The sequence below is a fragment of the Micromonospora sp. SCSIO 07396 genome (assembly GCF_053667945.1).
This window is the reverse complement of the sequence record NZ_CM132210.1, coordinates 3,179,334-3,234,870: the sequence shown is the minus strand read 5'-3', so window position 1 is coordinate 3,234,870 and position 55,537 is coordinate 3,179,334. Positions and strand designations below refer to the sequence as shown.

The 55,537-nt window shown below is 73.5% G+C and carries 55 protein-coding genes and 1 pseudogene (2 of these 56 only partly in view); 31 read left to right on the top strand and 25 right to left on the bottom strand.

The window, feature by feature from the left end; translation table 11 throughout:
• From ACWCHM_RS13870 to ACWCHM_RS13855, 4 genes are all read right to left on the bottom strand, one after another.
• Nucleotides 1-2,273: the 5' portion of an FtsK/SpoIIIE domain-containing protein gene (locus tag ACWCHM_RS13870; protein ID WP_454222672.1), read on the bottom strand. The gene continues 412 nt to the left of window position 1, outside the view; 2,273 of the gene's 2,685 nt are visible here — the first part of the coding sequence; the start codon lies at nt 2,271-2,273; its stop codon lies off the left edge, out of view.
• Nucleotides 2,266-3,327 carry a hypothetical protein gene (locus tag ACWCHM_RS13865; protein WP_454222671.1) on the bottom strand — a complete coding sequence of 354 codons (1,062 nt, stop codon included), beginning with the start codon at nt 3,325-3,327 and terminating at the stop codon, nt 2,266-2,268. Before ACWCHM_RS13865 ends, ACWCHM_RS13870 begins: the two co-directional genes overlap by 8 nt.
• A 9-nt stretch (nt 3,328-3,336) precedes the next feature.
• The gene (locus ACWCHM_RS13860; RefSeq protein ID WP_088646224.1) at nt 3,337-3,597 is read right to left on the bottom strand and encodes a hypothetical protein; all 261 of its coding nucleotides are present in this window, start codon (nt 3,595-3,597) and stop codon (nt 3,337-3,339) included.
• A 212-nt stretch (nt 3,598-3,809) separates the two neighbouring features.
• On the bottom strand, nt 3,810-4,187 hold the full coding sequence (locus ACWCHM_RS13855) for a hypothetical protein (protein WP_204924512.1): 378 nt from the start codon (nt 4,185-4,187) through the stop codon (nt 3,810-3,812).
• Between the two features lie 121 nt (nt 4,188-4,308).
• Here ACWCHM_RS13855 and ACWCHM_RS13850 point away from each other — a divergent pair, with 121 nt between their 5' ends.
• The 3 genes from ACWCHM_RS13850 to ACWCHM_RS13840 are packed head-to-tail and all read left to right on the top strand — an operon-like array spanning nt 4,309 to nt 7,424.
• Nucleotides 4,309-6,861: an ATP-dependent Clp protease ATP-binding subunit gene (locus ACWCHM_RS13850; protein WP_204960269.1), complete on the top strand. Its 2,553-nt coding sequence runs from the start codon at nt 4,309-4,311 to the stop codon at nt 6,859-6,861.
• Nucleotides 6,862-6,909: 48 nt separating this feature from the next.
• Nucleotides 6,910-7,074 carry a hypothetical protein gene (locus ACWCHM_RS13845; RefSeq protein ID WP_204960268.1) on the top strand — a complete coding sequence of 55 codons (165 nt, stop codon included), beginning with the start codon at nt 6,910-6,912 and terminating at the stop codon, nt 7,072-7,074.
• Nucleotides 7,074-7,424 carry a DUF3140 domain-containing protein gene (locus tag ACWCHM_RS13840; protein WP_454222670.1) on the top strand — a complete coding sequence of 117 codons (351 nt, stop codon included), beginning with the start codon at nt 7,074-7,076 and terminating at the stop codon, nt 7,422-7,424. The genes ACWCHM_RS13845 and ACWCHM_RS13840 overlap by 1 nt, the downstream gene beginning before the upstream one ends.
• A gap of 73 nt (nt 7,425-7,497) precedes the next feature.
• On the opposite strand, the gene ACWCHM_RS13835 is transcribed toward ACWCHM_RS13840, so the two are convergent.
• From ACWCHM_RS13835 to ACWCHM_RS13825, 3 genes are all read right to left on the bottom strand, one after another.
• The gene (locus tag ACWCHM_RS13835; RefSeq protein WP_204960266.1) at nt 7,498-7,734 is read right to left on the bottom strand and encodes a hypothetical protein; all 237 of its coding nucleotides are present in this window, start codon (nt 7,732-7,734) and stop codon (nt 7,498-7,500) included.
• 19 nt (nt 7,735-7,753) lie between these two features.
• Nucleotides 7,754-8,752, bottom strand: a complete 999-nt coding sequence (locus ACWCHM_RS13830; RefSeq protein ID WP_204960265.1) for a LysR family transcriptional regulator — start codon at nt 8,750-8,752, stop codon at nt 7,754-7,756.
• 85 nt (nt 8,753-8,837) lie between these two features.
• Complete coding sequence (locus ACWCHM_RS13825) at nt 8,838-9,458, bottom strand: hemerythrin domain-containing protein (RefSeq protein ID WP_454222668.1); 621 nt, start codon at nt 9,456-9,458, stop codon at nt 8,838-8,840.
• A 212-nt stretch (nt 9,459-9,670) separates the two neighbouring features.
• On the opposite strand from ACWCHM_RS13825, the gene ACWCHM_RS13820 reads away from it, so the two are divergent.
• Nucleotides 9,671-10,999, top strand: a complete 1,329-nt coding sequence (locus ACWCHM_RS13820) for a M20/M25/M40 family metallo-hydrolase (RefSeq protein ID WP_204960263.1) — start codon at nt 9,671-9,673, stop codon at nt 10,997-10,999.
• Between the two features lie 46 nt (nt 11,000-11,045).
• Nucleotides 11,046-11,708 (top strand): hypothetical protein, encoded by a 663-nt coding sequence (locus ACWCHM_RS13815; protein ID WP_281898087.1) that lies wholly within the window; start codon nt 11,046-11,048, stop codon nt 11,706-11,708.
• 123 nt (nt 11,709-11,831) lie between these two features.
• Here ACWCHM_RS13815 and ACWCHM_RS13810 read toward each other — a convergent pair whose 3' ends face one another.
• The 6 genes from ACWCHM_RS13810 to ACWCHM_RS13785 form a co-directional block, all read right to left on the bottom strand.
• On the bottom strand, nt 11,832-12,023 hold the full coding sequence (locus ACWCHM_RS13810) for a DUF5703 family protein (protein ID WP_088646215.1): 192 nt from the start codon (nt 12,021-12,023) through the stop codon (nt 11,832-11,834).
• Between the two features lie 74 nt (nt 12,024-12,097).
• Nucleotides 12,098-12,667 (bottom strand): DUF3105 domain-containing protein, encoded by a 570-nt coding sequence (locus ACWCHM_RS13805; RefSeq protein ID WP_204960261.1) that lies wholly within the window; start codon nt 12,665-12,667, stop codon nt 12,098-12,100.
• Entirely contained in the window at nt 12,664-13,878 is a 1,215-nt protein-coding gene (locus ACWCHM_RS13800; protein WP_204960260.1) for a PqqD family protein, read from the bottom strand. Before ACWCHM_RS13800 ends, ACWCHM_RS13805 begins: the two co-directional genes overlap by 4 nt.
• The gene (locus ACWCHM_RS13795; RefSeq protein ID WP_454222666.1) at nt 13,875-14,978 is read right to left on the bottom strand and encodes a HesA/MoeB/ThiF family protein; all 1,104 of its coding nucleotides are present in this window, start codon (nt 14,976-14,978) and stop codon (nt 13,875-13,877) included. The genes ACWCHM_RS13800 and ACWCHM_RS13795 overlap by 4 nt, the downstream gene beginning before the upstream one ends.
• Nucleotides 14,979-15,048: 70 nt before the next feature.
• Nucleotides 15,049-15,171 carry a hypothetical protein gene (locus ACWCHM_RS13790; RefSeq protein ID WP_255470009.1) on the bottom strand — a complete coding sequence of 41 codons (123 nt, stop codon included), beginning with the start codon at nt 15,169-15,171 and terminating at the stop codon, nt 15,049-15,051.
• A gap of 334 nt (nt 15,172-15,505) precedes the next feature.
• Nucleotides 15,506-16,477 carry an aldo/keto reductase gene (locus ACWCHM_RS13785; protein WP_454222665.1) on the bottom strand — a complete coding sequence of 324 codons (972 nt, stop codon included), beginning with the start codon at nt 16,475-16,477 and terminating at the stop codon, nt 15,506-15,508.
• A gap of 251 nt (nt 16,478-16,728) precedes the next feature.
• On the opposite strand from ACWCHM_RS13785, the gene ACWCHM_RS13780 reads away from it, so the two are divergent.
• The 6 genes from ACWCHM_RS13780 (at nt 16,729) to mshC (ending at nt 22,204) form a co-directional block, all read left to right on the top strand.
• Nucleotides 16,729-17,781, top strand: coding sequence for an LLM class F420-dependent oxidoreductase (locus ACWCHM_RS13780; protein ID WP_204960257.1), 1,053 nt, complete (start codon nt 16,729-16,731; stop codon nt 17,779-17,781).
• The gene (locus ACWCHM_RS13775; protein ID WP_204960256.1) at nt 17,778-18,614 is read left to right on the top strand and encodes an undecaprenyl-diphosphate phosphatase; all 837 of its coding nucleotides are present in this window, start codon (nt 17,778-17,780) and stop codon (nt 18,612-18,614) included. The genes ACWCHM_RS13780 and ACWCHM_RS13775 overlap by 4 nt, the downstream gene beginning before the upstream one ends.
• Nucleotides 18,615-18,692: 78 nt before the next feature.
• The gene (locus ACWCHM_RS13770; RefSeq protein WP_204960255.1) at nt 18,693-19,397 is read left to right on the top strand and encodes a histidine phosphatase family protein; all 705 of its coding nucleotides are present in this window, start codon (nt 18,693-18,695) and stop codon (nt 19,395-19,397) included.
• Nucleotides 19,398-19,510: 113 nt separating this feature from the next.
• Nucleotides 19,511-20,086 carry a DUF3090 domain-containing protein gene (locus tag ACWCHM_RS13765; protein ID WP_204960254.1) on the top strand — a complete coding sequence of 192 codons (576 nt, stop codon included), beginning with the start codon at nt 19,511-19,513 and terminating at the stop codon, nt 20,084-20,086.
• Nucleotides 20,083-20,898 (top strand): SCO1664 family protein, encoded by an 816-nt coding sequence (locus ACWCHM_RS13760; protein WP_281898076.1) that lies wholly within the window; start codon nt 20,083-20,085, stop codon nt 20,896-20,898. The genes ACWCHM_RS13765 and ACWCHM_RS13760 overlap by 4 nt, the downstream gene beginning before the upstream one ends.
• A gap of 67 nt (nt 20,899-20,965) precedes the next feature.
• Nucleotides 20,966-22,204: a cysteine--1-D-myo-inosityl 2-amino-2-deoxy-alpha-D-glucopyranoside ligase gene (gene mshC / locus ACWCHM_RS13755; RefSeq protein WP_454222664.1), complete on the top strand. Its 1,239-nt coding sequence runs from the start codon at nt 20,966-20,968 to the stop codon at nt 22,202-22,204.
• A gap of 181 nt (nt 22,205-22,385) precedes the next feature.
• Here mshC and ACWCHM_RS13750 read toward each other — a convergent pair whose 3' ends face one another.
• Nucleotides 22,386-22,826: an Lrp/AsnC family transcriptional regulator gene (locus ACWCHM_RS13750; protein ID WP_454222663.1), complete on the bottom strand. Its 441-nt coding sequence runs from the start codon at nt 22,824-22,826 to the stop codon at nt 22,386-22,388.
• Between the two features lie 68 nt (nt 22,827-22,894).
• Between ACWCHM_RS13750 and ACWCHM_RS13745 the strand changes: the two genes are divergently transcribed.
• A complete protein-coding gene (locus ACWCHM_RS13745) occupies nt 22,895-23,713 on the top strand; it encodes a LysE family transporter (RefSeq protein ID WP_454222662.1) in 819 nt (272 codons plus the stop codon).
• Between the two features lie 200 nt (nt 23,714-23,913).
• Here the strand turns inward: ACWCHM_RS13745 and ACWCHM_RS13740 are convergent, their stop codons facing one another.
• The gene (locus ACWCHM_RS13740; protein WP_204960249.1) at nt 23,914-24,705 is read right to left on the bottom strand and encodes a GntR family transcriptional regulator; all 792 of its coding nucleotides are present in this window, start codon (nt 24,703-24,705) and stop codon (nt 23,914-23,916) included.
• Nucleotides 24,706-24,819: 114 nt separating this feature from the next.
• The gene (locus ACWCHM_RS13735) at nt 24,820-25,689 is read right to left on the bottom strand and encodes a PAC2 family protein (protein WP_204960248.1); all 870 of its coding nucleotides are present in this window, start codon (nt 25,687-25,689) and stop codon (nt 24,820-24,822) included.
• A 270-nt stretch (nt 25,690-25,959) separates the two neighbouring features.
• Here ACWCHM_RS13735 and metH point away from each other — a divergent pair, with 270 nt between their 5' ends.
• Nucleotides 25,960-29,463, top strand: a complete 3,504-nt coding sequence (metH, locus tag ACWCHM_RS13730; RefSeq protein ID WP_454223078.1) for a methionine synthase — start codon at nt 25,960-25,962, stop codon at nt 29,461-29,463.
• Between the two features lie 123 nt (nt 29,464-29,586).
• Here the strand turns inward: metH and ACWCHM_RS13725 are convergent, their stop codons facing one another.
• Nucleotides 29,587-30,438, bottom strand: a complete 852-nt coding sequence (locus ACWCHM_RS13725) for a hypothetical protein (RefSeq protein WP_454222661.1) — start codon at nt 30,436-30,438, stop codon at nt 29,587-29,589.
• A gap of 184 nt (nt 30,439-30,622) precedes the next feature.
• Nucleotides 30,623-30,859, bottom strand: a complete 237-nt coding sequence (locus tag ACWCHM_RS13720) for a winged helix-turn-helix domain-containing protein (RefSeq protein ID WP_454222660.1) — start codon at nt 30,857-30,859, stop codon at nt 30,623-30,625.
• A gap of 438 nt (nt 30,860-31,297) precedes the next feature.
• On the opposite strand from ACWCHM_RS13720, the gene ACWCHM_RS13715 reads away from it, so the two are divergent.
• Both ACWCHM_RS13715 and ACWCHM_RS13710 read left to right on the top strand, forming a co-directional pair.
• Nucleotides 31,298-31,516 (top strand): flavin reductase, encoded by a 219-nt coding sequence (locus tag ACWCHM_RS13715; RefSeq protein WP_454222659.1) that lies wholly within the window; start codon nt 31,298-31,300, stop codon nt 31,514-31,516.
• Entirely contained in the window at nt 31,513-31,686 is a 174-nt protein-coding gene (locus ACWCHM_RS13710; protein WP_454222658.1) for a hypothetical protein, read from the top strand. Before ACWCHM_RS13715 ends, ACWCHM_RS13710 begins: the two co-directional genes overlap by 4 nt.
• A gap of 37 nt (nt 31,687-31,723) precedes the next feature.
• Here the strand turns inward: ACWCHM_RS13710 and ACWCHM_RS13705 are convergent, their stop codons facing one another.
• On the bottom strand, nt 31,724-32,098 hold the full coding sequence (locus ACWCHM_RS13705; protein WP_454222657.1) for a winged helix-turn-helix transcriptional regulator: 375 nt from the start codon (nt 32,096-32,098) through the stop codon (nt 31,724-31,726).
• A 71-nt stretch (nt 32,099-32,169) separates the two neighbouring features.
• Between ACWCHM_RS13705 and ACWCHM_RS13700 the strand changes: the two genes are divergently transcribed.
• Nucleotides 32,170-32,580, top strand: a complete 411-nt coding sequence (locus ACWCHM_RS13700; protein WP_421488532.1) for a RidA family protein — start codon at nt 32,170-32,172, stop codon at nt 32,578-32,580.
• Between the two features lie 114 nt (nt 32,581-32,694).
• Here the strand turns inward: ACWCHM_RS13700 and ACWCHM_RS13695 are convergent, their stop codons facing one another.
• Nucleotides 32,695-33,876 carry an ROK family protein gene (locus ACWCHM_RS13695; RefSeq protein WP_204960243.1) on the bottom strand — a complete coding sequence of 394 codons (1,182 nt, stop codon included), beginning with the start codon at nt 33,874-33,876 and terminating at the stop codon, nt 32,695-32,697.
• An 80-nt stretch (nt 33,877-33,956) separates the two neighbouring features.
• On the opposite strand from ACWCHM_RS13695, the gene ACWCHM_RS13690 reads away from it, so the two are divergent.
• Nucleotides 33,957-35,294 carry a glycoside hydrolase family 43 protein gene (locus tag ACWCHM_RS13690; protein WP_454222656.1) on the top strand — a complete coding sequence of 446 codons (1,338 nt, stop codon included), beginning with the start codon at nt 33,957-33,959 and terminating at the stop codon, nt 35,292-35,294.
• 108 nt (nt 35,295-35,402) lie between these two features.
• Here ACWCHM_RS13690 and ACWCHM_RS13685 read toward each other — a convergent pair whose 3' ends face one another.
• Entirely contained in the window at nt 35,403-36,440 is a 1,038-nt protein-coding gene (locus tag ACWCHM_RS13685; protein WP_454222655.1) for a sigma-70 family RNA polymerase sigma factor, read from the bottom strand.
• A 74-nt stretch (nt 36,441-36,514) separates the two neighbouring features.
• On the opposite strand from ACWCHM_RS13685, the gene ACWCHM_RS13680 reads away from it, so the two are divergent.
• From ACWCHM_RS13680 to ACWCHM_RS13630, 11 genes are all read left to right on the top strand, one after another.
• The gene (locus tag ACWCHM_RS13680; protein ID WP_281898056.1) at nt 36,515-37,345 is read left to right on the top strand and encodes an alpha/beta fold hydrolase; all 831 of its coding nucleotides are present in this window, start codon (nt 36,515-36,517) and stop codon (nt 37,343-37,345) included.
• Between the two features lie 400 nt (nt 37,346-37,745).
• On the top strand, nt 37,746-38,285 hold the full coding sequence (locus ACWCHM_RS13675; RefSeq protein ID WP_204960240.1) for a flavin reductase family protein: 540 nt from the start codon (nt 37,746-37,748) through the stop codon (nt 38,283-38,285).
• A 371-nt stretch (nt 38,286-38,656) separates the two neighbouring features.
• Nucleotides 38,657-40,288, top strand: a complete 1,632-nt coding sequence (locus ACWCHM_RS13670; RefSeq protein ID WP_454222652.1) for an ABC transporter substrate-binding protein — start codon at nt 38,657-38,659, stop codon at nt 40,286-40,288.
• Entirely contained in the window at nt 40,285-41,214 is a 930-nt protein-coding gene (locus tag ACWCHM_RS13665) for an ABC transporter permease (protein WP_281898052.1), read from the top strand. Before ACWCHM_RS13670 ends, ACWCHM_RS13665 begins: the two co-directional genes overlap by 4 nt.
• 2 nt (nt 41,215-41,216) lie before the next feature.
• On the top strand, nt 41,217-42,110 hold the full coding sequence (locus ACWCHM_RS13660) for an ABC transporter permease (protein ID WP_454222651.1): 894 nt from the start codon (nt 41,217-41,219) through the stop codon (nt 42,108-42,110).
• Nucleotides 42,110-43,744 (top strand): dipeptide ABC transporter ATP-binding protein, encoded by a 1,635-nt coding sequence (locus tag ACWCHM_RS13655; protein WP_454222650.1) that lies wholly within the window; start codon nt 42,110-42,112, stop codon nt 43,742-43,744. The genes ACWCHM_RS13660 and ACWCHM_RS13655 overlap by 1 nt, the downstream gene beginning before the upstream one ends.
• Before the next feature lie 16 nt (nt 43,745-43,760).
• On the top strand, nt 43,761-44,966 hold the full coding sequence (locus ACWCHM_RS13650) for an LLM class flavin-dependent oxidoreductase (protein ID WP_204960236.1): 1,206 nt from the start codon (nt 43,761-43,763) through the stop codon (nt 44,964-44,966).
• 16 nt (nt 44,967-44,982) lie between these two features.
• Nucleotides 44,983-46,338 carry an NtaA/DmoA family FMN-dependent monooxygenase gene (locus tag ACWCHM_RS13645; RefSeq protein ID WP_454222649.1) on the top strand — a complete coding sequence of 452 codons (1,356 nt, stop codon included), beginning with the start codon at nt 44,983-44,985 and terminating at the stop codon, nt 46,336-46,338.
• A complete protein-coding gene (locus ACWCHM_RS13640) occupies nt 46,335-46,856 on the top strand; it encodes a GNAT family N-acetyltransferase (RefSeq protein WP_454222648.1) in 522 nt (173 codons plus the stop codon). The genes ACWCHM_RS13645 and ACWCHM_RS13640 overlap by 4 nt, the downstream gene beginning before the upstream one ends.
• Nucleotides 46,853-47,920 carry an LLM class flavin-dependent oxidoreductase gene (locus ACWCHM_RS13635; RefSeq protein ID WP_454222647.1) on the top strand — a complete coding sequence of 356 codons (1,068 nt, stop codon included), beginning with the start codon at nt 46,853-46,855 and terminating at the stop codon, nt 47,918-47,920. Before ACWCHM_RS13640 ends, ACWCHM_RS13635 begins: the two co-directional genes overlap by 4 nt.
• Before the next feature lie 18 nt (nt 47,921-47,938).
• Entirely contained in the window at nt 47,939-49,087 is a 1,149-nt protein-coding gene (locus tag ACWCHM_RS13630) for an LLM class flavin-dependent oxidoreductase (protein WP_454222646.1), read from the top strand.
• A gap of 67 nt (nt 49,088-49,154) precedes the next feature.
• Here ACWCHM_RS13630 and ACWCHM_RS13625 read toward each other — a convergent pair whose 3' ends face one another.
• Nucleotides 49,155-49,721, bottom strand: a complete 567-nt coding sequence (locus ACWCHM_RS13625; protein ID WP_281898043.1) for a hypothetical protein — start codon at nt 49,719-49,721, stop codon at nt 49,155-49,157.
• 170 nt (nt 49,722-49,891) lie between these two features.
• On the opposite strand from ACWCHM_RS13625, the pseudogene ACWCHM_RS13620 reads away from it, so the two are divergent.
• The 3 genes and pseudogenes from ACWCHM_RS13620 to ACWCHM_RS13610 form a co-directional block, all read left to right on the top strand.
• Nucleotides 49,892-50,944 (top strand): annotated as a pseudogene (locus tag ACWCHM_RS13620) (PQQ-dependent sugar dehydrogenase); the annotation flags it as partial.
• A gap of 180 nt (nt 50,945-51,124) precedes the next feature.
• Nucleotides 51,125-51,382 carry a cellulose binding domain-containing protein gene (locus ACWCHM_RS13615; RefSeq protein ID WP_372446005.1) on the top strand — a complete coding sequence of 86 codons (258 nt, stop codon included), beginning with the start codon at nt 51,125-51,127 and terminating at the stop codon, nt 51,380-51,382.
• A 123-nt stretch (nt 51,383-51,505) separates the two neighbouring features.
• Nucleotides 51,506-53,209 carry a hypothetical protein gene (locus ACWCHM_RS13610; RefSeq protein WP_454222645.1) on the top strand — a complete coding sequence of 568 codons (1,704 nt, stop codon included), beginning with the start codon at nt 51,506-51,508 and terminating at the stop codon, nt 53,207-53,209.
• Nucleotides 53,210-53,226: 17 nt separating this feature from the next.
• Here ACWCHM_RS13610 and ACWCHM_RS13605 read toward each other — a convergent pair whose 3' ends face one another.
• The 3 genes in view from ACWCHM_RS13605 to ACWCHM_RS13595 are tightly spaced (at most 60 nt apart) and all read right to left on the bottom strand, a layout consistent with a single transcriptional unit that may run on beyond the window.
• The gene (locus ACWCHM_RS13605) at nt 53,227-54,642 is read right to left on the bottom strand and encodes a DUF6297 family protein (protein ID WP_454222643.1); all 1,416 of its coding nucleotides are present in this window, start codon (nt 54,640-54,642) and stop codon (nt 53,227-53,229) included.
• Between the two features lies 1 nt (nt 54,643).
• The gene (locus ACWCHM_RS13600) at nt 54,644-55,261 is read right to left on the bottom strand and encodes an ABC transporter ATP-binding protein (RefSeq protein WP_421488520.1); all 618 of its coding nucleotides are present in this window, start codon (nt 55,259-55,261) and stop codon (nt 54,644-54,646) included.
• A gap of 60 nt (nt 55,262-55,321) precedes the next feature.
• A protein-coding gene (locus ACWCHM_RS13595) for a carbohydrate ABC transporter permease (RefSeq protein ID WP_421488519.1) crosses the window boundary here: on the bottom strand, nt 55,322-55,537 show its 3' end. The gene runs 708 nt beyond the window's last position; the window shows 216 of its 924 coding nt (coding positions 709-924); the start codon falls outside the window, past its right edge; it ends in the stop codon at nt 55,322-55,324.

The following is a 55,537-nucleotide window of genomic DNA, read 5'->3' as shown; positions in this document are numbered from 1 at the left end:
ATCAGCTCGGCGACGGTCTCCTCGTCGTACCAGGCGGCGTCGTCGGCGAGGTCCTCGTAGAGGGCGCGGGCGGCCGGGTCGGCGTCCGGGTCGAGGCAGGCGATGGAGAACCGGGCGGTGCCGGGGCGGTGTTGCCGGGCCAGCGACCGGGCGGCGGCGTCGAGCACCGCGCACGCCTCGTCGACCCGGGTGCCGAGGACCGCGAGGTTACGGCCGGGCGCCCGGGGCAGCCGCAGCGCCGCCGACCGGGACTGCACGTCGATGATCTCCCCGAGCACGGCGACCGGGCCGCGCGGCGCGGCGTCGCCCGGCGGCGGGGTGAGGGCCCGGAAGTCGGGGGCCTCGGTGAGGCGGGGGATGGCGTCACCGTCGAACAGCCGTGCCGGGGCGGCGTCGGCGGGCCGCATCCGCCACAGCCGGTGCTGCAACTCGCTCCACGTCTCCCAGTCGCTGGCCGACGGGATGCGGGCCACCTCGTTGCCCTCGGTCAGGCCCGACTCGGCGTTGACCACCGCGTGGTAGCGGGGCAGCGCCTGCGCGGCGTCGTTGCGTTCGGCCAGGATGCGCAGCGCCTTGGGCAGCGCGATGCGCAGGGTGAACTGGGCGACCAGCGCGGGCCGGCCCCACAGCGCCTCGATGCCCCGGACGTCCTGCGAGGCGAGCACCAGGTGGATGCCCTGCGAGCGGCCCCGCCGGGCGAGATCCTCCAGCAGGTCGGCGGCCTCCCGGGCCACCACGTCCCGGCCGGCGAGCAGCGCCTGGAACTCGTCGACCACCGCGACGATCCGGGGCCAGTGCCCGGCCGGGTCCACCGCCCGCAGCTCGGACAGCTTGGTGACCTCGTGCTTCTTGGCCGCGTCGGCCCGCCGGCGCAGCTCCTCGGCGAGGAACCGCAGCAGCGCCAGGCCGAACTCCCGGTCGGTGTTGACGTTGATGCCGACCAGCCGCATGTGCGGCAGCCAGCTCGGGTCGCGCCGGCCCTGGGCGAACCGGGCGAAGGACACCCCCTCCTTGAAGTCGAGCAGATAGAACTCCAGCTCGGCGGGGGAGTAGCGGGCGGCCAGCGCGCCGATCCAGGCGAAGATGAGGTTGGTCTTGCCGGTGCCCGACGGCCCGCCGATCAGCGCGTGCGGGGGATAGTCGCCGAGGGTCAGCAGCACCGGCCGGCCATGTGGGCCCTCGCCGATCGGCGCGGTCAGCCCGTGGGCCGAGTCCTCCTTCCACATCTGCTCCGGCGGGGGGAGCAGGTCGGTGAAGGGCGTCGGCGGCGGGCCGGCGTTGACCCGGGCGGCGATCTCGCGGCAGGTCTCGGTGACCAGGGTGGCCGGCGGGGGCGGGTCGAGGCGTACCGGGGGGCCGGGCGGGGTGCCGATCCGGGTGCCGTCCGGGTCGGTGCGGATCCGGGTCAGGCCGGGGTCGTCGGGCAGGTCGATGCCGTGTGCCACCAGGTGCACCCCGCAGGCCGCGCCGGTGCGGACCACCCGGTCGAGTTGGCCGCGTTCGTGCCGGGACAGCTCGTCCCCGCCGAGCAGCACCGCCACCCGCCACGGCTCGGGCCGCCGTCCGGTGGCCGCGGCCAGGGCCCGCAGTGAGCCGTACTCACCGGCCAGCACCGTCTCGTTGATCCGGCGGATCTGTTCGACCAGGTCGTCGAGGAGCCGGGCCAGCCCGCCCGGCCCGACGAAGGTCAGCAGTCCGGCGGTGCCGAGCGGGGCGAAGCCGGCGAGCCCGCCGCCCAGGTGTTCGGGGTCGTAGCCGTAGAGCCGGACCGTGCCCGGGTCGGTCCGGCCGACCCCGCGCAGCAGCAGCGCCGACACCACCGCCTCGGCGCCCTCCCGGTCGTCGCCGTGCAGCTGCACGTGTCCGGCGTCGAGCAGCGGCACCAGCGCCGGGACCGGTTCGGCGTCGGCGACCCGCAGGGTGCCGACCCGCAGCGGGCCGGGGCTCTCGTCGCGACCCGCCGGGGTGACCTGCCAGTGGGACCAGGGGGCGCTGGCCGCACCGGGGGCCTCCCGGCGGGCCGCCTCGGCGGCCCGGTGGGCGAGTTCGGCGAGCCGCGCGGCGTGCCGTCTGTCGATCTCGGCCAGCCGCCTGTCGCGTTCGACGCCCACCTTTTCCGGGACTCCGGCGGCGGCCCGCCGGACCCGGGCGAGCCGGTCCCGGGCGGCGGTCAGCTCCGACTCAGCCGTGGCGACCCGGGTACGGGTGACGCCGAGCGCCTCGGAGAGCATTCCGCGTACCCGCGTCGCCAGTTGGGCCCGCAGATCAGCCACGGGGGCCGCCGTCCGCCCACGGGCTCCTCGGCCGGTGGGTGGCCGGCCCGGCGGGCGGGGGAGTCGGCTCGGGCCGACGCGGCGGGGGCGGCTCGGGCCGACGCGGCTCGGTGCGCCGGTCGGCGGGTGGGCGGCGCGGCGACCGGTCGGGTTCCGGTGCCCGCTGCGGCACCTGCTCCCGCTGCGGGTCACGGTCCTCGCGGGGCAGGTCACGGCCGAGCCGGGCCAGCAGCACACCGGTCAGCACCCCGGCGGTGACCGCCGGGTCGGCGGCGTGCGGCTGCTCCTGCCCGTCCTCGCCCCGGCGGGGTGGGGGCATCCGGCAGACCCGGGTGAGCAGGGTGTGCAGCACCGGTGGCGGCAGGCCGGGCAGCAGGTCGCGGACCCGGCCGTCCAGTTCCCGGCGCAGCCGGGGCAGGTCGTCGGCGCGGGGCGGATGCCCGAGCAGCTCCCCGGCGAGGTCGCGCAGCAGCGGCGGGGCGATCGCGGCCAGCCCGAGGCCGACGTCGGCGTGCGCGGCACGCAGCTCCCGGTGCAGCCGGTCCCGGTCGCCGGAGCGGATGCCGGCGACGACCCGGTGCAGCAGTTCCCGGGAGTCGGCGACCCGCTCGTCCGGCTGCTGCTCGGGCGGACCCTCCCGGCCGCCGGTCAGCTCGGCGACCCGGACCGCCCACCAGCGCTTGACGGTGGGGTCCTCGTCGGAGTCCGGTGCCGGGGCGGCCGGCGGTGCGGTGGTGTCGCCCCGGGGCCCGTCGTGGCGGGGCGCGGGACCGTCGGCACGGGCCGGGGGCGGGCCGTCGGGGGCCAGCCCGATGGCGGCCAGGTAGCCGGAGAGCTGTTCCTGGGCGACCCGCAGGGCGTGTCCGGCCGACTCGGCGTGTTCGGTGGCGGCGGCGAGTTCCGGCACCCCCATCGGGTTGGTCGACTCCTGGCGTACCCAACGCAGCCGCTCGGTGGCCTGGCCGAACTTCTCCAGGGCCAGGGCGAGCTGGGCCAGGGGGAAATCCTCGGCGGCGGCCCGTACCTGGGCTCCGACGTCCTCGACGATCGACACGACGCCCCGCTACAGCGACGACACGTAGAGCTGCGCCTGTTCCACCGCGACGAGCGTCGCGGCGAGACATTCCTCCAGCTCCTGGCCGGCCTGGGTGAGGGAGGCCTGGGCGGCCTCGACGGTCTCGTGCCCGCTGCCCTCCAGCGCCCCGGCGAGGGTCTGCTGCGCCTCGGCGAGTTTCTCCCCGGCGGCCTGGACGGCGCTCTGCCCGTCACCGATCTGTTGGAGGGCGATGTCGATCGCGGCCTTCAGCTCGGCGACGCTCGCCACGGGTGACCTCCAGGGGGCGGGGAGATCTCCATTACAACGTATCCCCGACGGGGAGAGAACATCCGCCCTGGCGGTGTTGCCGCCCTGTTGTCCGTTTACCGCCCTGACGTGCGCGAAGCCGTCGACCCGGTCCCGGTAGCGGGACACCGAATCCCGTCGACGGGACCGCCCCGGCGGGGTGCCGCGCCGCCCACCCACGCGGCAGACGGGGGTCAGGAGGGCAGCCAGCGCGGGCCGTACACCTCGGCACCCAACTCGCCCACCCGGCCGCGCAGCTCCCGGTCGGCGGTGACCACCAGCCGTCGCCGGTCCGCCGACTCGCGGACCAGGTCGACGATGGTGTCGTCGCCGGAACCGGGGGCCGCGACGGTGCGTACCCCGGCCACGCCCGGCACGTCGCGGGCCGCGCCCTCCACCACCAGCACCACCTCGACGGGCGCCGGCAGCTCCGGGGGTACGCCGGTGTCGGCCACCGGGACCAGCCGGTCGCGCAGCCGGGCCGCCGCACCGGCCCGGTCGTGCCACCAGCCGTCCGGCCGGGAACCGACCACGTTCGCACCGTCGACGATCAGCAGCGGATGGGTGTCCATGCCCCCACCCTGCCACCTGTCGGCGTTTGTCGGGGCGACCGTCGGGTAGCCACCGGCGATCGTGTCGCGCCTGCGTGCCGCCCTCGGCGGCCCGGCCGCGCCCGAGGAGCGGAGGACAGACATGATGGGACCCGGTGACTTCGGCTCCGACCCGTGGGACGAGTTCCTGGCCCGGTACTTCGGCCGGGGTGAGGGCGGACGCCGGCCGGCCCATCGGGTCGACATCACCCGGCTGATGACCGCCGACGCCCGGGAGATGCTGGCCGACGCCGCCCGGCGGGCCGCCCAGAAGCACAGCACCGACCTGGACACCGACCACCTGCTCTGGGCGGCGTTGCAACGCGAGCCGCTGCGCGACCTGGTACGCCGGGCCGGCGCCGACCCGGACACCCTGGTCAACGCGCTCGGCGGCCGGGCCGACGGCGCCCCCCGCGGCGAGGTGCCACCGAACCTCTCGCTCACCCCGGCGGCGAAACGGGCGTTGCTCGACGCCCACCAGCTCTCCCGGGCGATGGGGGCGAACTACATCGGACCCGAGCACATCCTGATGGCGTTGCCGCTCAACCCCGAGTCGCCCGCCGGTCGGATGCTCGCCGCCGGCCGGATCCAGCCCGAGTCGTTGCAGGCGGCCGGGGCCGAACGCGGACCGATGGCCGGCCCGAAACCGGACCGGGGCACGCCCACCCTCGACCAGTACGGCCAGGACCTCACCGACCTGGCCCGCAACGACCAGATCGACCCGGTGATCGGCCGCGCCGACGAGATCGAACAGGCGGTCGAGATCCTGTCCCGGCGCACCAAGAACAACCCGGTGCTCATCGGCGAGGCCGGCGTCGGCAAGACCGCCATCGTGGAGGGCCTGGCCGAGCGGATCTGCGACGGCGACGTGCCGCAGACGCTGCTCGGCAAGCGGGTCGTCCAACTCGACCTGGCCGGCCTGGTCGCCGGCACCCGCTACCGGGGCGACTTCGAGGAGCGGCTCAAGAAGGTGATCGACGAGATCCGGGCCCACCGGGACGAGCTGATCATCTTCCTGGACGAGATCCACACCCTGGTCGGCGCGGGCGGTGCCGGCAGCGAGGGCGGCATGGACGCGTCCAACATGCTCAAGCCGGCCCTGGCCCGGGGTGAGCTGCGGGTGATCGGGGCGACCACGCTGGACGAGTACCGGCGCAGCATCGAGAAGGACGCCGCCCTGGCCCGCCGGTTCCAGCCGGTGCTGGTGCCCGAGCCCGGCGTCGAGGACACCGTGGCCATCCTGCGCGGCCTGCGGGACCGCTATGAGGCCCACCACCAGGTCCGGTTCACCGACGAGGCGCTGGTCGCCGCCGCCGAACTGTCCGACCGGTACGTCACCGACCGGTTCCTGCCGGACAAGGCGATCGACCTGATCGACCAGGCCGGCGCGCGGGTCCGGCTGCGCACCCGCACCCCCGCCTCCGACGTGCGGGAACTGGAACAGCAACTGGAGGACGTCCGCCGGGACAAGGAACAGGCGGTCGCCGACGAGCAGTACGAGAAGGCGTCCGCGCTGCGCGACCGGATCGCCGAGCTGGAGGCGCAGATCGGCCGGGCCCGGGGCGACGGCGGGGACACCCAGGTCCCCTCGGTCGGCACCACCGAGATCGCCGAGGTGGTCTCCCGGTCCACCGGCATCCCGATCAGCCAGCTCACCGAGGAGGAACGGGACCGGTTGCTGCGCCTGGAGGGGCAGCTGCACCAGAAGGTGGTCGGCCAGGACGACGCGGTCAGCGCCATCGCCGAGGCGGTCCGCCGCTCCCGTACCGGGCTGGCCGACCCGAACCGGCCGATGGGCAGCTTCCTGTTCCTCGGACCGACCGGCGTCGGCAAGACCGAACTGGCCCGCGCCCTGGCCGAGGCGCTGTTCGGTGAGGCCGACCGGATGGTCCGGGTGGACATGAGCGAATTCCAGGAACGGCACACGGTGGCCCGGCTGGTCGGCGCGCCCCCCGGCTACGTCGGCTACGAGGAGGCCGGCCAGCTCACCGAGGCGGTCCGCCGCCGCCCGTACGCGGTGGTGCTGCTCGACGAGATCGAGAAGGCCCACCCGGACGTGTTCAACATCCTGCTCCAGGTGCTCGACGACGGCCGGCTCACCGACAGCCAGGGCCGTACGGTCAACTTCAAGAACACCGTGCTGATCATGACGAGCAACCTGGGCTCGGAGCTGATCACCGGCGCCCAGCGTACGGTCGGGTTCGGGGTCGGCGCGCAGGGCGACCAGCAGGAGGCCGACGAGCTGCGGGAGCGGCTGATGCGCCGGCTCCAGGAGAACTTCCGCCCGGAGTTCCTCAACCGGATCGACGAGACGATCATCTTCCAGCGGCTGGAGGCCGAGCAGCTGCGCCAGATCACCGGGCTGCTGCTGGAGGAGACCCGCCGCCGGCTGCACGCCCAGGACATCCAGGTCGAGGTCACCCCGGCCGGCACCGACTGGCTGGCCGAGCACGGCTACCAGCCGGAGTTCGGGGCCCGCCCGCTGCGCCGGGTGATCCAACGGGAGGTGGACAACCGGCTGTCCCGGATGCTGCTGGAGAACCAGCTCTCCCCGGGCCAGCGGGTCACCGTCGACGCGCGTGACGGCGCGCTCGCCTTCGACGTGTCGGCCGGCGACCGCGACCACACCCCCGCCAGCACCACGCATCCGCGATGACCGGAGTGCCGCGATGAGCCTCAGTGCCGTGATGACCGGAGGGCCGCGATGACCGAACCCGAGCAGGCTGAGGAGTACGCCGAGCAGACCCCACCCATCCTCGCGCCCCCGACGGCGAACCCGGCCCGGGTCCAGGTGCCGCCGGAGGGCCCGGGGCAGTGGACCGACGACGGGGACCCGGCACCACCCGGACCACCGCAGGAGGAGGCGTGATGGCACGTGAGCAGCGACTCGACCCGGAGGTCGAGCTGATCTGGGAGGACTTCCACGCCGAGGTGAACGTCCCCTCCGAGCAGCTGCGGCAGTGGCTGCTGACCCGGGGGTCGGGCGAGCAGGCGTTCGGCCCCGACCCGGACCTCGACCTGCCCGAGCCCGGCCGGCAGATCCTGGCCGTGCTGCGCAAGCGCAAGGTCGACCTCACCCCGGCCGACGTCGCGGTGATGCGGGCGGCGATCGACCGCATCCGGGTGCTGGTGGACGAGAGGCCCGGCGACGGCAACGCCGACGACGAGTGGCGGCACGCCCTGCTCGACCTGGGCCACGACGTCCTCGTCGAACGCTGACCCGCCGACCGGACCTGGGACGCCGTCCCGGGCACCCGGGACGCCGTCCCGGGTGCCCGGCGCGTCGGTGGGGTTACTCGGCCTCCAGGCTGGGCAGTTGCAGGCCCGCGGCGTCGGCGGCGTCCTGCCGCTCGGCGCGGGTCTGCTCCTCCCGGGTGAGCAGCGTCGCGTACTCGGTGATGTCGGCCGGGTCGGGCACCTCGGGCAGCCGGCGCAGGAACGCCTCGACGTCGCGGGCGGCGGCGGTGTGCGCGCTGGCCGCCCGACGCAGCAGCTCCCGCTGGTCGGCGGCCGGATAGAGATCGGTCATGCAGGGCTGATACCCGCCGTCACGCCGTTCGCACCCGTGGGACCGGGCGGGCCGTGCCGGCGTCCCGGGCCCCGAACTCGGGATGCCGCAGCAGCCAGGCCAGGTAGTCCGGGTGCGCGGCCAGCGAGTCGGTGTACGCGGCGACCGCGTCGTCCAGCACCGCCTCGGCGACCCGGGCCGCCGGGGACTCCGGGTGCCAGCCGAGCAGCAGCCGCCAGCGCAGCGGGGTGCCGGCCAGCCGCCGGGTCACCAACCCGGCGACCGGACGGAAAGTGGCCTGGCACAACGCCACCGCCTCCCCGGCGTCGACCAGGTCCATGCAGCCGCGCACGTCGGTCTCGTACACCTTGCGGGGGGTGAAACCGGCGCGGGCGCAGGCGGCGGCGAAGCAGTCGCCGAAGCAGCCGTCGCCCGGCGCGGCCACCCACTGCTCGTGGCGCAGCTCGGCCAGGCCGACCTCGTCGCGGTCGGCCAACGGGTGGGCGGACGGCAACAGCACCAGCACCGGATCGACCGCCACCTCCCGCCAGGCCAGCCCGAACTCCGCAGGTGGGGCGGCGTCGCCGCAGACGCCGGTCAGCGCGAAGTCGAGCCGGCCACCGGCGACCAGGGCGGCCAGCTCGTCGGCCGACCACGACGCGTACGTGGTGATCTGCGCATGCGGCTGCTCGGCGGCGAGCCGGTGCACCAGCCGGCCCAGGATCGGGCTGTTCACCCCGCCGAACCGGTACCGGCCGAGGGCGTCGTCGGCCCCCGCCAGCCGGGCCGCCTCGTCCTGGAGGCCCTTCATCGCCGGCAGCAGCACCCGGGCCCGGGACAGCACCAGCTCGCCCAGGGCGGTCGGCCGGGCACCCCGCCTGTCGCGTTCGAACAGCGGACCGCCCAGCGCCCGCTCGATGCGTTGAAGCTGGGCGGTCAGGGCCGGCTGGGCCAGGCCGAGGGTGGACGCGGCCTTCGTCACGCTGCCCGTCTCGGCGATAGCGCAGACCACCCGGAGGTGACGCAGCTCCAGATTCATATGGTGACGGTATGGCCACATGTCGATAGACGGAAGGCCCCGGACCGAACCGGGCCGGTGAACCTGACGGATCGGGGCCGGTCGATCACTCTCGCGGACGACGGTTCAGGTCGGCCAGCTGGGTACGCCGACCGGTCACCACGTCGCGCAGCTTGTCCACCACTCCGACGGCCGGTTCGACGATCCGGTTCCACGGCGGCGTGGCCGGGGTGCCCGGATGCGGCCGGGTCGGCGCCGCCTCCTCGGCGATCTCCCACCGGTTGCCCAGCCGGATCAACTCCGCGTCGGAGGCCACCTCGCGCAGCGGGGTGACCAGCTCGGCCACCGCGGCGACGTGCCGCCGGATCCGGGCGGCGACGTCGGCCAGCGTCGGGTCGTCCGGCCCGGCGAGGGCCTTCAGCGCGGTCAGCAGCGCCGCGTCCGCCGCGATCTCCCGCTGCACCCGGGCGGTGGCGTCGGGCAGCGCCGCGCGCACCGTGGGCAGCAGGTACTGCTCCTCGGCCGACAGGTGCCGCGACACCATGGCGGTGAGCACCTGGAGCACCTCGCGCCGCCGACCGGGGGCCACCGCGACGTCGGTGACCTCGTCGACCAGGGCGAGCAGCTGCCGGTGTTCGGTGTCGGCGAGGTCGGCCATGCTGCGCCCACCGGGACGGTAGGCGTCGTCGGCGGACGGCGGCAGCGGAGGCAGGGGAACGGCGGACATGACGTCCTCCTCGGCGGGGGTCGGCGGGGGTCGCCGGCCGGTGCGACGGGCGGAACGGGGACGCCAGCGCCGGTACCCGTACCCGGTGATCGGCAAACCGGGACGACGTCCGCGCCGCGTGCGGCCCCGCCGTCCGGCGGGTGGTCCGAGGTGGCCGCCGCCGGGGCGGCCGGGCCGTTCGCGGCCGGGGCGGCGACTGGTAGAAAGAGGCGATGACGAGCGATGCCGCCTCCGCCGCGCCCGACCCCACCGTCGAGGTCGTCGACCTCTGCCGTGACCTGCTGCGCATCGACACCACCAACACCGGCGACAACGACACCAGCGCGGGCGAGCGCCGGGCCGCCGAGTACGTCGCGGAGAAGCTCGCCGAGGTCGGCGTGACCGCCGAGATCCACGAGTCCGCGCCGGGCCGGGCCAACCTGATCGCCCGGATCCCCGGCGTCGACCCCGGCCGCGACGCCCTGCTCGTGCACGGCCACCTGGACGTGGTGCCCGCCGACCCCGACGAGTGGTCGGTGCACCCGTTCTCCGGGGAGGTCCGCGACGGCTACCTGTGGGGCCGGGGCGCGATCGACATGAAGGACTTCGACGCGATGGTGCTGGCGGTGGTACGGCACTGGCAGCGCACCGGCGTCCGCCCGCCCCGCGACATCGTGCTGGCCTACACCGCCGACGAGGAGGCGGGCAGCGACTACGGTGCGCACTTCCTCGTCCAGCAGCACCGGGACCTCTTCGACGGCTGCACCGAGGCGGTCGGCGAGGTCGGCGGCTTCTCCTACTCGATCAGCGACGCCCAGCGGCTCTACCTGATCGAGACGGCCGAGAAGGGGCTGGACTGGGTGCGGCTGCACGCCAAGGGCCGCCCCGGGCACGGCTCGTTCGTCCACGACGACAATGCGGTCACCGCGCTGGCCGAGGCGGTGGCCCGGGTCGGGCGGCACCGGTTCCCGCTGACCGTCACCCCGACCGTCCGGGCGTTCCTGACCGAGCTGTCCGACGTGCTCGGCGTCGCGCTGGACCCGGACGACCCGGAGACCGCCATCGCCAAGCTCGGCCCGATCGCCAACATCATCGGCGCGACCGTCCGCAGCACCGCCAACCCGACCCGGCTGGCCGCCGGCTACAAGGACAACGTCATCCCCGGCCGGGCCACCGCCACCATCGACTGCCGTAGCCTGCCCGGCCAGTCCGAGCTGCTGGAACGGCAGCTGCGCGAGCTGGTCGGCCCGGACATCGAGATCGAGTACATCCAGCGCCAGCCCGCCCTGGAGACGACCTTCGACGGCGACCTGGTCGACGCGATGTCGGCGGCGTTGCGGGCCGAGGACCCGGGGGCCCGGCCGGTGCCGTACATGCTCTCCGGCGGCACCGACGCCAAGGCGTTCGCGCAGCTCGGCATGCGCTGCTTCGGGTTCGCCCCGCTGCGGCTGCCGGCGGACCTCAACTTCTCGGCGTTGTTCCACGGCATCGACGAGCGGGTACCGGTGGACGGACTACAGTTCGGCGTGCGGGTGCTCGACCGGTTCCTCCGCAACTGCTGACCGCACCGGTGCCGCACCTTCCCCCATGTCTCGAAGGGACAGCCTCATGACCGACCAGCACGGTGAGCTGGACGCCGCCCTGGAGCGCGTGATCGACGCGGCCCGCGCCCACCTGACGGCCGTGCGGGCCGCGCAGGGGCGGATCGACGACGACGACGTGTGGCAGGCGTACGTGGCGTTGAACAACGCCTCCTTCGCCTACGACGAGCAGCTGCTCGACGCGTTCGGCGAGGTCACGCCCTGGGACGTCGAGTCGATCGACCCGGACGAGGCCGACGAGCGGTTCGGCGGGGCGGCCGGGGACGCCGCGGCCACCGACCCGCACCCGCAGGTCATCTCGGTACGCCAGCGCCGCGACTACCGGGTACCCAGCGTGTCGGCGCTGCTGCGGGTCGCCGAGGTGGCCCGCCGCGAGGGCACCCCCGAGGACGCCGAGCCGGCGCCGGTCGAGGGGGTCGGCGAGGCGGTGTTGGAGCTGTTGCAGAGCGGCGACGGATCGCTGTCCGCCCTGGACGTGCCGGAGCTGGAGCCGCTGGACGGGGTGGTGATGGTCAGCGAGGTCGGCACCCCGGTCGACCTGGAGTCGTTCGACGACGACGACCCGGTGGGCCCGTTCACCCCGGCCGCCGACGACCGGCTGGTGGGCCGGCTCGACGAGCACCCGTTCCTCGACGAGGACGACCACGACCACGCCGGGCACCAGCACTAGGCGCCGGCCGGGGTCGCCCGGCGGCGGCACCGGGGTCGCCCGGCGCACGCCGGCCGGCGGCCCCGGGCCGGCCGGGTGCCGGTCGTCGCCGCCCGCAGGGGCAGCGGAGTCGCCGCCCGCAGGTCAGTAGGACAGGCCCGGTTGGGGTTGGTTGACCCGGCGGCGGCGCAGCACCACCTTGCGGGTGCCGTCCCGGAACAGCTGCACCCGGGCCAACTCCCACCCGGAGAACTCCGCCTGGATCGCCAGCTGCGCCGCGGCGGTCAACCGGTCGACATTCGGCGGCAACCGCAGCGGCGCGTATTCGTAGTCCATGGTCCCTATGCTGCCCAGCCCGGCGGCCCCGCGCCACCCTTTGACCGGTGCGCCGCGCCACCCGCCGCCATCGGTCACACCGCCGCGCAGTCCGTCGCCCCGTGCCGCCAGGAGTGGTCGTAGCGGCCGGCGAGCCGTTCGACGAACTCCTCGACCGCCCGCTCGTCGAAGGAGTCCAGCCGGTCCAGCCGCTGCCACGCGGTCAACCCGATGCCGTGGCCCAGCGCCGGATAGGGGGCCACCACCACGTCCCGGGGATGGCGGCGGCCGAGCCGCTCCAGCTTCTCGACGTCGCCGGCCGGGACGTCCGGGGCGTACTGCACCAGCACGTGCCCGTGTTCCAGGGCGTGCACCTGGAGCTCCTCCGGCACCGGGTCCCGGTAGACGCCGGGTACGACGACCCGGGGCGAGTGCGGCCCCGACGTGGGCGGCAGCGTCCGGTACGGTTCGTGCGGCGCCCCCTCGTACGCGATGTGCCGGTCGCCCTCGAACGGTTGCGCCGTGCCGGGCAGCCGGTCGCAGGGCAGCGCGGTGTCCCCGCCGACCAGGTTGACCAGCACCCCCACCCCGAGGCTGGACATGGTCGCCACACTGAGCACGGTGACCACCACACTGACCACCGGCCCGAGCCATCTGCGTTTCACGTGGCCAACTTCCCGGCGCGGTAACGATTACGGACGACCACCCCGAGCGGAAGCAGCACGTTCAGCGAGGCGAATGCGGCCAATGCAATTCCCTCCCACCAGTAGACGCTGCCGAACGGCGCTCCGGTCAACACCCCGGCGGCCCACCCGAGTGTCACTTTCGCCCCCGGTAGCAGAAAATGGACGGCGAACCAGACCATCCAGATGACTCCGGCGACATACAACAATCGGTACCAGCGGGACACCCGCAGATCCCGGGCGTGCGCGTCGCGCAGCACGGTGCGTTCGGCCGGGGTCAGCCGACGAATCCATTTCTTGAGGCTGAGCCGGGTCACCTCGTGCAGATTGCGGCAGCCGGTCGCCGTGGCCATCACCAGGTACATGTCGGTACGCAGGTACGCGAGCGTCTGGAAGGCCAGCTTGACGGCCTGGCTGAACACCACCATGGCGAGGAACCGCACCATTCCCGGCGGCAACTCCAGCCAACCCCGCGACCAGGCGAACCGTGGCGCGACGGCGGCGAACAGCAGGATCCCGTCGATGGCCATGCCGGCGAGGAAGGGGCCGTAGCGGCGTTCCGGCGGCAGCGCCCAGAGCCCGGTCAGGTCGGTCTCCAGCACCGGGAAGATCCCCCGGCGTTCCAACCGCAGTTGCGACCGGACGCCGACGGCCGCCCCGGCGAACGCGTGCCACGCCTCGTGCACCACCGTGAGCAGGGCCACCGTGACGTTGGTGATCAGCAGGCTGAGCACCACGTCCGGGAAGATGAAGGTGTCCTCGTAGGTCGGCAGCAGCGACGGTTCGGCGACGAACATCGCCAGCGTGGCGACCAGCGCGCCGACGTACACCGTCCAGGCCACCCGGCCGAACAGCGGCCGGACCAGCCGGGCCGGGATGCGCGACACCGACCAGGGTCGGGCCTGCGCCGGTGGCGGCCCCTCGTCGGACTGCGGGCGGATGATGCCCGCCTCGACGAGCACCTCGACGAAGTCCAGCGCGTCGACCGGTTCACCGGTCTCGCGTTCCACCTCGTCGGCGGCCTCGGCGACGGTCCGGCCGGCCGCGAACAGCGCCACCAGCCGCGCCCCCACCTCCGGCACCACCACGAAGTTTCCGCTGGCCAGGTCGCCGACGACGTACTCGTCCTCCTCCTCCTGGCGGACCACCAGGTGCGCCACGGGTGGGCGGCTGTCCAACCCGAGCACGCTCACCGCTCCTCCTGGACCCAGCCGCAGGTGTCGCACTTCGCGCCGGGCCGGGGATCGACCACGTAGTGGTAGGTCAGGTCGGTCAGGCTCAGGTGGAACATCCGGCCCCGGGTGGTCGTCGGGATGCCGGCGAGGTGGTAGACGGCGTCGAGGGCGGCCAGGTGCCCGGTGAGGTTGGCGGTGGGGGCGATCACCGCGTGCCCGGTGAACCCGAACAGTTCCTCCGGCTCGCTGCCGTACTCCTCGCGCAGCCGGTCGGTGACGCTCGGCAGGCACGCCTCGCAGCAGGTCTGACCGGGCACGAAGAGGCCGATCACCGCCATCGGGCCGGCGTACTGGGCGAGCATCCAGGCCGTGCCGGTGGCCAGGGCGGCCCGGTTGGTCCACTCCCGGATGGCGTGCCGGGGCTGGTCGGCGCAGAGCACCAGCAGGTCGCGGTCGCGCATCAACGCCGCCACGTCCGCCGTCGAGTCGACCCGGGCCTCCTCGCCGGTCACCGTGACGTGGGAGTTCATCCGGCGCAGCCGGGCCACCGCGGTGGCCACCTTGGCGGCGCCGATGTCGTCCTCGGTGTAGAGCAGTTGCCGGGTCAGGTTGCCCGCCTCGACCACGTCGAAGTCGACGCAGTGCACCGTGCCGACCCCGGCGGCCACCAGCGAGGCGGCCACCGCCGACCCGGAGCCGCCGAGCCCCAGCACCACCACCCGGGCGGCCTTGAGCCGGGCCTGCACCTCGTAGCGGGAGCTGCGCGGGGTGAGATCCACCCAGGCGTGGTAGGTGAACGCCCGGTCGTACCTGTCGACCTCGGCGGGGCTCAGCTCGGGCGGCGGCGGAGCGGCGGCGTCCTCGACGTACCCGGCGTCGATGATCGTCTGCATCGCGTCGGTCGCGTCCTCGGCGGCCATCTCGGGGCGTGCGGCGAGCAACGCGGCGACGACCTCGGCCCGGGTCCGGGTGCCGTCCATCAGGCGGAGCAGCTCCCAGAGGCTGCCGTCCTCGTCGTCGATCTCCGCGCCGATCCCCAGCTGCCGACCACCGATGTTGATCAGGGTCGGGTGGAGCCGTACCGGCTTGTGGATGCCCTTGATCCGGGGCCGCTGCATCGGGCGAAGACCTCCTGGACGATGGACGGCCGGGGCGCGGCCTGCCGCGCCCCGGCCGAAACGGGGTGGGTCAGCCGCAGACGTCGTTGCGGCAGCCCGGCTCGCTGATGATGGCGACGGTGGTCTCAAGCCGCTCGAGCTTGCGCACGACGACCTTGGCGGGCTTGCGCTTGACGTCGGTCTTACGGTCCACGGGTCCTCCAACGAAATGGGAGAAACGGCGCGGCGGGGGTCGCTCACGCCGCAATCATTAGAGCACCGTCATTGGTTCGCCACAATGTTTCCGACGGCCTGATCGGACAGTTTCCGTCGGCCTGAATCTCTTTCCGGACAGGCCCACCGAAAATCGGACGCCGAAACCCGGCCCAACAGCGCCAGGAGGTTCGAAGCCGCCTATTCGGACGGAACATCGCAAGCGGCCTGAACCAAATATGGGGCAGTGCCAGTTGGTAAAGGGTGATCGGTGGAATTGACACGTACCGGTGTGCTTTTGGTCCGGTCCGCCACCTTGTGCGCCGGCGGCGGGATCAGCCTTCGCGCTCCGGGTAGCCGACCGGCACGGCGGACACGTCGTCCAGCGCCGTGGTGATCTCCTCCGGCAGGGTCATCCGTTCCACCTGCAACGCGCCGAGCAGTTGCCCCACCGTACGGGCGCCCAGGACCGGCGCGGTCACCCCCGGCCGGTCCCTGATCCAGGCCAGCGCCACCTCCAGCGGCGACACGCCCAACCCGCTGGCGGCGATGCTCACCGCCTCGACGATGCTGGAGCAGCGCGGCTCCAGGTAGGTGGCGACGAACGCCTCGAAGTGGGCCGAGGCCGCCCGCGAGTCCGCCGGGCGGCCGTTGCGGTACTTGCCGGTCAGCACCCCCCGCCCCAGCGGCGACCAGGGCAGCACGCCCAGACCCATCGCGGCGCAGGCCGGCAGCACCTCCCGCTCCACCCCCCGCTCCAGCAGCGAGTACTCCATCTGGGTGGCGACCACCGGCGCCCGCCCCGGCCAGGCCGCCTGCCAGGCGGCGGCACGGGCGGTCTGCCAGCCGGAGAAGTTCGACACCCCGACGTAGCGGACCCGGCCCGAGGCGACCGCGTGGTCCAGCGCGGCCAGCGTCTCCTCCAGCGGGGTGTCCGGGTCGTAGCCGTGCACCTGCCACAGGTCGACGTGGTCGGTGCCGAGCCGGCGCAGCGAGGCGTCCAGCGTGCGCAGCAGGTGCCCGCGTGAGCCGTCCCGCCGCCGGCCGCTGCCCGGCCGCAGCCCCGCCTTCGTGGCGATCAGCACGTCCTCGCGGGGGACCAGGGTGCCCAGCAGCGACCCGAGCACCGACTCGGCGTCGCCGTCGGCGAACACGTCGGCGGTGTCGACCAGGTTGCCGCCCGCGTCCAGGAAACTCTTCAGCTGGGCCGCCGCGTCGTCGGCGTCGGTGTCCCGGCCCCAGGTCATGGTGCCGAGCGCGAGCCGGGAAACCGCCAGCCCGCTTCGGCCGAGCGGTCGCTGTTGCATGGGTGAACCTTATTTCGAACGCGGCGCAACCGATATCCTTGCTGCCGGCATCTCTGCCTGTCGCGTCGCCGATCCGACCGTCACCGCCGTCCGCGACGCCACGGTGTGCACCGGACGCGCCGGTCCGGTCGCTGGCTGTCCACCCCGCCCCGGCGTCCGGGCGTCCGTGCTGCGGTGGCGAGCCGGTGGGCGGCGGGCCCCGGGGCATTGCGTAACCTGATGCGACCTGTGGTGCGGGATGGGGAGGATCAGTGCGACTCGGGCTCAGCCTCGGATATCAGACGGCGTGGAGTACGCCGGCGGACCACCTGGCGCTTGCCCAGGAGGCGGACCGCCTGGGCTACTCGGTGGTGTGGGCGGCGGAGGCGTACGGCTCGGACTCCCCGAGCATGCTCGCCTGGATGGCCGGGCAGACCGAACGGATCGACGTGGGCAGCGCGGTGATGCAGATCCCCGCCCGTACCCCGGCGATGACCGCGATGACCGCCGCCACCATCGACACCCTCTCCGGCGGCCGGTTCCGGCTCGGCCTGGGCGTCTCCGGCCCGCAGGTCTCCGAGGGCTGGCACGGCGTCCGGTTCGGCAAGCCGCTCGCCCGCACCCGCGAGTACGTCGACATCGTCAAGCTGGCGGTGGCCCGCAAGGAGGTCGCCTACGCCGGCGAGCACTACACCCTGCCGCTGCCCGACGGCCCCGGCAAGGCGCTGCGGCTGGGCTTCCACCCGCCGCGCGAGCACATCCCGATCTACCTGGCCGCCGTCGGCCCCAAGAACCTGGAACTGGCCGGCGAGATCGCCGACGGCTGGCTGGCCGTCTTCTACGCCCCCGAGTTCGCCGACGAGCAGCTCGCCTCGGTCAGCGCCGGCCGGGCCAGGGCCGGCAAGGAGCTGGCCGGCTTCGACGTGGTGCCCTCGGTGCCCGTGGTGGTCGGCGACGACGTGGCCGCCTGCGCCGAGCTGGTCCGCTGGTACGCCGCCCTCTACGTCGGCGGGATGGGCAGCCGGCAGCAGAACTTCTACAACCAGCTCGCCACCCGGATGGGCTACGCCGACGCCGCCCGTCAGGTGCAGGATCTCTACCTGGCCCGGCAGCAGCGCGACGCGGCGGCGGCGGTGCCGATGGAGTTCATCGACCGCACCTCGCTGCTCGGCCCCAAGGAACGCATCGCCGAGCGGATGCGGGAGTACGCGGCCGCCGGGGTGACCACCCTGTCGGTCACCCTGTTCGTGGCCGACCGGGACAGCGGCGTGCAGACCCTGCGCACCGTCGCCGAGGCCCTCGACCTCTCGGGAGTCGGCGAGTGACCTGGGTCGAGGCCATCGTCCTGGGCATCGTCCAGGGGCTCACCGAGTTCCTTCCGGTGAGCTCGTCGGGGCATCTGCGGATCACCTCGGCGATCTTCTTCGACCGGGACGCCGGCGCGTCCTTCACCGCGGTCACCCAGCTGGGCACCGAGGCGGCCGTGCTCATCTACTTCGCCAAGGACATCTGGCGGATCACCAGGACCTGGCTGATGGGGCTGTGGGACCGCTCGGTGCGTTCCAGCCTCGACTACCGGATGGGCTGGTACGTGATCGTCGGCTCGATCCCGATCGGGCTGTTCGGGTTCCTGTTCAAGGACCAGATCCGTACCGCCGGGCGCAACCTGTGGGTGGTCTCCACCACGCTCATCGTGTTCGCCTTCGTGCTGGCCTTCGCCGAGTACTGGGGGCGGCAGAGCCGCACCCTGGTGAACTTCCGGATGCGCGACGGCATCGTGATGGGCTTCGCCCAGGCGATGGCGCTGGTCCCCGGGGTGTCCCGCTCCGGCGGCACGCTCACCGCCGGCCTGCTGCTCAACCTGACCCGGGAGGCCGCCGCCCGGTACTCGTTCCTGCTGGCCATCCCGGCGGTGGTGATGTCCGGCATCTTCAGCGTCGGGGACGTCTTCGAGCCGGCCGCCCCGGGCACCTCGGTGCCCTCGGTGGCGCAGATGGTGGTCGCCACGATCATCGCGTTCGGCATCGGCTACGCGGCCATCGCCTGGCTGCTGCGCTACGTGGCGCACCACACCCTGTACGTCTTCGTGCTCTACCGGGTGGCGCTCGGCACCCTGGTGCTGGCGCTGCTGCTCACCGGCACGATCAGCGCCACCTGACAGTGTCGGCCCACGGCCCCCGACACCACCGCCGGTGTCGGGGGCCGGTTGCGGTCCGGCTGCCCCTAGGGTGGGGGCGTGGCGACCCTTCTGCTTCTGCGACACGGCCGGACGACCGCGAACGCCGACGGCGGGCTGGCCGGCCGCCAGCCGGTCGAGCTGGACGACACCGGGCGGGCCCAGGCCGGCGCGGTCGGCCAGCGGCTGCGCGGCCTGCCGCTTTCGGCGGTGGTGACCAGCCCGCTGATCCGCTGCCGGCAGACCCTGGAGCTGGCCCTTCCGCAGGCCACCCCGGTGGTCGAGGACGGGCTCATCGAGTGCGGCTACGGTGCCTGGGAGGGACAGCCGCTGAAGAAGCTGGCCAAGGAGAAGCTCTGGCCGGTGGTGCAGCAGCACCCCAGCGCCGCGGTCTTCCCCGACGGTGAGTCGATGGCGCAGATGTCGGCCCGCGCGGTCGCCGCGGTACGCGCCTGGGACGCCCGGGTCACCGCCGAACACGGGCCGGAGGCGGTCTGGCTGGCGTGCAGCCACGGCGATGTGATCAAGGCCATCGTCGCCGACGCCCTCGGGGTGCACCTCGACCTGTTCCAACGCATCGTCGCCGACCCGGCCTCGGTCACCGCGATCCGCTACACCCCGCTGCGGCCGTTCCTGGTCCGGCTCAACGACACCGGCGGTGACCTGGCCTCCCTGGTGCCGCCGCCGGCCAAGCGGCGGCGTCGGGCGACCCGGCCGGCCGACTCCGACGCGGCCGTCGGCGGGGGTGCGGGGGCCACCGGCTGAGCCGGCCCACCGGGGGCGGTCGCCGCCGGGCACGGGTCGCGCCGTTTCGCCCTCGGCTGATTCGGCGTCGGTGCCTTGCGCGACCGTTCCACGCTCCGGATAGGGTCGTGGGTATGACCCACCAGGTGCACGCCTTCGAGCCGCCCGAGCGGTTCGTCGCCGGGACCGTCGGGCCGCCCGGGGAGCGCACGTTCTTCCTCCAGGCCCGCGGTGGCGGCCGGCTGGTCAGCGTCGCGCTGGAGAAGGTACAGGTCTCCCTGCTCGCCGAGAAGCTGGAGGAGCTGCTCTCCGAGGCGCAGCGCCGCTTCGGCGTCGAGCTGCCGGAGTCCCCGGTGTCCGTCGGCGACAACGACCCGCTGGACAATCCGGTCGACGAGGAGTTCCGGGTCGGCACCCTCGGGCTGGCGTTCGACGTGGACTCCGCCACCGTGGTGATCGAGGCGATCGCCGCCGGTGAGGCGGAGGCCGAGGTCGAGCTGGGCGACGACGAGGCCGACGAGGACGACGACGAGGAACCGGACGAGGACCTCGACCGGCTGCGGGTTCGGCTGACCCCCGAGGCGACCCGCGAGTTCATCGAACGGGCCCGCCGGGTGGTCAACGCCGGCCGCCCGCCCTGCCCACTGTGCGGCCAGCCGCTCGACCCGGCCGGGCACCTCTGCCCCCGGCACAACGGCTACCACCGGTGACGTCGTCGGAGGTGCGGCGTCAGGACGCCGACGCCGCGCTCCGGCTGCTGTGCGACGGTGCGCTGGAGCTGGAGGGTCGACTGGTCGACGCCTCCAACACCACCCTGCGGGCGATCCTGACCCTCGACGGCCGTACCGCCAGGTGCGTCTACAAGCCGGTGCGCGGCGAGCGCCCGCTCTGGGACTTCCCCGACGGCACCCTCGCCGGCCGGGAGGTCTGCGCCTACCTGGTCTCCCGGGCCACCGGCTGGGATCTGGTCCCGCCGACGGTGCTGCGCGACGGGCCGCTGGGGCCCGGGTCGTGCCAGCTCTGGATCGACGAACCGGACGACGCCGAGCCGCTTGTCGGTTTCGTGCCGGCCGAGGCGGTGCCGCCGCGCTGGTTCCCGGTGGCCGCCGCCCGCGACGACGACGGCGCGGCGTACGCGCTGGCCCACGCCGACGACCCCCGGCTGGCCCGGCTGGCCGTGCTGGACGCGGTCATCAACAACGCCGACCGCAAGGGCGGGCACGTGCTGGCCGGTGCGGACGACCGGATCTACGGGGTGGACCACGGGGTCTGCTTCCACGTCGAGGAGAAGCTGCGGACCGTGCTGTGGGGCTGGGCCGGCCGGCAGCTCCCACCGGACGCGGTGCAGGTGCTCGACACCCTCGACCGGCAGCTCACCGGCGAGCTGGGGGAGGAGCTGGCGGAGCACCTGACCCTCGGCGAGGTGGCCGAGGTGGCCGCCCGGGTGCGGCGGCTGCGCGACACCGGCCGGTACCCGCTGCCGCCGCAGGAGTGGCCGGCGATGCCGTGGCCGCCGATCTGAGCCGTTGTCGTGTTGATCACCCGGGCGGTTCCTCCCGGCGGCCGGGCGGCTCGTTAGGCTGGCGGTCATGGAGTCTTGGGCGGGACACGAGGTGCCACGGCTGCCGGGTGACGGCGGGCCCCTGAGCTTGTACGACTCGGCGCGGCGCGGTCTCCACCCGAGCCGGCCCGCCGGCCCCGCCACCATGTACGTCTGCGGCATCACCCCGTACGACGCGACCCACCTGGGGCACGCCGCCACCATGATCACTTTTGACCTGGTGCAGCGGATGTGGCGCGATGCCGGCCTGACCGTCCGGTACGTGCAGAACGTCACCGACATCGACGACCCGCTGCTGGAACGCGCCGAGCGCGACGGCGAGGACTGGAAGGTCCTGGCGATGCGGGAGACGGCGCTGTTCCGCGAGGACATGGAGGCGCTGCGGATCATCCCGCCGGCGCACTACGTGGGCGCGGTGGAGTCGATCCCGCAGATCGCCGACCGGGTGCAGGAGCTGCTCAAGGACGGTGCCGCGTACCGGCTCGACGACGGCACCGGCGACGTCTACTTCGACATCGCCGCCGCCCCGGCGTTCGGCTACGAGTCGAACCTGACCCGGGAGCAGATGCTGGAGATCTTCCCCGAGCGCGGTGGCGACCCGGATCGGGCCGGCAAGCGCGACCCGTTGGACCCGCTGCTGTGGCGCGGCGCCCGCGACGGCGAGCCGTCCTGGCCGGGCGGCGAGCTGGGTCCCGGCCGGCCCGGCTGGCACATCGAGTGCACGGTTATCGCGCTGAACCTGCTCGGCGACCGGCTCGACGTGCAGGGCGGCGGCAACGACCTGATCTTCCCGCACCACGAGTGTTCCGCCGCGCACGCCGAGCAGCTCACCGGCACGGCCCCCTTCGCCGACCACTACGTGCACGCCGGCATGATCGGGCTGGACGGCGAGAAGATGTCGAAGTCCAAGGGCAACCTGGTCTTCGTCTCCCGGCTGCGCGCCGACCAGGTCGACCCGATGGCGGTCCGGCTCGGCCTGATGTCCGGCCACTACCGCGACGACCGGGCCTGGACCGACGACGTGCTGACCGACGCTCAGCAGCGCCTGGACCGCTGGCGACGGGCCGCCGCCGCGCCGTCCGGGCCGTCCGGCACGGCCTTCCTCGCCGGGGTACGCGAGCGCCTCGGCGACGACCTGGACACCCCTGGCACACTCGCCCTGGCCGACCACTGGGCCGCGGCGGCGCTGTCCGGCACCGGCGACGACCCCCAGGCCCCGTCACTCTTCGCCGACACCATAAACGCCCTCCTCGGCATCCGCCTCTAACCCCCACCCACCCGCCACCCCCGGCCCCGCCCCCCGCCCCCCCGCCCCCCGCCCCGCCCGTCGATCATGGAGTTGTGGTGGGGGTTAAGCCCGGATATGCGACGTTTTCGGAGCCCCACAACTTCATGATCGACGCAGCGGACCTGGGTCTGGGTCTGGGCCGGGGCGTGGGGGTAAGGGGTTAGCGGGGGTGGGGGGTGGGTGGGCGTAGGGCGACCCGGGTTTGGGTCTGCACCACGCCGCAGCTCTTTTTGAGTCGACGCAGCAACGTGTCCAGGGCGGCGGTGTCCCGCAGCCGGGCCCGCAGCAGGTAGTCGTACGGCCCGGTCATGTGCACCGCGTCGACGATCTGCTCGATCGGGGCGATGGCGTCGACGAACGTCTCGTAGTCGGTCCCGACGTCGAGGCGTACGTCGATGAGCACCTCCAACCCGCCCCGGAGTTCCGGCGTCTCGTGGCCGGTGACGACGGTGTACCCGAGGATGACGCCGTCGGCTTCCAACCGGCGGACCCGGGCAGCGGTGGCGTTCGTGCTCAGGCCCACCCGTCGACCGATCTCACTGAACGAACACCTCGCATTTTCCTGGAGGATGCCGAGAATCTGCTCGTCCAGACGGTCCACACCAACAATCGTACGTCGGCACCGCTCATCTGTCGGTCGCACCCGGCGGGGTGCCCCAGACTCGGCGGATGGCTGATGGAATCGTGTTCCTGGCGGTCGCCGGGTTCGCCGCCGGACTGGGGGTGGCCATGCCACTGGGGGCGATCGGGGTGTTGATCGTCCGGGAGGGGATGCTGCGCGGCCACCGCAGTGGCCTGGCCGCCGCGTTCGGGGTCGCCACCGTCGACACCCTCTACTGCCTCGGCGCGCTGCTGACCGGGGCGGCGCTCGCGCCGGTGATCGCCTCGTGGGGGGACGCCCCCCGCTACCTGTCCGGGCTGGTGATCGTCGGGCTGGGCTGCCACCAACTGGCCACCCTGCGCCGCCCCCCGGCACGCCCCGGGGCCGGCCCCGACACCGCCGGAGCCGAGGGGAATTCCACCGGCAAGGCCGGTGCCGGGCGGAAACCCACCGGCGGGGCTGGTGCCGAGGGGGAGCTCACCGGTGGGGCCGGTGCCGAGCGGCACGGCACCGGCGGGGCCCGGCGGGACGGTAGCGGCGGCGGAGTCGAGCGGGACGGCACCGGCGGGCAACGTCCGGCCCGGACCGCGGCCGGACCGGTCTACGTCCGCTTCGTGCTCCTCACCGCGGTCAACCCGTTGACCCTGGTGTACTTCTTCGCCCTGGCCGGGACGGTGAACGCCGTGCCGGGCAGCTGGACGGGGCCCGGGGTGTTCGTCGTCGCCGCCGGGCTGGCCTCCCTGCTCTGGCAGACCGGGCTCGCCACGATCGGCGCGGCCCTCGGTGCCACCGTCCCCGTACGGGTCGCCGACCTGCTCGGGGTGGTCGCCTCCCTGATCGTCGTCGCGCTCGGAGCGACCGTCATCGTGGTCACCGCGCTCACCTGAGGCGCGGCCGACCCCCTTGCGCCCGGTGCCGTCCCGCCGGCCGTGCCGCCGCCGTTGTACGGTGCGGCCCAGCCCCTGTGCGGCCCAGCCCCTGTGCGAGGGCTGGACCGGGACGGGGCCGGACCGAGACAGGACCGGACCGGGACAGGACCGGACCGGGACGGGGGCCGGACCGGAGGGCGGGCGGTGCCCGGTCGGGCTCAGCCGAGGACCAGTCCGGGGTCGGGGTCGGGGTCCGGCGCGGGGGCGGGAACCTGGTACTCCTCGGTCAGCGTGGTCATCGGGCCGGGCCAGGTGGCCTGGGCGACCTCGATCGGCTTGCGGTGGGCGTCGTAGGCGACGTGCAGCAGGTGCAGCACCGGCGTGTCGGGGCGGATCTGGAGCGTCTCGGCCTCCTCCCGGCTGGGCTGGCGGGCGCTGATGGTGTCGGCGGCGGTGGTGTACCGCCGGCCGGTGGCTTCCTCGGCCTCCTGGTAGAGCGGTCGGCCGAACGCCTCGGCCCGCTCCAGGGAGGTGCCGGCGGTGTCCTTCGGCAGGAACCAGGACGCGCCCACCTCCACCGGGGACTCGTCGGTGCGTACCAGGTGTCGGCGGCAGAGCAGCTCGGTGCCGTCGGCGACCCCGAACGCGTCGGCCACCTCGGGTGGGGCGGGCGACCGACCGACCGAGACGAGCTGCTGGCGGTACCGCGCGGCGAGGTCGGCGTGGTAGCCGCGGAAACCACCGTAGCGGCCCCGGGAGAGCCGGTTGAGCCGCCGCCGGGTGCCCCGCACGTACGTACCGGAGCCGGGTTTGGTGATCAGGATGCCCTCGACCCGCAGCTGGTCGACGGCGCGTTGCACGGTCTGCTTTGCTACCCCGAACATCTCGGCGATGGCCGGGATGGACGGCAGTCGCTCGCCCGGCCCCCAGTCGCCCCGCCGCACCTGGGCCTTGAGCTGCGCGGCGATCTGCCGGTGCGGGAACTCGGCGGCTCCCGGGTTGATCTGCACGCCCGCCTCCTCCTGACAGCTAGGTTCCTAGGATGCCCTAGACGGGGTGACGACGCCACCCCGGACACGCCGAGGGCCCCGGACGCCACGACGCCCGGGGCCCTACGGGGACGACTACCAGGAACCGGCGGTGGGGCCGGCGGAACCGCCCCGGCGGCGCAGGTACTTCTCGAACTCCTGGGCGATCTCGTCACCGGTCAACGGGGTGATGCCCGCGTCGCCGACGCGTTCCTCCAGCTCCCGCACGTACTCGCCCAGCTCGGCGTCCTGCTCGGCGGCGCCACGCACCCGCTGCTCCCACTCGGCGGCCTCCTCGGCGAGGTCGGCCATCGGCACCGGCAGGTCGAGCACGTCCTCGACCCGGTGCAGCAGGGCCAGGGTCGCCTTGGGGCAGGGCGGGTTGTTGGCGTAGTGCGGCACGTGCACCCAGAACGACACCGCGTCGACCTCGGCCCGGGTGCAGGCGTCCTGGAGCACACCGACGATCCCGGTGGGCCCGTCGTAGCGGGTGGGGGTGAGCTGGTAACGCTGCGCGGCCTGGGCGTCGGAGGCGCTGCCGCTGATCGGCAACGGCCTGGTGTACGGCACGTCGGCCAGCAACGCGCCGAGCAGCACCACCCGTTCGACCTCCAGGCTGTGGCAGATCTCCAGCACCTGCTCGCAGAACGTGCGCCAGCGCATGCTCGGCTCGATGCCCCGGATCAGCACCACGTCGCGGTCGGTGCCCTCGGGGCTGGCCACCACGAACTTCGTGGTGGGCCACTCCACCCGGCGGGTCTCGCCGTCGGACATCGTGATCGTGGGGCGGCTGACCTGGAAGTCGTAGAACTCCTCCGGGTCGATCTCGGTGATCTGGCGGGCCTGCCAGACCTGTTCCAGGTGTTCCACGGCGGCGGTGGAGGCGTCCGCGGCGTCGTTCCAGCCCTCGAAGGCGGCGATCGCCACCGGGGACCGCAGCACCGGCAGCCCGTCGAACTCGGTCACGCCGTCACCTCGCCCCGCTCGTCGCCGACGGTGCCGGGGGTCGGCCCGGTCATCCGCCCGCCGTGCACGGTGGCGTCCCTGATGTCCTTCACGTCCGCAAGCCTACGTCCCGGCGCGGCGCGTGGCCCGTCGGCCGCGCCGGTCCGCCGATCCACCCGGCCCCGAACCGGTACGAACCGACCCGGTGAGCGGATCGACACATAGTGGGACGGGGTCGGGCGTCGACAATCGTCGGAATCCTCGCACTAACCTGAACCTGTGCGGACTTCGTTGCGGGATGTGCTGGCCGACCGGATCCTTATCGCCGACGGGGCGATGGGGACAATGCTGCAAGCAGCCGATCTGAGCCTCGACGACTTCGAAGGGCTGGAGGGCTGCAACGAGATCCTCAACGTGACCCGGCCCGACGTGGTGCGCGGCGTGCACGAGGAGTACCTGGCGGCCGGCGCGGACTGCGTCGAGACGAACACATTCGGCGCCAACCTCGCCAACCTCGCCGAGTACGACATCCCGCAGCGCATCCGGGAGCTGTCCGAGGCCGGCGCGCGGATCGCCCGGGAGGCCGCCGACGCGTACGCCACGGCGGAGCGCCCGCGGTTCGTGCTCGGCTCGATCGGCCCCGGCACCAAGCTGCCCACCCTCGGCCACGCCCCGTACGCGACGTTGCGCGACGCGTACCAGGAAAATGCCGCCGGACTGATCGCCGGTGGGTCGGACGCGCTGATCATCGAGACCTGCCAGGACCTGTTGCAGGTCAAGGCGGCCGTGGTCGGGTCGAAGCGGGCGATGGCCGAGCTGGGCCAGCAGGTACCGATCATCTGCCACGTGGCGGTGGAGACCACCGGCACCATGCTCGTGGGCAGCGAGATCGGGGCGGCGCTCGCGGCCATCGAGCCGCTCGGGGTGGACCTGATCGGGCTCAACTGCTCGACCGGCCCGGCCGAGATGGGCGAGCACCTGCGCTACCTGTCGCAGCACTCCCGGATCCCGCTGTCGGTGATGCCGAACGCCGGCCTGCCGGTGCTGACCGCCGACGGGGCGTACTTCCCGCTGACCCCGGTGGAGCTGGCCGACGCCCTCGAACGGTTCGTCGCCGACTACGGCGTGGGGCTGATCGGCGGCTGCTGCGGCACCACCCCGGAGCACATCCGGGCGTTGGCCGAGCGGCTGCACGGTGCGACCCCGGTGCCGCGCGAGCCCCGGCACGAGGCGGGCGTCTCGTCGATCTACCACCCGGTGCCGTTCGCCCAGGACGCCTCGGTGCTGATGGTGGGGGAGCGGACCAACGCCAACGGCTCCAAGGCGTTCCGCGAGTCGATGCTCGCCGCCGACTGGCAGGCGTGCGTGGAGGTGGCCCGCAGCCAGGCCCGCGACGGCTCGCACCTGCTGGACCTGTGTGTCGACTACGTCGGCCGGGACGGCACGCAGGACATGCGGGAGTTGGCCGGCCGGTTCGCCACCGCGTCCACCCTGCCGATCATGCTGGACTCCACCGAGCCGGCGGTGATCGAGGCCGGGTTGGAGATGCTCGGCGGGCGGTGCGTGGTCAACTCGGTCAACTTCGAGGACGGCGACGGCCCCGACTCCCGCTACGCGCGGGTGATGCCGGTGATCGCCGAACACGGTGCGGCCGTGGTGGCGCTGCTCATCGACGAGGAGGGTCAGGCCCGTACCCGGGAGTGGAAGGTCCGGGTGGCGGCCCGGCTGATCGACGACCTGACCGGGCGTTGGGGGATGGACCGGTCGGACATCCTCATCGACGCGCTGACCTTCCCGATCGCCACCGGCCAGGAGGAGACCCGCCGGGACGGCATCGAGACGATCGAGGCGATCCGGGAGATCGCCGCCCGCTACCCGGGGGTCAACTTCACCCTGGGCATCTCGAACGTCTCGTTCGGGCTCAACCCGGCGGCCCGGCAGGTGCTCAACTCGGTGTTCCTGCACGAGTGTGTGCAGGCCGGGCTGACCTCGGCGATCGTGCACGCCAGCAAGATCCTGCCGATGTCCAAGATCCCCGAGGCGCAGCGCGAGGTCGCCCTCGACCTGATCTACGACCGGCGGCGCGAGGGCTACGACCCGGTGCAGCGGTTCATCGAGGCGTTCGAGGGTGTCGACGCCGCGTCGGCGCGGGCCACCCGGGCCGAGGAACTGGCCGGGCTGCCGCTGGACGAGCGGCTCAAGCGGCGGATCATCGACGGCGAGCGCAACGGCCTGGAGGCCGACCTGGACGCCGCGATGGCGCAGGGCCGGTCCCCGCTGTCCATCATCAACGACATCCTGCTGGACGGGATGAAGGTCGTCGGCGAGCTGTTCGGCTCCGGGCAGATGCAGTTGCCGTTCGTACTCCAGTCCGCCGAGGTGATGAAGACGGCGGTGGCCTACCTGGAGCCGCACATGGAGGCCGTCGAGGACGGCGGCAAGGGCCGGATCGTGCTGGCCACCGTGCGCGGCGACGTGCACGACATCGGCAAGAACCTGGTCGACATCATCCTGTCCAACAACGGCTACGAGGTCGTCAACATCGGCATCAAGCAGCCGATCACCGCGATCCTCGACGCCGCCGAGGAGCACCGGGCCGACGCGATCGGCATGTCCGGGCTGCTGGTCAAGAGCACGGTCATCATGAAGGAGAACCTCGCCGAGATGGCGTCGCGCGGGGTCGCCGAGCGGTGGCCGGTGCTGCTGGGCGGGGCGGCGCTGACCCGGGCCTATGTGGAGGACGACCTGCGGGCGATGTTCCCCGGCCAGGTGCACTACGCGCGGGACGCCTTCGAGGGGTTGGCCCTGATGGACCGGGTGATGACCGCCAAGCGTGGCGGCGCACCCGTGATCGACCCGGAACGGGAGGCGGCCCTGGCGGCCCGACGGGCCCGCCGGGAGAAGCAGCGCGCCATGGTCACCGAGGCACTGCCGGAGCTGGACGACGCCTCGGTGCGCTCCGACGTGGCGACCGACGTGGCCGTGCCTACCCCGCCGTTCTTCGGCACCCGGGTGGTCAAGGGGGTGCCGCTGGCCGACTACGCGTCCCTGCTGGACGAGCGGGCCACCTTCCTCGGCCAGTGGGGGCTGCGCGGGTCGCGGGGCGGCCAGGGCCCGTCGTACGAGGAACTGGTGGAGACCGAGGGGCGGCCCCGGCTGCGGTACTGGTTGGACCGGCTCATCGCCGACCAGGTGTTGGAGGCGGCCGTGGTGTACGGCTACTTCCCGGCGTACTCCGAGGGCAACGACCTGGTGGTGCTGGATGAGAACGGCGCCAGCGAGCGGGCCCGGTTCTCGTTCCCCCGGCAGCGGCAGGAACGGCGGCTCTGCCTGGCCGACTTCTTCCGGCCCAAGGGCGACGGGCTCGACGTGGTGGCGTTGCAGCTGGTCACCGTCGGCCAGCCGATCAGCGAGTACACCGCGAAGATGTTCGCCGCCAACGAGTACCGCGACTACCTGGAGGTGCACGGGTTGTCCGTGCAGCTCACCGAGGCGCTCGCCGAGTACTGGCACCGGCGGATCCGCTCCGAGCTGACCCTGCCGGGCGGCGGCACGGTCGCCACCGGCGACCCGACCGACCTGGCCGGCCTGCTGCGCAACGACTACCGGGGCTGCCGGTACGCGTTCGGCTACCCGGCCTGCCCGGACCTGGAGGACCGGGCGAAGATGGTGGATCTGCTGGGGGCGGAGCGGATCGGCGTGCAGTTGTCGGAGGAGTTCCAGCTGGTGCCGGAGCAGGCCACCGACGCGATCGTGGTGCACCACCCGGAGGCCAACTACTTCAACGCCAAGTAATCATGACCACCGCAGGAGCGCTATCTTGCGGCGGAACGCCGTGCGCTCTTACGGCGGCGGTTCGGGCTCCCGAAGAGACTCCGATTTACTCGATCATGCCTTCGTCGGAGTGACCGGTCCGCGTCACTGATCAGCGATCTCGGTGGTCATGGCTTGGACCGACGCGGCGTTCTGCGTAAGCCAGTCGCCCAGTTTGGTTGTCGTCTCTTGAAAGTCGTCCACCAGTGACGTCAGGCCGGCCTCCGAGACGACGAGAACGATCGTGTGGCCTATGAAGCCTCCCACGGAGTTGCGCCATACGAGGGTACCCCTATTAACTCTGGATAATTGTGGATGACCAGCGTCGTCAAGGCTGCACTTGAACAATGGTGCATCGACGAACACGATCGGCTGGGCCAGCACGTGGATTTTTGATAGGGGTGGCGCGACGTCGGTCCGGGTAACTAGTGCGGCGCTTGCCTTGGCTGCTCCCAGCACGGCCGCATATGCCACGTCCTCGCGTTGTGATGACGAGAATGTGGCGCGTACCATACCGTAGCCGGGGTTTTCCTCTATCGCAAACAACGGGAGTTGCTGTATCGCGGCGTCATGGGCAAGAGTTCTCCACCAGTGACGCGTGGCAGGAGACCGGTGTCGCTGGTAGACCGAGGCCACCGGATGCAGCGGATCCCGGTCGCCGCAGAAGAGGATCCATGGTTTTTCGGGCGATCCTTTCGCTTCGATGCACAGGTTGAAATCGAACCACGTCTGCCCGTCTTCGGAATGCCAGGGCCTTGAGCGTGCAACGACATCAATTTCGCGTCGGACTCCGTGGTCGGGATCGAAATAAAAGTCGGACTGCGTGACGTGGGATACTCTCTGCAGAGCTTGCGCCAACCGCATCTCCAGGGGATAGCCTTGGCTTGTCAGCCAGGAGAGGATCTTCCTCTCCAATTCGGGTGACTGGAGAGTGCTCCGACTGTCATCGGCCGTCATGGAGCGACGCTACATCGAAATCAGTCGAGGGCACAATGGTAAATGTGTCGAACCGTGCTAACCCTCGGGATCGCGATCCGTCTGTGGTGCCATAGTTCGGTTGGGATGTCGCGATCAGTCGGCGGGGGAATGGTGAGGCTGTGGTCGTAGCCTCCGGCCGCTCATCGAGGTGGTAGCTGCCTGTTCATGGCCTGCTTGCCGGGGGCTGTTCGGCGACGAAGACGCCTACGCCCGGCAGGGTTTCGGTCATCCCCTTGATCCGTAGCACCTGCATCGCCCGGTCGATCACGGGCTCGGTGACCCCGTAGTGCTCGATCAACTCTCGTCGGCTGGGTAGCTTGCCGCCCGGCGGGAACTCGCCGGCGGCGATGCGTTCGGCGAGGTCGTCGGCGATCTGCTCGTAGCGGTAGCGCGGTGGCACGTGGTTCCCCTCGGTTGGCAACACGAGTAGACCACCTATGTCCGCCCTTGACTACCCAACGGTACCTATGGGAGGTTGCTTGGGAGGTCGATTCCTTCGGTTGGCACTGTGGGCCGTCCTCGCCGGCGTGGATGCGCGGTGCCTCTCGTGACCGGGCATCCACGCCTTCAGAAGCTGCAGCTAGAGGAGGTCGGGGTGCTCACCACCAGCGATCCGATGCGCCGGGTCCTGGCGTACGTGAATGGGTGAACCGACGAGGCGCGTCTCGTACGACGGGTATGTCGCGGCGGTGGCGTTGACGCTCGCCCGCCGGCACCGGCCGGCCTTTTCCTGGCGGCGCTGGCGGTGGGTCTGCCGCTGCGGTGCTGACCTGCCCTGCTCCAGCCGGCACCGCATCCCGATCAACCGTGGCCACTGGCCCGATCGCGACGATCCCCGGTGACGAACCATCACCCGGTCCCGCCGGCCTGGACCTGCGGCGGCTGCGGCACCGACTGGCCCTGTGGGCCGGCTCGCCGGCAGCTACTGGCCGAGTACCGGGACGCCCGGGTGGCCCTCGCGCTGTACCTGGCTGCCCAGCTCGTCGCCGCCGGCCGGGACCTTGCCGTGCTTCCCGCCGGCCGGCTGCACCACCGCTTTCTCGGTTGGACCCGATGAGCATCCTGCGACGCGGCGACGAGAAGTACCACTACAGCGACGGTTCGCACCGGTGGGTCCCGCCGGACCCGGACTACGACCAGGAGATGTGGAACGAGGAGGTCCGCCAGCACAAGGAGGGCCATCTCCGGAACGAGCATCCGAAGGTACGTCTCCAGCGCCTGGTCTGAGGCGGCACTCGGGAGAGGCGACACGGCCGCGCGCCGGTCAGGTCGTCTCGTCGTACGTCCGTCGGGCGGCCTCGATCGCGGGCAGGTGCCGCCCGGCCCAGTCGAGCAGGACGTCGACCGGGTGCCGGAGCGTCTTGCCCAGCGGGGTGATGCGGTACTCGACGGCGACCGGCCGTGACGACAGGACGTGGCGGGCGACGATGCCGTTGCGTTCGAGTCGGCGCAGGGTGGCGCTCAGTGACTTCTGGGACACGGCGGGGATGGCGTGGCGCAGCTCGTTGAACCGGCAGGGCCGTTCGCAGAGCTGGTTGAGCACCTCCAACGACCACTTGTCGAGCACCTGGTCCAGCAGCTCGCGGTGCGGCGGGGTGATCTGGAGGGCTTCCGACGGCAGGGGTGTGGTTTCCGGCATGACACCTAGTCTCGTTGAAGTGTCCTCGGAGCACCAGGTATCCATGAGATACCAACGAGGGAGGAACTCAGATGGGTGTTCAGCTTTTCTCCGCGCCGGGCATGATGCAGCCCGTTCCCTACCACCACGTCGCGGTCGCGTCGGGGTCGCGCCACGTCCACGTGGCCGGACAGATCAGCCGCGACGAGGCCGGCCGGCCGGTCGCCGTCGGCGACCTGCGGGGCCAGGTCGCCCAGGCGCTGCGCAACACGGGGTACGGGCTGGCCGGTGCCGGCGCGGGCTTCGCCGACGTCGTGCGCCTGACGTTCTACGTGACGAACTGGTCGCCGGAGCGGATCGGTGACTTCATGGCCGGGGTGGCGGATGTCGCGGGGGAACTCGGCCTGCCGCAGCCGTTGCCGCCGTCGTCGCTCATCGGCGTCGACTATCTCTTCGAGCCCGACGTTCTCGTCGAGGTCGAGGCGACGGCGATCCTGGACTGAGGTCCCGGCCCGGCACTACCTGTATCGGCGATCCAGCGGTATCCGAGCGGTCCGATACCGCTGGATCGCCGATATTGCGCCCGTCAGGCCAGGCCAGGCCGGGCTGGCGCGGGCTCAGCGGCCCTGGGTGAGGAAGCCCTCCAGGGCGAGGGTGGCCGCGCCGAGGCTGACCGGGTTTCCGGCGACGGGGGAGCGGACGATCCCGGTGGCGGCGAGCGGGCGGCGCAGCGCGTGCTGGGCGACCACGGCGCGGACCTCGTCGCGCAGCCGGTCACCGAGCCGGTCGGCGACCCAGCTGCTGAGCACGATGACCTCCGGGTTGAGCAGGTTGACCAGGTCGGCGACGGCGACGCCGAGGTAGCGGGCGGTCTCGGCGACCACCTTCGCGGCGGTGGGGTCGTCGGCGGCCAGTGCGGCGGCGAGGGCGTCGAGGGTGGCGGTCTGGTCCTCGGGGTGCAGCAGCGGGCTGGTCGGGGCAAGGTCGCGCAGGGTCTGCATGATGCCGGGCGCGCCGACGTACGCCTCGACGCAGCCCCGGCTGCCGCACCGGCACAGCCGGCCGTCGAGGACCAGGGTGGTGTGCCCCCACTCCCCGGCGCTGTTGCTGCTGCCCCGGTAGAGGGTGCCGCCGAAGGCGAGGCCCGCGCCGACGCCGGTGCCCAGGTTGATCACGGCGACGTCGTCGCGGCCCCGGGCGGCCCCGGCCCACAGTTCGGCGAGCACCGCCGCGCGCAGCGGGTTGTCCAGGTGCAGCGGCAGCGGCAGGTGGTCGGCGAGCAGGTCCCGCAGCGGTACGTCGTGCCAGTTCCAGTTGGGCGCGAACACCGACACGCCGCCCTCCCGGTCGACCTGGCCGGGGACGCTGACCCCGACGCCGAGCACCCGGGCCCCGGTGCCGGCCAGGACGGTGTCGATGCCGCTGACGATGTGCCGGACCACCTGGTGGGGGCGGCGTTCCAGGGGGCGTAGCGCCTCCTCGGCTCCGGCCAGCCGGGTCAGCGTGGTGTCGAAGAGGTCGACGTGCACGTACGTCTCGGCGACGTCGACGCCGACGAGCAGGCCGCCGTGCGGGTCGGCGGCGACCAGGCCGCGCGGTCGCCCGCCACCGGAGTCCTCCTGGCCGGCCTCGGTGAGCAGCCCGAGGTCGGTGAGTTCGGCGACCAGGGTGGCGACGGTGCCGAGGCTGAGCCCGGTGTCTACGGCGAGGCGTTGCCGGCTGGTGGTGCCGGCGGCGACGACCTGCTGGACGACGGTGAGCCGGTTGGCGGAACGGATGTCGCGTGAGGTCCGGGCCATGGGGCTTATCGCAACACTTACGAAAACCGTTGGCAATAGTGCAGGATGACAACCATCGATTTATAGAGAGAGGTGTGTCGATGGGACGTCTCCGCTACGGCGCCCTGGCGGCGGTGCTCTGCGTGCTCGGCGGCCTGCTGGTCGCCGTACCGGCGCGGGCCAACGCCGCCGGGCCGGTCCCGCACTATCTGATGACCGCGTTCACCAACAGCAGCGAATCCAACATGTACGTCTACGACTCGGCCGACGCCAGCCGGTTTACCCTCCAGCGGGCCAACGCCTACACCCCGCCGTCCGGGCTGGTCCGCGACCCGAGCGTCATCCGGCACACCGACGGCTACTACTACCTCGTCTACACCACCGGCTGGACCGGCAACACCATCGGCATCGCCCGCAGCAGCGACTACCTGACCTGGACGTTCCAGCGCAACGTCACCATCGGCGTCGCGCCGGCCAACGGCAGCACCTGGGCCCCCGAGTGGTTCGTCGACAGCGACGGCAGCGTGCACATCGTCGTCTCCGTATCGCAGACCGGCACCGCCGGGCAGTTCCAGCCGTACCGGATCACCGCGACGAACGCCGCACTGTCGGCGTGGAGCGCACCGGCGGCGCTCGCCGGCATCGGCACCAACCACATCGACAGCTTCATCGTCAAGGTCGGCAGCACCTACCACAACTTCATGAAGAACGAGACCACCAAGTACATCGAGCACGCCACCGCCCCCGCGCTGACCGGCCCGTGGAGCTGGGTCGGCACCGGCAACTGGGCCGGCTGGGGCTCCGGCCTGGAGGGTCCCGCCCTGGTCCGGCTGCCCGACAACCGCTGGCGCATCTATTTCGACCAGTACGGCGCCGGCCGCTACTACTCCGCCGACAGCAGCGACCTGTACGGCTTCACCGGCAAGACCGAACTGGCCGGGCTGTCCGGCACGGTGCGGCACTTCACCGTGCTGCGGGAGAGCGTCGGGGACAACTCCGCACCGCCCACCGGCAGCCGCTCGCTGCGCTCGGCGAACTTCCCCGACCGCTACGTCCGTCACCGTGACAACGTCGCCCGCATCGACGTGCTGAGCAGCGGCAGCGCGCTGGCTGACCGGCAGGACGCCACCTTCCAGATCGTCGCCGGGCTCGCCAACGCCTCCTGCTACTCGTTCCGCGCGGTCAATGGCTCCTACCTGCGGCACTGGGACTTCACGATGCGGCTCGCCGGCAACGACGGCAGCGCCGTCTTCGCCGGGGACGCCACCTTCTGCAGCCGTACCGGGCTGGCCGGGGGTGGCAGCTACTCGTTCGAGTCGTGGAACCACCCCGGCCGCTACCTGCGCCACTACGACTACGTGCTGCGGGTCGACCCGTACGCCGCCGGCAGCACCTTCGCCGGCGACGCCTCGTTCACCCTCACCACGCCGCTGGCCTGAGCGGTCCGACGCGCCGGCCGGCGGACGTGCCGCACGCCCACCGGCCGGCGCGGGCCCATCGGGTGGCGCGGGCTCTTCGGCCGGCCGGGCTCAGCGGGTGGCGCGGGCTCAGCGGGTGGCCGGCAGGCCGAACGTCCGGAACAGCGTGCCGTCCAGGAACGACACGAGCTGGGCGATCCGGCCGTCGCGCACCGTCAGCACCGTGATCGACCACGGCAGGTACGGGCCGGAGTCGCCCGCGCGCAGGTAGTTGGCCACCGCCGGCTGGCCGTTGGCCGCCACCGGCACGTGCCGCCACCTGCCACAACTGCCCAACGGTATCGCCCGCGCGAAGTCCAGCACCGCGGCGCGGCCGGCGTACCAGTTCGGCAGGGGTGGCATCGACCAGGTGACGTCCTCGGTGAGCAGGGCCACCAGGGCATCGGCGTCGCCGTTCTCCAGCGCGGCGGCATAGCCGGCGGCGACCGCGCGCAGCCGGGCGTCGCCGAGCGTGCGCAGGGTCTGCTGCTGGCTGCGGGCCGGCACCCGCTCGGCGACGACCCGGCGGGCCCGCGCCAGCGCCGAGTTGACCGAGCCGGTGGAGGTGCCCATCATGGCGGCGATCTCGGCGGCGGTGAAGCCGAGCACGTCGAACAGCAGCAGCGCGGCGCGCTGGTTGCCGGGCAGGTGTTGCAGCGCGGTGACGAACGCCAGCTCGACGGCCTCGCGCTGCTCGTAGCGGGCCTCCGGGGCGGCGGGGCCGGCGGCCAGGGCGGCGTCGGGGTAGGGACCGAGCCACCGGACGTGGTCGGCGGCGACGCTGCCCGGCACGGCGTGCTCGCTGGCCGGCCCCAGGTCGACGGGCAACGCCCGCCGCCCCCGGCCGGTGGCCAGGTCCAGGCAGGTGCGGGTGGCGACGGTGTAGAGCCAGGTCCGCAGGGAGCTGCGCCCCTCGAACCGGGGCAGCGAGCGCCAGGCCCGCAGCAGGGCCTCCTGCAGCGCGTCGTCGGCGTCGTGCGGGGAACCGAGCATCCGGTAGCAGTGCGCGTGCAGTTCCGGCCGCAACGGCGCGACCAGCGCGGTGAACGCGGCGTCGTCCCCGCCCCGGGCCCGGGTCAGCGTCGCGGCATGGTCGTCGGCCGTGATCTCGGCAAGAATCCTGCTCACGACCGACGATTCTGCCCCACGCTGGGAGTCTGCATCGGGTAGGAGCCGCACGTCACGACCCGGAGGACCCGACCATGAGTAGTTCCACGACCGTTCCGGTGACCACCGCCACCCTGGCCGTCCCCGACGGGACCCTGCACTTCGAGGTACGCGGCCAGGGTCCCCTGGTAGCGCTGGTCGCCGCCCCGATGGACGCCCGTGCGTTCGCCCCGCTGGCCGACCTGCTCGCCACCGACCACACCGTGCTCACCACCGACCCGCGCGGTATCCGCCGCAGCCGGCTGCACGACCCGCAGCAGGACTCCACGCCCGAACTGCGCGCCGACGACCTGGCCCGGCTGCTGGCCCACCTCGACGCCGGCCCGGCGACGGTGCTCGGGTCCAGCGGCGGCGCGGTCACCGTGCTGGCGCTCGCCCAGGGGCATCCGCAGGTGGCGCACACCGTGATCGCCCACGAGCCGCCGCTGGTGCTGCTGCTCGACGACCGCGACGAACTCCTGGCCCGGGAGGACGACATGATCGCCACCTACCGGCGGGGGGACCGGCTGGGCGCCTGGCGGAAGTTCCTCGCCACCGCCAACATCGTCATGCCCGAGGAGATGGTCCAGGGCATGTTCGGCCACGAGCCGGACCCGCAGGACGCCGCCGACGAGCGCTACCAGTACCTGCACACGCTGCGCGGCACGACCCGCTACCAGCCGGACGTCACCGCCCTGCGCGCCGGCCCGACCCGGGTGCTGGTCGGCCTCGGTGAGGAGTCGGCCGGAGAGCTGTGCGACCGCAGCTCCCGTGCGCTGGCCGCCGCGCTGGGCGTGCCGCCCACCATGTTCCCCGGCGGGCACATCGGCTTCACCGACGACCCGGCCGGCTTCGCCGTCCGGCTGCGGGAGGTCATCGCCGGGTGACGGTGGGGTGACGGCGGGCGGCCGGGGTGGTCCGGGTAGGGGGACGGTCGCGGTGGCGGCGACCGATGCGCGACAGCCGGCGGAGCACGGGCGTTCCGCCGGTCCTGACCCCGGGGTCAGTGGGGGAGGAGCCTACGTGGGACGGGGGCTTGAAATCCTATCGATTCGATAGGAAACTGGTCCGGTGCTGCTCGTCCGGCTGTTCACCTCCCGCCGGGTCGTCGACCTGATGCGGGTCGCCGCCCAGCGGTGTCCCGGGCCGTCCCCCGCCGCCTGACCCGCTGCGGTCGCCGCATCGCGCTGCCGACCGCCGCCGCCGCCGGCAGGGACGATTCCGTAGGCCCGCGCGGCGTCCGCCGTGCCGCCGTGACCCTTCGACCCCCGTGCGGGAGCCCCTGCGATGACCGACTCCGACCATCGTCCACCGCCGGTCGAGGCCGACGCCGACACCCTACGTACGCTGCTGCGCCACCAGGCCAGCACGGTCGTGGTGGTCACCGCCCCCGGTGCCCCGGCGGTCGGCTTCACCGCGACCTCGTTCACCTCGGTGTCGCTGGCCCCGCCGATCGTCTCGTTCTGCCTGAACCTCGGGGCGTCGAGCTGGCCCACGGTGGCCCGCAGCCGGCACGTGGCGGTGCACCTGCTCGCCCACCACCAGCAGGACCTGGCGCGTACGTTCGCGACCAGCGGCATCGACCGGTTCGCCGCGCCGACCCGGTGGCAGGCCGGGCCGGAGGGGGTGCCGATCCTCGACGATACCCTGGCCTGGCTGCTCTGCCGGGTGGTCGAGCGGGTGCCGGTCGGCGACCACGCGATCGTGCTCGCCGAGCCGGAGCTGATCCGGCACGCCGACGTGGGGTCGCCGTTGCTCTACCACCGGGGCCGCTACACCGGCCTGGCCGGCGGCCCGGAGGGCGTCACCCGCCGTCCCGCCGCCTGACGGACGCAATCTATGTAAATCCTATAGCCTTAGTAGGTATTGCGTCAACGGATCGACACCCCTCGGTGCGATAGCCGACATCCGTCCCGTGTTCCGTTGACACCTCCGGCACCCCGAGGTGGACTCGACCCATGTCCAGCGAGCTGCGGCTGACGATCCGCGGCCACATCGACTTCGGTCGGGTGTGGTCGAGTTCCTGTCTGGCCTGACCCGGCACCCACACCCGGACCCGACGCGCCACCCCGGCCCGTCGAGGTGGGGCTCACCGCCGAGCTGACCGCCGCACCCTTCCCGACACCGCACCGGCCCGCGCCCCGCGCCCGGCCGGGTGTCGGCGTACCCGATCGCCTGCCTGGACAGGAGAACCCGCCATGCCCGTCCGCCCCCTGCGGACCCTTGCCGTCGCCGCCGTGCTCGCCCTCGCCGGCTGCGCCACCGCCACCACCCCGGCCGCCGAGGCCGCCGGGCGACCCCGCCCCGGCGGCGCGCTCACCTGGGCCGTCGAGACCGAACCGATCACCCTCAACCCGCACCAGTACGCGCAGGCCAAGGCCCGCCTGCTGGTCTGGAACAGCTTCGAGTCACTGCTCACCTACGATGCGCAGGGCCGACCCGTGCCCTGGCTGGCGACCGGCTGGCAGATCACCCCCGACGGCCTGACCTACACCCTCCCGCTGCGCACCGGAGTGACCTTCACCGACGGCACCCCGTTCGACGCCGCCGCCGTCAAGGCCAACCTCGACAAACTCCGCGAACCCGGGTACGCCCCCGCCGTCGCCGCCGTGCAACTGCGCCACCTCAAGGCCGTCGAGGTCGTCGACCCGCACACCGTACGGCTCACCCTGACCGCCCCCGACGTGCTCATCCTCGACTTCCTCGCCTCCCCGCAGGGCGCCCAGGTGTCCCCGAGGTCGCTGCGGGAGGCCAGGAACCTCAAGGCCGGCGGCGTCGACGTCGTCGGCACCGGACCGTTCGTGCTCGACCGCTACGTCCCTGGTCAGGAACTGCACTACCGGCGCAACCCCGGCTACGACTGGGCCCCGCCCACCGCCACCCACACCGGCCCCGCCCACCTCGACGAGATCACCTACCGGTTCCTCAAAGAGTCCGCGGTCCGGGTCGGTGCCCTCACCGCACAGCAGGTGCAGCTCATCGAGGGGGTGCCCGCCACCGACCAGCCACTGATCACCGGCAACCCGCGGCTGCGGCTGACCCGCGAGCTGAACTCCGGCTCCGCCTACACGTACTACCTGAACGTCTCCCACGCACCGTTCGACGACCTGCGGGTCCGGCAGGCGTTCCGGGAGGCCCTCGACGTCGACACCGTGCTGGCCTCGGTCTACCGGGACACCGCGACCCGGGCGTGGAGCGTGGTCAGCCCGTCCAGCCCGCTCTACGACAAGCGGCTGGAGGGCAGCTACGGCGGGGACGCCGCCAAGGCCAACCGCCTGCTCGACCAGGCCGGCTGGACCGGCCGCGACGCCGACGGCTACCGCACCCGCGGCGGCCGGCGGCTCACCGTACGGCTGGTGCAGGCCGCCCCGTACGTGCGCGACCGCCGCGACGTGCTCGCCCAGGCCGTGCAGGCGGCGGTGAAACAGAGCGCCGGCATCGACCTGAAGGTCTCCGTGGTCGACCAGGGCACCGCCCGGCAGGCGTTCGACCGCAACGAGTACGAGGTCTTCGACAACTCCCGCGCCGACACCGACGCCGGGGCGGCGCTGAACCTGCTGCTGCACTCCGCCGGCGGCATCAACCGCACCCGGGTCGCCGACCCGCAGCTCGACCGGCTCCTGGAGGCCGGGCAGGCCGCCACCGACCCCGCGCGGCGGGCCGAGAGCTACGCCGCCCTGCAACAGCGGGTCGTCGCCGGGCAGGCGCTCGCCCTGCCGCTCTACGCCCCGGCCGACCAGATCGCCGCCAGCACCGCCGTCGGCGGGGTGCGGTTCGAGCCCACCGCCGGGGTGCCGGCCAGCGCGTACGACCTGTGGATCGCGCGGTGAGCCTGCTGCGGGCGGTGGCCCGTCGGGTCGCCGCCGGACTCGTCGTGCTGTGGGCCGCCGCCACCACCGCCTACCTGGCACTGCTGGCCGCGCCCGGGAACACCGTGGACAGCATCGTGGGCGACGGCGCGGACACCCCGCAGATCCGGGCCCAGATCATCACCGAGTGGGGTCTGGACCGGCCGCCGGCCGTGCAGTACCTCGACTACCTGTGGCGGTTGGCCGGGGGTGACCTGGGCCGCTCCTACCTGCTGCAACGCCCGGTCGCCGAGGTCATCGGCGAGCAGCTCGCCCCTACCGCGACGCTCGCCGTCGCTGCCGCCGGCCTCGGGGTGCTGCTGGCCGTGGTGGTGGCGGTCGGCACCACAGGCCGTCGCCGGCGGTGGCCGCGCCGGGTCAGCTCCGCAGCCGAGCTGCTGCTGGTCTCGACCCCGCCGTTCCTCATCGGCATCGTGCTGCTCAGCGTGCTCTCCTTCCGGTACGGGCTGTTCCCCGTCGCCGGCGACCGGGGGCCCGCCGCCCTGGCGCTGCCGGCGCTCACCCTCGCCCTGCCCATCGCCGGCCTGCTCGCCCAGGTGCTCCGCGACGGCCTGGACCGGGCGCTGGACGAGCCGTTCGTGCTGACCGCCCGTGCCCGGGGGACACGGGAACGGACGGTGCTGCTGCGCCACGCCCTGCGGCACGCGCTGCTGCCGGCGGTCACCCTCGCCGGTTGGCTGTTCGGCGTCTTGCTCGGCGGCGCGGTCATCGTCGAGCAGGTGTTCGGCCGCCCCGGCCTCGGCCAGGTCACCCTGAGCGCGGTGACCAGCAAGGACATGCCGGTGGTGCTGGCCGTGGTGACGCTCTCCGCCGCCGTCTACGTGCTGGTCAACACCGCCGCCGACCTGACCTGCCTGCTCGTCGACCCGCGCCTGCGAAGGAGCTGACGATGACCGTCACCCTGGGGCCCACGCCCACCGCCGGCGCGGCGGTCCCGCTCGCCACCGACCCGCCCACCCCCGCCGGCCGACGCCGCACCCGGCCTCGACCCGGCCTGCTCGTCGCCGGGGCGTACCTCGTCCTGCTGGTCGTCGCGGCGGTCCTCCCGGCGCTGCTGGCCCCCGGTGACCCGCTCGCCGCCGACCCGCGCGCCACGCTCGCCGCCCCCGACCCGGCGCACTGGTTCGGCACCGACCAACTCGGCCGGGACGTGTGGACCAGGGTGGTGCACGGCGCGGGGCACTCGCTGACCATCGGCCTCGCCGCGACCGGGATCGCGGTCACCGGCGGGGTGCTGCTCGGGCTGCTCGCCGGACTGGCCCACCGGTTCGCCGACGAGACGCTCAGCCGGTCCTTCGACGCGTTGTCGGCGTTCCCGCTGCTGCTGCTTGCGTTGCTGTTCATCACGGTCACCGGCCCCGGCACCGCCAGCCTGGTCGTCGCCATCGGCATCGCCACCCTCCCGCACCACGCCCGGGTGGTACGCGGGCAGACCCGGCTGGTCCGCCGGGCCGACTACGTCGAACAGGCGGTCAGCTTCGGCCTGTCCCGTCCCCGGCTGGTGTGGCGGCACGTGCTGCCCAACGTGGTCGGTCCGGTGCCGGTGCTCGCCGTGATCGGGCTCGGCGAGGCGGTGCTGGCCGCCGCCGGGCTCAGCTTCCTCGGCCTCGGCCCGCAACCACCGTCGCCGGAGTGGGGCGCGATGCTCTCCGAAGGGCGCAACTACCTCCAGGTGGCCTGGTGGATGACGGTGCTGCCCGGTGCGGCGGTCACCGCGACGGTGGTCGCGCTGACCGTCGTCGGTCGGCACTGGCAGGCCCGCTTCGACGGGCGGCGTCCCTGATGGGCCCGCTGCTCGCCGTCGAGGACCTGCACGTCACCTTCGACACGCCGACCGGCCCGGTGGCGGCGGTCCGGGGCATCGACCTCACCGTCGGGGCCGGCGAGTGCGTCGCCCTCGTGGGGGAGTCCGGCTCGGGCAAGAGCGTCACCGCCCGTGCCCTGGTCGGTCTGGCCGGCGTCGACGCCCGGGTCCGCGCCGGCCGGCTCGACCTCGCCGGCCGGGACGTGCGGGGCTACCGGCCCCGGGACTGGCGGCGGGTGCGCGGCCGGCTCGCCGGGCTGGTGGTGCAGGACGCGCTGGTCTCCCTCGACCCGCTGCGTACCGTCGGTGCGGAGATCGGCGAGGTGCTCGCCGCGCACGACATCGTCGGCCGGCGGGAACGCGCCGGCCGGGTCACCCACCTCCTCGACCAGGTGCACGTGCCCGAACCCGCCCGGCGGGCCCGACAGTACCCGCACCAGCTCTCCGGCGGGTTGCGGCAGCGGGCGCTGATCGCCTCGGCGATCGCCGGGGAACCCGTGCTGCTCGTCGCCGACGAACCGACCACCGCGCTGGACGTCACCGTGCAGGCGCAGATCCTGCGGCTGCTCGCCGAACGCCGGGCCACCGGGGTCGGTCTGCTGCTGATCAGCCACGACCTGGCGGTGGTCGCCCAGGTGGCCGACCGGGTCCTGGTGATGCGCGACGGCCGGATCGTCGAAGAGGGGCCGACCGGCCGGCTGTTGCAGGCGCCGCAGCACCCGTACACCCGGCAGTTGCTCGCGGCGGTGCCGTCGGCCTCGTCCCGGGGACGTCGGCTCAGCGAACCGGCCCGGGTCCGCGACGGCTGCGCGGTGCCGGCACTGGCGCGGACCCCGCTGCCGGCGCGGCCCGCCGTCCGCCCGGACGACACCGTGCTCGACGCGGTCGGCCTGACCCGACGGTACGGCCCGCACACCGTCGTGCGGGACGTGTCGTTCAGCGTGGCCCGGGGCGAGACGCTGGGGCTGGTCGGTGAGTCCGGGTCCGGCAAGAGCACCGTCGCCCGGCTCGTCGCCGGCCTGCTCGCCGCCGACGCCGGCACCGTCACCTTCGAGTCGACCCGGTGGTCCGGGGTGCCGGAGCGGGCCCGCCGGCCGCTGCGCCGCCGACTGCAACTGATCTCCCAGGACCCGCTGGGCTCCTTCGACCCCCGGTACACCGTGGGTCGGCTCGTCGCCGAGAACCTCGACCCCGGGCCGGACCGCACCGACCGGGTGGTCGCCCTGCTGCGCCGGGTCGGCCTCGGCCCGGACCTGCTGCACCGGCACCCCCGGTCGCTGTCCGGCGGGCAACGGCAACGGGTCGCCATCGCCCGCGCCGTCGCCCCCCGGCCCAGCCTGATCATCTGCGACGAACCGGTCTCCGCCCTCGACGTCCGCGTCCAGGCCCAGGTCCTCGACCTGCTGGCCGACCTGCGGGCCGCCGACGGCACCGCCCTGCTGTTCATCTCCCACGACCTGGGCGTGGTGCACCACCTCGCCGACCGGGTGCTGGTGCTGCACGACGGCGCGGTAGTCGAGCAGGGCCCCGTCGGCGACGTCTTCAGCTACCCCCGGCACGACCACACCCGGTCCCTGCTCGACGCGCTGCCCACGCTGGTCACCGCCGGCTGACCGAGGAGGAGAACCCATGCCCGAACCCACCCTGCACCTGGCCGTCGCCCTCGACGGCCTCGGCTGGCATCCCGCCGCCTGGCGGCTGTCCCACGCCGACCCGGCGGCACCGCTGTTCCCCCGCTGGTGGGCCGCCCTGGTCGGGCAGGCCGAACAGGCCGCGCTGGACCTGGTCACCATCGAGGACTCGCTGGACCTCCAGTCGTCCCTGCCCGACGGGCCGGACGGCCGGGTCGACCAGCTCCGGGGCCGGCTCGACGCGCTGCTGGTCGCGGCCCGGATCGCCCCGCTGACCCGGCACATCGGGCTGGTCCCGACCACCAGCGTCACCCACACCGAGCCGTTCCACGTTTCGACCGCGGTGGCCACCCTCGACCACGTCAGCGGCGGCCGGGCCGGCTGGCGGCCCCGGATCTCCGCCCACCGGGCCGAGGCCGGGCACTTCGGTCGGCGGGAGCTGCCGCCGGACCCGACCCGACTGGCCGAACCCGAGCGGGCACGACTCGTCGGTGACCTGTTCGCCGAGGCCGCCGACGCCGTCGAGGTGGTCCGCCGGCTCTGGGACAGCTGGCAGGACGACGCGGAGATCCGGGACGCCCCGACCGGCCGGTTCATCGACCGGGACCGGCTGCACTACACCGACTTCACCGGCCGGTGGTTCTCGGTCAAGGGCCCGTCGATCGTTCCCCGGCCACCGCAGGGGCAACCGGTGGTCGCCGTGCTGGCCCACGCGACGGTGCCGTACACGTTCGCCGCCCGGCACGCCGACGTCGTGTTCGTCACCCCCACCGACGCCGCGCACGCCGAGACCGTCGTCGCCGAGGTCCGGGCCGTCGAGGAGACCATCGGCCGCGGCGGGCCGCCCCTGCGGATCCTCGCCGACCTGCAGGTGCTGCTCGACGACACCCCGGCGGCGGCCCGACGGCGTCGGGACCGGCTGGACGAGCTGCACGGGACGGCGCACACCTGTGACGCGGCCACCTTCACCGGCAGCCCCGCGCAGCTCGCCGACCTGCTCGCCGCGTGGCGGCGGGCCGGGGTGGACGGGTTCCGGCTGCGTCCCGCCGTGCTGCCCGACGACCTGACCATGATCACCCGGGCGGTGGTGCCCGCGCTGCGGGACCGGGGCCTGTTCCGCGCCGGCTACCCCGGTGGCACGCTGCGCGACCTGCTCGGGCTGCCCCGCCCGGCCAACCGGTACGCCGTCGCGGGCCCCCGCTGACCCCCGGAGAGGACCCATGCCCAAGCAGATCATCCTGGCCGCGCACTTCCCCGGCGTGAACAACACCACCGTGTGGAGCGACCCGGCCTCCGGCAGCCACATCGACTTCGCTTCCTTCGTCCACCTGGCCCGCACCGCCGAACGCGGCCGGTTCGACTTCTTCTTCCTGGCCGAGGGCCTGCGGCTGCGGGAACAACGCGGCCGGATCCACGACCTGGACGTGGTGGGCCGGCCGGACACCCTCACCGTGCTGGCCGCGCTCGCCGCCGTCACCACCCACCTGGGGCTGGCCGGCACCCTGAACACCACCTTCCGGGAGCCGTACGAGCTGGCCCGGCAGCTGGCCACCCTGGACCACCTCAGCGCCGGGCGGGCCGCCTGGAACGTGGTCACCACCTCCGACGCGTTCACCGGGGAGAACTTCCGCCGGGGCGGCTACCTCGACCGGTCGCTGCGCTACGAGCGGGCCGCCGAGTTCGTCCGGGTCGCCCGCCGGCTGTGGGAGTCGTGGCCGGCGGACGCCGTCGTCGGTGACCGCGCCACCGGCAGGTACGTCCGTGGGGCCGACCCGGGGGTCTTCGCCCACCACGGCGACCAGTTCGACATCGCCGGGCACTTCACCGTGCCGCGCAGCCCGCAACTGCACCCGGTGATCCTGCAGGCCGGCGACTCGCCCGAGGGCCGGGAGTTCGCCGCGTCCAGCGCCGACGCCATCTTCTCCCGGCACGGCACCCTGGCCGAGGGGCGGGAGTTCTACCGGGACGTCAAGGCCCGGCTGTCCCGGTACGGCCGCACCCCGGACGACCTGAAGATCATTCCCGGGGCGACCTTCGTGCTCGGCGACACCGACGCCGAGGCGCAGGAACGGGCCCACCACATCCGTCGCCAGCAGGTCAGCCCGCAGACCGCGATGCTGCTGCTGGAGCAGCTGTGGAACCGGGACCTGTCCGGCTACGACCCGGACGGCCCGCTGCCGGCGGAGGACCCCGACGTCGACGCCGTCACGATCAGCCGGGGCCGCGCCGGCATGTACCCGGACCCGGTCGGCACCGCCCGGCGCTGGCGGGCGCTGGCGCGGGAGAAGGGGCTCGGGATCCGTGACCTGGTCATCGAGGTCACCGGCCGGCAGTCGTTCGTCGGCACCCCGCAGCGGGTCGCCGAGCAGATGGACCACTTCGTGCAGTCCGACGCCGCCGACGGGTTCATCCTGGTGCCGCACCTGACCCCGGGCGGGCTCGACGAGTTCGTCGTCCGGGTCGTCCCGCTGCTGCAGGAACGTGGCGTGTTCCGCACCGAGTACGCCGGCACCACCCTGCGGGAGCATCTCGGCCTGCGGGCCGCCCGCCCGGTCACCCGGGTCGGTGCGGCGTGACCGCCGCGCGGGCGACTCCGGTCACCGTCTGCCGGCTGCGCCCGGACGACCCGGACGCGGTGGCCCTGCGGGCCGCGATGACCGGGGAGCTGCGCCAGCGGTACGCCGACCGCCCGTACGACCCGATCCACCTGCCCCCGGAACGGGTGTTCGCGCCGGGCTCGGTGGCCTGGACGGGGGTGGCCTACACCGCCGACGCCACCCCGGTCGGGCACGCCGCGCTGCGCTGGCACGGCTGCGACCTGGAACTCAAACGGATGTACGTGGCACCCGCCCACCGGGGGCGGGGCATCGCCGATCAGCTCCTGGACGCCGCCCGGGAGGCGGCCGGGCAGCTCGGCGCGGGCCGGATCGTCCTGCAGACAGGTGACCGTCAGCCCGACGCAGTCCGCCGCTACGAACGCGCCGGCTACCGGCCGATCGCGGTCTTCCCGCCGTACGATGCGTTGCCCTACTCCCGGTGCTTCGCGCTGGTGATCCAGCCCGGTACCCGACGGAAGGCTCCGGTCCCGGCATGAAGGTCCTGCTGGTCACGCTGATCACCCACCTGCCCGACCCGGTCACCGGGCGACTGCGGAGCACCACCGGACGGTTCCGGGAGGTGGTCGACACCGCCGTGCTCGCCGAGGAACTCGGGTTCGACGGCTTTGGCGTCGGCGAACGCCACGAACGCCCCTTCATCTCCTCCGCGCCGCCGGTGGTGCTCAGCCACATCGCGGCCCGGACCCGCACCATCCGGCTGTTCACCGCGGTCACCACGCTGAGCCTGCTGGACCCGGTCCGCGCCTACGAGGACTACGCCACCCTCGACCACCTCTCCGACGGCCGGCTGGAACTGATCATCGGCAAGGGCAACGGCGCCGTCCAGGCCCGACTCTTCGGCGTCACCGCCGAGGACCAGTGGGACCGCAGCCGGGAGGGCTACGAGCTGTTCCGCCGGCTCTGGCGGGAGGAGCGGGTCACCTGGTCGGGCCGGTACCGGCCGGCGCTGACCGAGGCCGAGACCTGGCCCCGCCCGCTGCAGGAGACCATCCGGATCTGGCACGGCAGCGCCACCAGCCGGGACTCGGTCGACCTGGCCGCCCGCCACGGCGACCCGATCTTCTCCGCCAACGTCGTCAACCCGATCGAGCCGTACGCGGAGCTGGTCTGGTACTACCGGCAACGGTGGGTGCACCACGGCCACGACCCGGCGGACGCCCTCGTCGGGGCCGGCACCGCCGGCTTCTACGCCGCCCGCACCTCGCAGGAGGCGGTCGAGACGTACCGGCCGATCTTCGACGCCCGGGTCGCCGCGTCCCGCCGGCTCGGCGTGGAGCCGGTCTTCCCCACCATCGAGGACGCCTTGGCCCGCAGCTCCCTGCTGGTGGGCAGCCCGCAGCAGATCGTCGACAAGGTGTTGCGCCAGCACGGGCAGCTCGGCCACGAGGTGATGCACCTGCGGGCCGACCAGGACGGGCTGACCGCCGAGGCGCACCGGCGGAGCCTGGAGCTGTTCCAGGCGGAGGTGGCACCCGTGCTGCGCCGGGAGATCCCCAGCCGTCCCTTCCGTCCGCCGGCGTCCGCCGCCGAGCCGCTCTGAGCAGAAACGGGGTCACCCATGCCATCGACCGCGCTGTCCGTGCTCGACCTGTCGCCGGTGCCCGCCGGTGGCACCGTCGCCGGCGCGCTGCGGCACACCGTCGACCTGGCCCGCCGGGTCGAGCAGTTCGGCTACCGCCGCTACTGGGTGGCCGAACACCACCTGGCCGCCGGGGTGGCCAGCGCCGCGCCGGCCGTGCTGATCGGGCAGGTCGCCGCAGCCACCAGCGTGCTGCGGGTCGGCTCCGGCGCGCTGCTGGTGGGGCACCGTACCGCCCTGTCGGTGGTGGAGGAGTTCGGCACCCTCGCCACCCTCCACCCGGGCCGCATCGATCTCGGCATCGGCCGGTCCGGACCGCCCCGCGCGGACGCCGCCCGGGAACCCGCCGCGTCCGTCGCACCGCCGGCCGGGGCCCGGGTGGTCGACGGGCTGCTGATCCCCGCCCCGTTCTCCTACGCCCACCTCGCCGCCGCACCCCGGTACGCGCTCGCCACCGCGCTGCTGCACCAGGCCGGCGCGCGACCGCCCGGGTTCGCCGGGCAGCTCGACGACATCCTCGCGCTGCTGCGCGGCGACTACCGGGACGCCGACGGTCTCGACGCGCACGCCGTACCGGGGGAGGGGGTGGACCTGCAGGTGTGGCTGCTGGGCAGCAGCGGCGGGGAGAGCGCCCGACTCGCCGGGGCGCGGGGCCTGCCGTTCGCCGCCAACTACCACGTCAGCCCCGCGACGGTGCTCGACGCGGTCACCGCGTACCGGGCGGCGTTCCGGCCGTCGGCGGTGCTGGCGAAGCCCTACCTGGTGGTCTCCGCCGACGTGGTCGTCGCCGACACCGACGCCGAGGCGCGTCGGCTGGCCACCCCGTACGGGCACTGGGTGCACAGCATCCGCAGCGGTGTGGGCGCGATCCCGTACCCGAGCCCCGAGCAGGCCGCCGCCCTGCCGTGGACCGCCGCCGACCGGCAGCTCGTCGCCGACCGGCTGGACACCCGGTTCGTCGGCGCGCCGGACACGGTCGCCGAGCGGCTGCGCACCCTGCGGGACGTCACCGACGCCGACGAACTGCTGGTCACCACGATCACCCACGACCATGCCGACCGGGTGCGGTCCTACCAGCTGCTGGCCAAGGAGTGGGCCCAGTCCGGCGACACCGGTCGGGCCCGCTAGCGGGCGGCGTGCCCACCCCGGCCCGGCCGGCGTCACGGATCGGGGGTGTCGGGGGCGGGGTGGCGCGTCACGGCATCGTGCTGAGCAGCCCGACCTCGGGGCGCAGGACGCCGTCCTGGCCCAGCGACCGGAAGTCGGCCTCGACGGCGGCCCGCTCCAGCCGGCCCGCCCGCACCGCGTGGTAACGCACGACCGACCAGAGGAAGACGTCGAGGGTGTCGAAACGGGTGCCGCCCTCGACGACCTCCTCCTCGTGGAACCAGAGGCCGACCTGCCCGGTGGCGAGGACCACGTGCAGGTTGCCGCCGCCGTCGGCGCCGATCGAGTAGACGTCGTCGTCGGTGAGCGTCGGCCGGTAGTCGGCGTCGAGGAGCCGGCAGTCGTTCCCGGCGAAGTCGAAGCCGTAGGACCAGTCGTGGATGTCGAGGAACCGGGGCATCCGCCCGGACCGGACGCGGCGGTCGAACGCCGCCAACGCCGAGGCGGCCGGCGGTGGCAGCCGGTCGAGCATCGGCGTCACCGGCCGGGTCGAGTCGGGCACGACGACCGGTGGGCGGTCGGCGAACCAGCGGGCGAGATCGGCGTCGAGGTCACGCTCGACGTAACCGGTCAGGTCGTCAGGGGTGAGGGTCACCGGCGGATGCTAGCCGCCGCCCCCGACAGGCCCGCCGTACCGGTAGGCGTCGGCGGGAGGGCCGCCGCCGGGCGTCGGTTTCGTCCACCGCTGCGGCTTTCACCGAGGTCAGGCTATATTGACGCAAGTCACTTACTGCTTCGGAGGTGCCCGACGTGAGAGTCCGTTCGATGGTGGCGGCAGCGGTCGCGGCGGGGCTCGCGGCCACCGGCGTCGGCACCGCGACGCTCGCCGGGGCCGCCCCGGCCGCCACGACCCTGGCCCTCGGCGACTTCGACTTCACCCGTCCGCAGGTCGTGGCCACCGGCCTGACCGTCCCCTGGGGGATGGACTTCCTGCCCGACGGCAGCGCCCTGACGGCCCTGCGCAACTCCGGCCAGGTGCTGCGGGTCCGCCCCGGGCAGGCCCCGGAGCAGGTGGCCCAGATCTCCGGGGTGACCGCGACCGGCGAGGGCGGCCTGCTCGGCCTCGCGGTCTCCCCGGGGTACGCCCAGGACGGCTACATCTACGTCTACCTCAGCACCGCCACCGACAACCGGATCGTCCGGTTCCGGCTCACCGCGCCGCAGACCCAGGAGACGGTCCTCACCGGCCTGGCCCGGTCCACCATCCACAACGGCGGCCGGATCGCCTTCGGCCCCGACGGGATGCTCTACGCCGGGGTCGGTGACGCGGGACAGACCGCCAACGCGCAGAACCCGCAGAGCCGCAACGGCAAGATCCTCCGGATGCGGCCGGACGGGTCGGCGCCGTCGGACAACCCCACGTCCGGCTCCCTGGTCTACAGCCTCGGACACCGCAACGTGCAGGGCCTGACCTGGGACGCCCAGGGGCGGCTCTACGCCGCCGAGTTCGGGCAGAACACCTGGGACGAGGTCAACCTCATCGTGCCCGGCGGCAACTACGGCTGGCCGACGGTCGAGGGGCGGGCCAACGACCCCCGGTTCCGGGACCCGCTGCTGGTCTGGACGACCGCGGAGGCGTCCCCGAGCGGCGCTGCGGTCGCCGGCAACCGGCTCTTCGTCGCCGCCCTGCGCGGCACCCGGCTGTGGACCGTGCCGCTGACCGGCACCGGCGGCGTCGGCACCCCGACGGCCGAGCTGACCGGCACCTACGGCCGCCTGCGCACCGTCGAGTACGGGCCGGACGGCTGGCTCTGGGTCACCACCAGCAACCGGGACGGACGCGGCACCCCGGCGGCGACCGACGACCGCATCCTGCGTTTCCCGCCGCGGGACACCACCACCCCCTCGCCGACGACCCCGCCGCCCACCACCCCACCCCCGACCACGCCTGCGCCGACCACCCCGCCGCCCACCACTCCGCCACCGACCACCCCGCCGCCCGTCTCGTGCCGGGTCGTCTGGCAGCCCAACCAGTGGAACGGTGGGTTCACCGCCGAGGTGTCGATCACCAACCTCGGCTCCCCGGTCACCAGTTGGTCGTTGACCTGGTCCTTCGCCGCCGACCAGCGGATCACCAACGCCTGGAACGCGCAGGTCACCCAGTCCGGCGTCGCCGTGACCGCCCGTAACGCCGCCTGGAACGGCACCGTGCCGCAGAGCGGCACGGTCAGCTTCGGTGTCCAGGGCACCTCAGGCGCGAGCAACCCGCGGCCGGCCGCCTTCCAGTTCAACGGGGGCACCTGCCTGGTCCAGTGATCAGCGACGGCGGCCGGTCCGGTCATCCCCGGACCGGCCGCCGTCCCCCGCGCCACCCGGGCCCGTCCGGCCCAGGCGGCAGCGCCGACGGAAACACTCACCGCAGTCGGTCGAACCAGGGCAATGTGCCGGATTCGCCGACGCCGGCCGTCGTTCCGGTGGAGCCTGCGAGAGACGCGATCGCGTACGGTACGGCGGAACGGGGTGGTCGTGAACCGAAGGTTCGTCGGGCTGCTGCTGGTGACCAGCCTGGTGCCGATGATCGGGGCCACCGTGCTGGTCGCCCTCGGATTCCGGGCCGCCCAGGGCATCCCCCCGCAGCTCACCGCCCTCTGGCCGTACGACACCTACCACGACCTGCGGTGGCTCTACGTCTACCACCGGTCGTGGTGGGAGTTCGTGCTCTGGCTGACCTACGTGCTGGTCGCCCGGGGCCTGTTCACCACCGGCCTGGTGCTGCTGGCCTGGCCGGTGGGGGTGCCCCGACCCTCACTGGGGTGGCTGCTGCGCCGCAACGTCGTGCTCGGCGTGCTGGTCGGCGGGTTCGTCGCACCCTGGGCGGCGATCTCGGTGGCGGCGTCGGTGGTGGCCCTGTCCTGGGTGCTGCTGGCGTCGCTGCTGCCGATGTTCCTGCTCGCGCCGTTCCTGCAACGGGTGGCCGTGGTGGAGCACTGGTGGCGGGGGCTGCCGTCGATCTCGTTGGTCGGCTGGTCACTGCTGAACTTCGTGGTGCTCACCGTGGCCGGCGCGCTGTGCTGGGTGGTGCCCGGCTGGTGGACGGTGCCGGTGGCCGGGGTGGCGGGGGCGCTCAACGGGGTGCTGTGGAACCGGACCGTCCGGGCGGCGCTGCTGCGCTCGCGGCTACGGTGGGCCCGGGTGCCGGTGACCCCGCTGGCGGCGCTGCTGGCCGTGGCCGTGCCGCTGGTCATCCCGCCGGTGACGGAGCTGGTCCCGGGCAACGAGCAGTGGATCAGGACGGCGGTGCTGGAACGACCGCTGCCCGCCGCGGTCACCCACGCGGTGATCGTGCTCACCGGCTACGGCTCCGAATACGGCGGTGAGCAGCCGTCCGACCCCCGGGTGCAGCGTTTCTCCTACCGGGGCCTCGACCCCGCCGGGAAGCCGCTGGCGTACGGGTCGGCGGACACCACCCGGTCGATGGCGGACAGCGTGGCGCTGCTCGCCCGGCAGGTGGAGCTGCTGCACCGGCGCACCGGACGGCAGGTGGCGCTGATCGGGGAGAGCGAGGGGGCGATGGTGGCCCGCACCTATCTGGCCCGGCGGCACGACCCGGCGGTCGACATCCTCGTCATGTTCAGCCCGTTGATCTACGCCGGCCGGGCCTACTACCCGCCCCCGCACCACGACCAGGGCTGGGGGGTGGTCACCGGCTGGCAACTGCGGGCCATCTTCGGGCTCGCCGACGTCGGCGGCGGTCCGGACGAGCCGTTCATCCGGTCGCTGCTCGACGACGCGCCGTTCTACCGCAACCAGCTGATGTGTCCCGTGCCGGGGGTCCGGATCGTCGCCTTCCTGCCCACCGCGACGGCCACCGAGGCGCCGCCGGGGGAGTACAGCCGGATTCCGGTCTACCAGATCCCCGGCGTGCACGGTGGCCTGCTGGACCGCAGGCTGCTCCAGGACCGGTTGATCGACTTCCTGCTCGGTAAACCGATCGCCCACACCCGGGCCGAGTACCCGCTGTTGCAGAGCTTCGCCGCCGCCTGGCAGGCGCCGCCGCTGCCGATCGCGGCGAACCCGGCCTGGGCGGGCAACCGGCAACCCGACCCGGCGTTCACCGGCCGGGTCTGCCTGCCGGCCCGCTGAGCGTCCGGCCGCCGCCGTCACCCCGTGAGCAGTTGGACGACCACCAGCACGGCGACCAGGTCCGGGCCGCGCAGCACCTGCCGGACCAGATCGACCGGCACCATCGCGAACGGGGTGTTGACCACCGCCCCGCCGTACCGCATGGGTGGGCGGGTGCCGGCCCAGAAGGCGGCCGTCACGATCCCGAGCAGCAGCACCGCGTCGAGCGGTACGGGGACCGGCCGCAGCGCCGGCAGGGTGGCCAGGTACCACACGGTGGCCCCGAGGCCCGGCACGACGAGGTGCGTCAGCCGCAGCAGGGCGTCGTTGCCGCCGAGGGACCGCCGCAGCCCCGCCGACCGGCTCACCGCGCGCAGCCCACCGGTGAGCCGACAGGTCGCCAGGTACGCCAGGACCAGGTGCGCGGGACCCGCGATCGACGGCAGCGCCACCGCGACGGCGTACATGGTCAGCAGCGCCCCGGCCCAGCCGACGAGGGCGCCCCGACGCCGCGACAACCGGCGTACCTCCGTCTGGAGCAGCACCGCGAACCGGCCGCCGGCCCGCAGGGGCCGGCCGCTTACCAGGCCGATCGCGCGCCACCTGCGGCTCTCCACCAGCGCGGCGAGCAGCGACGGATCCAGCAGCACGGCGGCGGTGGTGGCGGCGTTGGCGAACTGCGCCCCCGTGGTCAGCGCCGCCCGGTCCACCCGGGGCAGCCGCCGGTACGCGCTGACGGTCGACGCCACCGCGACCGGCAGCAACGCCAGGCCGACGGTGGGAGTGAGCGGCACCGGCAGCAGCGGGAGGGACCGTCCGGCGGCGTGCCCGAGCACCACCAGCACCGCGATCGTCGCCCCGGCGGCGGGCAGCCCGACGGCGAGCCGTCGCGCCCAGCGGGGCGTGGGGCGGGCGCTCTGGGCGACCACGGCCCAGCCGGTCGCGGTGGCCCCGCAGCTGACCCCGGCCACCGCCGCCCAGGCCAGGTCGGCGGGGCGGTCGTGGCCGCCGGCGACGGCGGCGGCCACCGCCAGCACACCGCCGCCGACGGTGCCGCCGCCGACCAGGGCACCGAACCGGGGGAGCAGCCACGCCCGCCGGTCCACCGGGGAACTGACCAGCCAGGCCTGTGCGGCCGGGGTGACCAGCAGCGGTCCGGTCAGCCGCAGGCCCCACCAGACGAGCCCGGCCCCCGCCGTGACGGCGGCGACGGCGATCCAGTACCTGTCGCCCGGGTCGGTGCGGGCGACCTGCGGGGCCGTCAGGTGGTCGCGGATCGCGGCGACCGCGAACCAGCCGTACAGGGCGACGAACAGCACCACGACGTAGGCGTCGGTGAGCACCTCGCCGAGCGAACCGGGATGGTGCCGGCGGCGGGCGTCGCGCAGCCGGGCCCGCACCTGCCGGGGCGTGGGCGTGGCCAGCGCGGGCGGAGAGGTCCTGGTCGACGTCACCTCAACCGCCGATCTCGATCCGCCGGTCGGCGACCGCGTCGATCAGGTCGGTGTCGTGTGACGCCATCAGCACCGCCGTGCCGGTCGCCTTCTCCCGCAGCAGCCGCTGCGCCAGCCAGGCCCGGCCCCGGACGTCGAGGCGCTGCTCCGGCTCGTCGAGGACGAGCAGCCGGCGTGGGCGTACGAAGCAGGAGGCGAGGGCGAGGCGGCGGCGCTGCCCGCTGGACAGCGTCGCCGGTAGTTGGTCGCGGGCCGGTTCGAGACCCAGCTCGGCGAGCACCTCCGCGACGGGTCCGGCGGTGCCGCCGTGGGCGTAGGCGAGCAGTTCGAGGTGCTCGACGACGGACAGGTCGGGGAAGAAGTCGATGTCGTCGAGGGCGGCGGCGACCGCCGCCCGGACCCGGGGGTCGGTCTCGTCGCAGCGCCGGCCGTCGAGCAGGACCTCGCCCTCATCCGGGCGGTCCGCCCCGACGACGCAGCGCAGCAGGGTGGTCTTGCCGGCGCCGTTGGGTCCGACGACGACGGCGACCTGACCCGCGTCGAGGTCGAAGCGCACGTCGTCGAGGACGACAAGCGCGCCGAACCGGCGGGTCAGCCCGCGTACGGCAAGGGTGCTCACGACCGCCCACTGTCGCACGCGGGCCGCCATCCCCGCCGACCCGCCCCCGCCCCGGACCGGTCAGCCCTTCACGGCACCGATCAGCACGCCCTTGATGAAGTGCCGCTGGATGAACGGGTACACCGCGACGATCGGGGCGACGGTGAGCACGACCACCGCCATCTTGATCGCCTCGGTCGGCGGCATCGACACTCCGGTGCTGCCGCCGGAGGTGTGCGGGGCCTGACCGGCCAGCAGGTAGCTCTGCAACACCCGCTGGATCGGGTACATGTCGTT

Bases quoted from the DNA above. Each gene is read 5' to 3' on its own strand.
- ACWCHM_RS13855 (WP_204924512.1), bottom strand. From the start codon at position 4,187: ATGGACACCCATCCGCTGCTGATCGTCGACGGTGCGAACGTGGTCGGT.
- ACWCHM_RS13850 (WP_204960269.1), top strand. From the start codon at position 4,309: ATGATGGGACCCGGTGACTTCGGCTCCGACCCGTGGGACGAGTTCCTG.
- ACWCHM_RS13845 (WP_204960268.1), top strand. From the start codon at position 6,910: ATGACCGAACCCGAGCAGGCTGAGGAGTACGCCGAGCAGACCCCACCC.
- ACWCHM_RS13840 (WP_454222670.1), top strand. From the start codon at position 7,074: ATGGCACGTGAGCAGCGACTCGACCCGGAGGTCGAGCTGATCTGGGAG.
- ACWCHM_RS13835 (WP_204960266.1), bottom strand. From the start codon at position 7,734: ATGACCGATCTCTATCCGGCCGCCGACCAGCGGGAGCTGCTGCGTCGG.
- ACWCHM_RS13830 (WP_204960265.1), bottom strand. From the start codon at position 8,752: ATGAATCTGGAGCTGCGTCACCTCCGGGTGGTCTGCGCTATCGCCGAG.
- ACWCHM_RS13825 (WP_454222668.1), bottom strand. From the start codon at position 9,458: ATGTCCGCCGTTCCCCTGCCTCCGCTGCCGCCGTCCGCCGACGACGCC.
- ACWCHM_RS13820 (WP_204960263.1), top strand. From the start codon at position 9,671: ATGACGAGCGATGCCGCCTCCGCCGCGCCCGACCCCACCGTCGAGGTC.
- ACWCHM_RS13815 (WP_281898087.1), top strand. From the start codon at position 11,046: ATGACCGACCAGCACGGTGAGCTGGACGCCGCCCTGGAGCGCGTGATC.
- ACWCHM_RS13810 (WP_088646215.1), bottom strand. From the start codon at position 12,023: ATGGACTACGAATACGCGCCGCTGCGGTTGCCGCCGAATGTCGACCGG.
- ACWCHM_RS13795 (WP_454222666.1), bottom strand. From the start codon at position 14,978: ATGCAGCGGCCCCGGATCAAGGGCATCCACAAGCCGGTACGGCTCCAC.
- ACWCHM_RS13785 (WP_454222665.1), bottom strand. From the start codon at position 16,477: ATGCAACAGCGACCGCTCGGCCGAAGCGGGCTGGCGGTTTCCCGGCTC.
- ACWCHM_RS13765 (WP_204960254.1), top strand. From the start codon at position 19,511: ATGACCCACCAGGTGCACGCCTTCGAGCCGCCCGAGCGGTTCGTCGCC.
- mshC (WP_454222664.1), top strand. From the start codon at position 20,966: ATGGAGTCTTGGGCGGGACACGAGGTGCCACGGCTGCCGGGTGACGGC.
- ACWCHM_RS13745 (WP_454222662.1), top strand. From the start codon at position 22,895: ATGGCTGATGGAATCGTGTTCCTGGCGGTCGCCGGGTTCGCCGCCGGA.
- ACWCHM_RS13725 (WP_454222661.1), bottom strand. From the start codon at position 30,438: ATGACGGCCGATGACAGTCGGAGCACTCTCCAGTCACCCGAATTGGAG.
- ACWCHM_RS13710 (WP_454222658.1), top strand. From the start codon at position 31,513: ATGAGCATCCTGCGACGCGGCGACGAGAAGTACCACTACAGCGACGGT.
- ACWCHM_RS13705 (WP_454222657.1), bottom strand. From the start codon at position 32,098: ATGCCGGAAACCACACCCCTGCCGTCGGAAGCCCTCCAGATCACCCCG.
- ACWCHM_RS13700 (WP_421488532.1), top strand. From the start codon at position 32,170: ATGGGTGTTCAGCTTTTCTCCGCGCCGGGCATGATGCAGCCCGTTCCC.
- ACWCHM_RS13695 (WP_204960243.1), bottom strand. From the start codon at position 33,876: ATGGCCCGGACCTCACGCGACATCCGTTCCGCCAACCGGCTCACCGTC.
- ACWCHM_RS13690 (WP_454222656.1), top strand. From the start codon at position 33,957: ATGGGACGTCTCCGCTACGGCGCCCTGGCGGCGGTGCTCTGCGTGCTC.
- ACWCHM_RS13680 (WP_281898056.1), top strand. From the start codon at position 36,515: ATGAGTAGTTCCACGACCGTTCCGGTGACCACCGCCACCCTGGCCGTC.
- ACWCHM_RS13675 (WP_204960240.1), top strand. From the start codon at position 37,746: ATGACCGACTCCGACCATCGTCCACCGCCGGTCGAGGCCGACGCCGAC.
- ACWCHM_RS13670 (WP_454222652.1), top strand. From the start codon at position 38,657: ATGCCCGTCCGCCCCCTGCGGACCCTTGCCGTCGCCGCCGTGCTCGCC.
- ACWCHM_RS13660 (WP_454222651.1), top strand. From the start codon at position 41,217: ATGACCGTCACCCTGGGGCCCACGCCCACCGCCGGCGCGGCGGTCCCG.
- ACWCHM_RS13655 (WP_454222650.1), top strand. From the start codon at position 42,110: ATGGGCCCGCTGCTCGCCGTCGAGGACCTGCACGTCACCTTCGACACG.
- ACWCHM_RS13650 (WP_204960236.1), top strand. From the start codon at position 43,761: ATGCCCGAACCCACCCTGCACCTGGCCGTCGCCCTCGACGGCCTCGGC.
- ACWCHM_RS13645 (WP_454222649.1), top strand. From the start codon at position 44,983: ATGCCCAAGCAGATCATCCTGGCCGCGCACTTCCCCGGCGTGAACAAC.
- ACWCHM_RS13635 (WP_454222647.1), top strand. From the start codon at position 46,853: ATGAAGGTCCTGCTGGTCACGCTGATCACCCACCTGCCCGACCCGGTC.
- ACWCHM_RS13630 (WP_454222646.1), top strand. From the start codon at position 47,939: ATGCCATCGACCGCGCTGTCCGTGCTCGACCTGTCGCCGGTGCCCGCC.
- ACWCHM_RS13610 (WP_454222645.1), top strand. From the start codon at position 51,506: ATGTGCCGGATTCGCCGACGCCGGCCGTCGTTCCGGTGGAGCCTGCGA.